The organism is Arthrobacter sp. UYCu712, assembly GCF_040547005.1.
GTDB lineage: Bacteria > Actinomycetota > Actinomycetes > Actinomycetales > Micrococcaceae > Arthrobacter.
This window is the reverse complement of sequence record NZ_JBEPOZ010000005.1, coordinates 115344-169896: the sequence shown is the minus strand read 5'-3', so window position 1 is coordinate 169896 and position 54553 is coordinate 115344. Positions and strand designations below refer to the sequence as shown.

General features: G+C 66.1%; 70 protein-coding genes and 1 tRNA gene (2 of these 71 only partly in view). 60 read left to right on the top strand and 11 right to left on the bottom strand.

Features of this window, described 5'->3' with window-relative positions:
• The 6 genes from ABIB51_RS07530 to ABIB51_RS07505 form a co-directional block, all read left to right on the top strand.
• A protein-coding gene (locus ABIB51_RS07530) for a DUF501 domain-containing protein (protein WP_502916089.1) crosses the window boundary here: on the top strand, positions 1-55 show its final stretch. 686 nt of this gene lie to the left of the window's left edge; 55 of the gene's 741 nt are visible here — the last part of the coding sequence; the start codon falls outside the window, past its left edge; its stop codon occupies positions 53-55.
• Entirely contained in the window at positions 52-1008 is a 957-nt protein-coding gene (locus ABIB51_RS07525; protein WP_354187011.1) for a Ppx/GppA phosphatase family protein, read from the top strand. The genes ABIB51_RS07530 and ABIB51_RS07525 overlap by 4 nt, the downstream gene beginning before the upstream one ends.
• Positions 1009-1116: 108 nt before the next feature.
• Positions 1117-2547 carry a S8 family serine peptidase gene (locus ABIB51_RS07520; protein ID WP_354187009.1) on the top strand — a complete coding sequence of 477 codons (1431 nt, stop codon included), beginning with the start codon at positions 1117-1119 and terminating at the stop codon, positions 2545-2547.
• 38 nt (positions 2548-2585) lie between these two features.
• On the top strand, positions 2586-4058 hold the full coding sequence (locus ABIB51_RS07515) for an NAD(P)/FAD-dependent oxidoreductase (protein ID WP_354187007.1): 1473 nt from the start codon (positions 2586-2588) through the stop codon (positions 4056-4058).
• Between the two features lie 124 nt (positions 4059-4182).
• Positions 4183-5124 carry an N-acetyltransferase gene (locus ABIB51_RS07510; protein WP_354187005.1) on the top strand — a complete coding sequence of 314 codons (942 nt, stop codon included), beginning with the start codon at positions 4183-4185 and terminating at the stop codon, positions 5122-5124.
• A 47-nt stretch (positions 5125-5171) separates the two neighbouring features.
• Positions 5172-5245 (top strand) — tRNA-Leu (locus ABIB51_RS07505).
• 394 nt (positions 5246-5639) lie between these two features.
• Here the strand turns inward: ABIB51_RS07505 and ABIB51_RS07500 are convergent.
• Together ABIB51_RS07500 and ABIB51_RS07495 are read right to left on the bottom strand one after the other, a co-directional pair.
• Positions 5640-6965: a tyrosine-type recombinase/integrase gene (locus tag ABIB51_RS07500; protein ID WP_354187003.1), complete on the bottom strand. Its 1326-nt coding sequence runs from the start codon at positions 6963-6965 to the stop codon at positions 5640-5642.
• Entirely contained in the window at positions 6965-7228 is a 264-nt protein-coding gene (locus tag ABIB51_RS07495) for a helix-turn-helix domain-containing protein (RefSeq protein ID WP_354187001.1), read from the bottom strand. The genes ABIB51_RS07500 and ABIB51_RS07495 overlap by 1 nt, the downstream gene beginning before the upstream one ends.
• A gap of 192 nt (positions 7229-7420) precedes the next feature.
• On the opposite strand from ABIB51_RS07495, the gene ABIB51_RS07490 reads away from it, so the two are divergent.
• The 18 genes from ABIB51_RS07490 to ABIB51_RS07405 all read left to right on the top strand — a co-directional run bounded on the left by ABIB51_RS07490 (position 7421) and on the right by ABIB51_RS07405 (position 18007).
• Positions 7421-7687 (top strand): helix-turn-helix domain-containing protein, encoded by a 267-nt coding sequence (locus tag ABIB51_RS07490; protein ID WP_354186999.1) that lies wholly within the window; start codon positions 7421-7423, stop codon positions 7685-7687.
• A 70-nt stretch (positions 7688-7757) separates the two neighbouring features.
• Positions 7758-8006, top strand: coding sequence for a helix-turn-helix domain-containing protein (locus ABIB51_RS07485; protein ID WP_354186997.1), 249 nt, complete (start codon positions 7758-7760; stop codon positions 8004-8006).
• The gene (locus ABIB51_RS07480) at positions 8003-8215 is read left to right on the top strand and encodes a hypothetical protein (protein ID WP_354186995.1); all 213 of its coding nucleotides are present in this window, start codon (positions 8003-8005) and stop codon (positions 8213-8215) included. The genes ABIB51_RS07485 and ABIB51_RS07480 overlap by 4 nt, the downstream gene beginning before the upstream one ends.
• Positions 8212-8436: a hypothetical protein gene (locus ABIB51_RS07475; RefSeq protein ID WP_354186993.1), complete on the top strand. Its 225-nt coding sequence runs from the start codon at positions 8212-8214 to the stop codon at positions 8434-8436. The genes ABIB51_RS07480 and ABIB51_RS07475 overlap by 4 nt, the downstream gene beginning before the upstream one ends.
• Entirely contained in the window at positions 8433-8594 is a 162-nt protein-coding gene (locus tag ABIB51_RS07470) for a hypothetical protein (RefSeq protein WP_354186991.1), read from the top strand. The genes ABIB51_RS07475 and ABIB51_RS07470 overlap by 4 nt, the downstream gene beginning before the upstream one ends.
• The gene (locus ABIB51_RS07465) at positions 8591-9109 is read left to right on the top strand and encodes a hypothetical protein (RefSeq protein ID WP_354186989.1); all 519 of its coding nucleotides are present in this window, start codon (positions 8591-8593) and stop codon (positions 9107-9109) included. Before ABIB51_RS07470 ends, ABIB51_RS07465 begins: the two co-directional genes overlap by 4 nt.
• A complete protein-coding gene (locus tag ABIB51_RS07460; RefSeq protein ID WP_354186987.1) occupies positions 9106-9924 on the top strand; it encodes a hypothetical protein in 819 nt (272 codons plus the stop codon). Before ABIB51_RS07465 ends, ABIB51_RS07460 begins: the two co-directional genes overlap by 4 nt.
• Positions 9925-9940: 16 nt before the next feature.
• Positions 9941-10786, top strand: a complete 846-nt coding sequence (locus tag ABIB51_RS07455; RefSeq protein WP_354186985.1) for a hypothetical protein — start codon at positions 9941-9943, stop codon at positions 10784-10786.
• Between the two features lie 122 nt (positions 10787-10908).
• Positions 10909-11043 carry a hypothetical protein gene (locus ABIB51_RS07450; protein WP_354186984.1) on the top strand — a complete coding sequence of 45 codons (135 nt, stop codon included), beginning with the start codon at positions 10909-10911 and terminating at the stop codon, positions 11041-11043.
• Positions 11040-11327, top strand: coding sequence for a hypothetical protein (locus ABIB51_RS07445; protein ID WP_354186982.1), 288 nt, complete (start codon positions 11040-11042; stop codon positions 11325-11327). The genes ABIB51_RS07450 and ABIB51_RS07445 overlap by 4 nt, the downstream gene beginning before the upstream one ends.
• Complete coding sequence (locus tag ABIB51_RS07440; RefSeq protein ID WP_354186980.1) at positions 11320-11667, top strand: YfdP family phage-associated protein; 348 nt, start codon at positions 11320-11322, stop codon at positions 11665-11667. The genes ABIB51_RS07445 and ABIB51_RS07440 overlap by 8 nt, the downstream gene beginning before the upstream one ends.
• Positions 11667-12494, top strand: coding sequence for a DUF2303 family protein (locus ABIB51_RS07435; RefSeq protein ID WP_354186978.1), 828 nt, complete (start codon positions 11667-11669; stop codon positions 12492-12494). The genes ABIB51_RS07440 and ABIB51_RS07435 overlap by 1 nt, the downstream gene beginning before the upstream one ends.
• A gap of 200 nt (positions 12495-12694) precedes the next feature.
• Positions 12695-13150: a hypothetical protein gene (locus tag ABIB51_RS07430; protein WP_354186976.1), complete on the top strand. Its 456-nt coding sequence runs from the start codon at positions 12695-12697 to the stop codon at positions 13148-13150.
• A 2-nt stretch (positions 13151-13152) separates the two neighbouring features.
• A complete protein-coding gene (locus ABIB51_RS07425) occupies positions 13153-13530 on the top strand; it encodes a hypothetical protein (RefSeq protein WP_354186974.1) in 378 nt (125 codons plus the stop codon).
• Positions 13527-14624: a hypothetical protein gene (locus ABIB51_RS07420; RefSeq protein ID WP_354186972.1), complete on the top strand. Its 1098-nt coding sequence runs from the start codon at positions 13527-13529 to the stop codon at positions 14622-14624. The genes ABIB51_RS07425 and ABIB51_RS07420 overlap by 4 nt, the downstream gene beginning before the upstream one ends.
• Positions 14621-14833: a hypothetical protein gene (locus ABIB51_RS07415; RefSeq protein ID WP_354186970.1), complete on the top strand. Its 213-nt coding sequence runs from the start codon at positions 14621-14623 to the stop codon at positions 14831-14833. Before ABIB51_RS07420 ends, ABIB51_RS07415 begins: the two co-directional genes overlap by 4 nt.
• Positions 14830-15219 carry a hypothetical protein gene (locus tag ABIB51_RS07410; protein WP_354186968.1) on the top strand — a complete coding sequence of 130 codons (390 nt, stop codon included), beginning with the start codon at positions 14830-14832 and terminating at the stop codon, positions 15217-15219. Before ABIB51_RS07415 ends, ABIB51_RS07410 begins: the two co-directional genes overlap by 4 nt.
• Positions 15220-15355: 136 nt before the next feature.
• Positions 15356-18007, top strand: a complete 2652-nt coding sequence (locus ABIB51_RS07405) for a phage/plasmid primase, P4 family (protein WP_354186966.1) — start codon at positions 15356-15358, stop codon at positions 18005-18007.
• Positions 18008-18051: 44 nt separating this feature from the next.
• On the opposite strand, the gene ABIB51_RS07400 is transcribed toward ABIB51_RS07405, so the two are convergent.
• Positions 18052-18339 carry a hypothetical protein gene (locus tag ABIB51_RS07400; protein ID WP_354186964.1) on the bottom strand — a complete coding sequence of 96 codons (288 nt, stop codon included), beginning with the start codon at positions 18337-18339 and terminating at the stop codon, positions 18052-18054.
• 194 nt (positions 18340-18533) lie between these two features.
• On the opposite strand from ABIB51_RS07400, the gene ABIB51_RS07395 reads away from it, so the two are divergent.
• The 26 genes from ABIB51_RS07395 (at position 18534) to ABIB51_RS07270 (ending at position 36717) form a co-directional block, all read left to right on the top strand.
• A complete protein-coding gene (locus ABIB51_RS07395; protein ID WP_354186962.1) occupies positions 18534-18971 on the top strand; it encodes a hypothetical protein in 438 nt (145 codons plus the stop codon).
• The gene (locus tag ABIB51_RS07390; RefSeq protein WP_354186960.1) at positions 18952-19209 is read left to right on the top strand and encodes a hypothetical protein; all 258 of its coding nucleotides are present in this window, start codon (positions 18952-18954) and stop codon (positions 19207-19209) included. Before ABIB51_RS07395 ends, ABIB51_RS07390 begins: the two co-directional genes overlap by 20 nt.
• Complete coding sequence (locus ABIB51_RS07385; protein WP_354186958.1) at positions 19206-19463, top strand: hypothetical protein; 258 nt, start codon at positions 19206-19208, stop codon at positions 19461-19463. The genes ABIB51_RS07390 and ABIB51_RS07385 overlap by 4 nt, the downstream gene beginning before the upstream one ends.
• Positions 19460-19849: a hypothetical protein gene (locus ABIB51_RS07380; RefSeq protein ID WP_354186956.1), complete on the top strand. Its 390-nt coding sequence runs from the start codon at positions 19460-19462 to the stop codon at positions 19847-19849. Before ABIB51_RS07385 ends, ABIB51_RS07380 begins: the two co-directional genes overlap by 4 nt.
• Complete coding sequence (locus tag ABIB51_RS07375) at positions 19846-20262, top strand: RusA family crossover junction endodeoxyribonuclease (RefSeq protein WP_354186954.1); 417 nt, start codon at positions 19846-19848, stop codon at positions 20260-20262. Before ABIB51_RS07380 ends, ABIB51_RS07375 begins: the two co-directional genes overlap by 4 nt.
• Entirely contained in the window at positions 20259-20426 is a 168-nt protein-coding gene (locus tag ABIB51_RS07370; protein WP_354186952.1) for a hypothetical protein, read from the top strand. Before ABIB51_RS07375 ends, ABIB51_RS07370 begins: the two co-directional genes overlap by 4 nt.
• Positions 20426-21430: a GIY-YIG nuclease family protein gene (locus tag ABIB51_RS07365; protein WP_354186950.1), complete on the top strand. Its 1005-nt coding sequence runs from the start codon at positions 20426-20428 to the stop codon at positions 21428-21430. The genes ABIB51_RS07370 and ABIB51_RS07365 overlap by 1 nt, the downstream gene beginning before the upstream one ends.
• 517 nt (positions 21431-21947) lie before the next feature.
• Positions 21948-22301 carry an HNH endonuclease signature motif containing protein gene (locus tag ABIB51_RS07360; RefSeq protein ID WP_354186948.1) on the top strand — a complete coding sequence of 118 codons (354 nt, stop codon included), beginning with the start codon at positions 21948-21950 and terminating at the stop codon, positions 22299-22301.
• Positions 22302-22388: 87 nt separating this feature from the next.
• The gene (locus ABIB51_RS07355; protein WP_354186946.1) at positions 22389-22853 is read left to right on the top strand and encodes a phage terminase small subunit P27 family; all 465 of its coding nucleotides are present in this window, start codon (positions 22389-22391) and stop codon (positions 22851-22853) included.
• A gap of 7 nt (positions 22854-22860) precedes the next feature.
• A complete protein-coding gene (locus ABIB51_RS07350) occupies positions 22861-24600 on the top strand; it encodes a terminase large subunit (RefSeq protein ID WP_354186944.1) in 1740 nt (579 codons plus the stop codon).
• A gap of 15 nt (positions 24601-24615) precedes the next feature.
• Positions 24616-24816 carry a hypothetical protein gene (locus ABIB51_RS07345; RefSeq protein WP_354186942.1) on the top strand — a complete coding sequence of 67 codons (201 nt, stop codon included), beginning with the start codon at positions 24616-24618 and terminating at the stop codon, positions 24814-24816.
• The gene (locus ABIB51_RS07340; protein WP_354186940.1) at positions 24816-26099 is read left to right on the top strand and encodes a phage portal protein; all 1284 of its coding nucleotides are present in this window, start codon (positions 24816-24818) and stop codon (positions 26097-26099) included. The genes ABIB51_RS07345 and ABIB51_RS07340 overlap by 1 nt, the downstream gene beginning before the upstream one ends.
• 15 nt (positions 26100-26114) lie before the next feature.
• Positions 26115-26858 (top strand): HK97 family phage prohead protease, encoded by a 744-nt coding sequence (locus tag ABIB51_RS07335; protein ID WP_354186938.1) that lies wholly within the window; start codon positions 26115-26117, stop codon positions 26856-26858.
• Positions 26859-26879: 21 nt separating this feature from the next.
• Positions 26880-28130, top strand: a complete 1251-nt coding sequence (locus ABIB51_RS07330; RefSeq protein ID WP_354186936.1) for a phage major capsid protein — start codon at positions 26880-26882, stop codon at positions 28128-28130.
• A 41-nt stretch (positions 28131-28171) separates the two neighbouring features.
• On the top strand, positions 28172-28585 hold the full coding sequence (locus ABIB51_RS07325; RefSeq protein ID WP_354186934.1) for a hypothetical protein: 414 nt from the start codon (positions 28172-28174) through the stop codon (positions 28583-28585).
• The gene (locus ABIB51_RS07320; RefSeq protein WP_354186932.1) at positions 28488-29033 is read left to right on the top strand and encodes a head-tail connector protein; all 546 of its coding nucleotides are present in this window, start codon (positions 28488-28490) and stop codon (positions 29031-29033) included. Before ABIB51_RS07325 ends, ABIB51_RS07320 begins: the two co-directional genes overlap by 98 nt.
• Complete coding sequence (locus ABIB51_RS07315) at positions 29030-29392, top strand: hypothetical protein (protein WP_354186930.1); 363 nt, start codon at positions 29030-29032, stop codon at positions 29390-29392. Before ABIB51_RS07320 ends, ABIB51_RS07315 begins: the two co-directional genes overlap by 4 nt.
• Positions 29389-29661, top strand: coding sequence for an HK97 gp10 family phage protein (locus ABIB51_RS07310; protein ID WP_354186928.1), 273 nt, complete (start codon positions 29389-29391; stop codon positions 29659-29661). Before ABIB51_RS07315 ends, ABIB51_RS07310 begins: the two co-directional genes overlap by 4 nt.
• Positions 29654-30103: a hypothetical protein gene (locus tag ABIB51_RS07305; protein WP_354186926.1), complete on the top strand. Its 450-nt coding sequence runs from the start codon at positions 29654-29656 to the stop codon at positions 30101-30103. Before ABIB51_RS07310 ends, ABIB51_RS07305 begins: the two co-directional genes overlap by 8 nt.
• A gap of 28 nt (positions 30104-30131) precedes the next feature.
• Positions 30132-30707: a hypothetical protein gene (locus ABIB51_RS07300; protein ID WP_354186924.1), complete on the top strand. Its 576-nt coding sequence runs from the start codon at positions 30132-30134 to the stop codon at positions 30705-30707.
• A 111-nt stretch (positions 30708-30818) separates the two neighbouring features.
• Positions 30819-31304: a hypothetical protein gene (locus ABIB51_RS07295; protein ID WP_354186922.1), complete on the top strand. Its 486-nt coding sequence runs from the start codon at positions 30819-30821 to the stop codon at positions 31302-31304.
• Positions 31305-31369: 65 nt separating this feature from the next.
• Entirely contained in the window at positions 31370-31687 is a 318-nt protein-coding gene (locus ABIB51_RS07290) for a hypothetical protein (protein ID WP_354186920.1), read from the top strand.
• Positions 31680-34136, top strand: coding sequence for a phage tail protein (locus tag ABIB51_RS07285; RefSeq protein ID WP_354186919.1), 2457 nt, complete (start codon positions 31680-31682; stop codon positions 34134-34136). Before ABIB51_RS07290 ends, ABIB51_RS07285 begins: the two co-directional genes overlap by 8 nt.
• The gene (locus tag ABIB51_RS07280) at positions 34129-34887 is read left to right on the top strand and encodes a phage tail family protein (RefSeq protein WP_354186917.1); all 759 of its coding nucleotides are present in this window, start codon (positions 34129-34131) and stop codon (positions 34885-34887) included. Before ABIB51_RS07285 ends, ABIB51_RS07280 begins: the two co-directional genes overlap by 8 nt.
• A gap of 13 nt (positions 34888-34900) precedes the next feature.
• On the top strand, positions 34901-35992 hold the full coding sequence (locus tag ABIB51_RS07275) for a hypothetical protein (protein WP_354186915.1): 1092 nt from the start codon (positions 34901-34903) through the stop codon (positions 35990-35992).
• Positions 35989-36717, top strand: coding sequence for a hypothetical protein (locus ABIB51_RS07270; protein ID WP_354186913.1), 729 nt, complete (start codon positions 35989-35991; stop codon positions 36715-36717). Before ABIB51_RS07275 ends, ABIB51_RS07270 begins: the two co-directional genes overlap by 4 nt.
• Here ABIB51_RS07270 and ABIB51_RS07265 read toward each other — a convergent pair.
• On the bottom strand, positions 36714-37130 hold the full coding sequence (locus ABIB51_RS07265; protein WP_354186911.1) for a hypothetical protein: 417 nt from the start codon (positions 37128-37130) through the stop codon (positions 36714-36716). The genes ABIB51_RS07270 and ABIB51_RS07265 overlap by 4 nt on opposite strands.
• An 82-nt stretch (positions 37131-37212) precedes the next feature.
• Here ABIB51_RS07265 and ABIB51_RS07260 point away from each other — a divergent pair, with 82 nt between their 5' ends.
• Genes ABIB51_RS07260 through ABIB51_RS07235 form a run of 6 tightly spaced genes read left to right on the top strand, consistent with a single transcriptional unit; the run spans position 37213 to position 42704 of the window.
• Positions 37213-39336 (top strand): SGNH/GDSL hydrolase family protein, encoded by a 2124-nt coding sequence (locus ABIB51_RS07260; RefSeq protein WP_354186909.1) that lies wholly within the window; start codon positions 37213-37215, stop codon positions 39334-39336.
• A 54-nt stretch (positions 39337-39390) separates the two neighbouring features.
• Positions 39391-40782 carry a pyocin knob domain-containing protein gene (locus tag ABIB51_RS07255; RefSeq protein WP_354186907.1) on the top strand — a complete coding sequence of 464 codons (1392 nt, stop codon included), beginning with the start codon at positions 39391-39393 and terminating at the stop codon, positions 40780-40782.
• A gap of 29 nt (positions 40783-40811) precedes the next feature.
• Entirely contained in the window at positions 40812-41228 is a 417-nt protein-coding gene (locus ABIB51_RS07250) for a hypothetical protein (protein WP_354186905.1), read from the top strand.
• Positions 41229-41235: 7 nt separating this feature from the next.
• Positions 41236-41571, top strand: a complete 336-nt coding sequence (locus ABIB51_RS07245; protein WP_354186903.1) for a hypothetical protein — start codon at positions 41236-41238, stop codon at positions 41569-41571.
• The gene (locus ABIB51_RS07240; protein WP_354186901.1) at positions 41568-42383 is read left to right on the top strand and encodes a hypothetical protein; all 816 of its coding nucleotides are present in this window, start codon (positions 41568-41570) and stop codon (positions 42381-42383) included. The genes ABIB51_RS07245 and ABIB51_RS07240 overlap by 4 nt, the downstream gene beginning before the upstream one ends.
• Positions 42384-42704: a hypothetical protein gene (locus ABIB51_RS07235; RefSeq protein ID WP_354186899.1), complete on the top strand. Its 321-nt coding sequence runs from the start codon at positions 42384-42386 to the stop codon at positions 42702-42704.
• Between the two features lie 72 nt (positions 42705-42776).
• Here the strand turns inward: ABIB51_RS07235 and ABIB51_RS07230 are convergent, their stop codons facing one another.
• Positions 42777-43142: a hypothetical protein gene (locus tag ABIB51_RS07230; protein WP_354186897.1), complete on the bottom strand. Its 366-nt coding sequence runs from the start codon at positions 43140-43142 to the stop codon at positions 42777-42779.
• Positions 43143-43917: 775 nt separating this feature from the next.
• Between ABIB51_RS07230 and ABIB51_RS07225 the strand changes: the two genes are divergently transcribed.
• The 3 genes from ABIB51_RS07225 (at position 43918) to ABIB51_RS07215 (ending at position 46628) form a co-directional block, all read left to right on the top strand.
• Positions 43918-44487: a hypothetical protein gene (locus ABIB51_RS07225; RefSeq protein ID WP_354186895.1), complete on the top strand. Its 570-nt coding sequence runs from the start codon at positions 43918-43920 to the stop codon at positions 44485-44487.
• A 53-nt stretch (positions 44488-44540) separates the two neighbouring features.
• Positions 44541-44897, top strand: a complete 357-nt coding sequence (locus ABIB51_RS07220; RefSeq protein WP_354186893.1) for a hypothetical protein — start codon at positions 44541-44543, stop codon at positions 44895-44897.
• A 381-nt stretch (positions 44898-45278) separates the two neighbouring features.
• Positions 45279-46628, top strand: a complete 1350-nt coding sequence (locus ABIB51_RS07215; RefSeq protein ID WP_354186891.1) for an ABC transporter substrate-binding protein — start codon at positions 45279-45281, stop codon at positions 46626-46628.
• A 377-nt stretch (positions 46629-47005) separates the two neighbouring features.
• On the opposite strand, the gene ABIB51_RS07210 is transcribed toward ABIB51_RS07215, so the two are convergent.
• The 4 genes from ABIB51_RS07210 to ABIB51_RS07195 are packed head-to-tail and all read right to left on the bottom strand — an operon-like array spanning position 47006 to position 51119.
• Positions 47006-47779, bottom strand: a complete 774-nt coding sequence (locus ABIB51_RS07210; RefSeq protein WP_354186889.1) for an ABC transporter ATP-binding protein — start codon at positions 47777-47779, stop codon at positions 47006-47008.
• Positions 47776-48861: an ABC transporter ATP-binding protein gene (locus ABIB51_RS07205; RefSeq protein WP_354186887.1), complete on the bottom strand. Its 1086-nt coding sequence runs from the start codon at positions 48859-48861 to the stop codon at positions 47776-47778. The genes ABIB51_RS07210 and ABIB51_RS07205 overlap by 4 nt, the downstream gene beginning before the upstream one ends.
• Positions 48858-49826: a branched-chain amino acid ABC transporter permease gene (locus ABIB51_RS07200; RefSeq protein WP_354186885.1), complete on the bottom strand. Its 969-nt coding sequence runs from the start codon at positions 49824-49826 to the stop codon at positions 48858-48860. The genes ABIB51_RS07205 and ABIB51_RS07200 overlap by 4 nt, the downstream gene beginning before the upstream one ends.
• 9 nt (positions 49827-49835) lie before the next feature.
• Positions 49836-51119: a branched-chain amino acid ABC transporter permease gene (locus ABIB51_RS07195; protein WP_354186883.1), complete on the bottom strand. Its 1284-nt coding sequence runs from the start codon at positions 51117-51119 to the stop codon at positions 49836-49838.
• Positions 51120-51648: 529 nt separating this feature from the next.
• Here ABIB51_RS07195 and ABIB51_RS07190 point away from each other — a divergent pair.
• Positions 51649-52569 carry a Bax inhibitor-1/YccA family protein gene (locus ABIB51_RS07190; RefSeq protein WP_354186881.1) on the top strand — a complete coding sequence of 307 codons (921 nt, stop codon included), beginning with the start codon at positions 51649-51651 and terminating at the stop codon, positions 52567-52569.
• A 91-nt stretch (positions 52570-52660) separates the two neighbouring features.
• Here the strand turns inward: ABIB51_RS07190 and ABIB51_RS07185 are convergent, their stop codons facing one another.
• Both ABIB51_RS07185 and galK read right to left on the bottom strand, forming a co-directional pair.
• Positions 52661-53899: an acetyl-CoA C-acetyltransferase gene (locus ABIB51_RS07185; protein WP_354186879.1), complete on the bottom strand. Its 1239-nt coding sequence runs from the start codon at positions 53897-53899 to the stop codon at positions 52661-52663.
• A 20-nt stretch (positions 53900-53919) separates the two neighbouring features.
• A protein-coding gene (gene galK / locus ABIB51_RS07180) for a galactokinase (protein ID WP_354187125.1) crosses the window boundary here: on the bottom strand, positions 53920-54553 show its 3' portion. 527 nt of this gene lie beyond the right edge of the window; only the last 634 of its 1161 coding nucleotides appear in the window; its start codon lies off the right edge, out of view; it ends in the stop codon at positions 53920-53922.

The window sequence follows — 54553 nt, the reverse complement described above, 5'->3', positions numbered from 1 at the left end:
TCGCACGGAGACCGCAGGACAGCCGGGAAACCCGGAAGCGGAGGCCGGCCAGTGACCCGCGTCGCGGCCGTCGACTGCGGGACCAACTCGATCCGCCTGCTTATCGCCGACGTCCATGCAGCCGAGACCGAAGGCGCCACGCCGCGGCTCACCGACGTCGTGCGTGAAATGCGCGTCGTCCGGCTGGGCCAGGGCGTCGACGCCACCGGCGAGTTCGCCCAGGAAGCCCTGGACCGCACGTTCGCCGCCACCCGGGAGTACGCCGGGCTGATCCGCCAGCACGGTGCCGGGAAAATACGCTTCGTCGCCACCTCGGCCACCCGGGACGCCCGGAACCGGCAAATCTTCATCGACGGGATCCGCGAGCTCCTCGGCGTCGAACCCGAAGTGATCACGGGCGACGAGGAAGCGGCCCTGTCCTTCGCCGGAGCCAGCAGCGTCCTGCCGTCCCGCGGCCAGGACCCGGTCCTTGTGGTCGATCTGGGCGGCGGCAGCACGGAGTTTGTGCTGGGGAACGCCGACGGCGTTCTCGCCGCCAGATCCGTGGACATCGGCTGCGTCCGGATGACGGAGCGCCACCTCCGCAACGACCCGCCGACGGCGGAGCAGATCGCCGCGGCGGAAGCCGACGTCGACGCCGCCATCAGCGAGGCCGCCCGGACGGTGCCGCTGGACCGGGCCACCGTCGTCGTCGGCGTGGCGGGGTCCGTCACCACCATCACGGCCCATGCCCTGCACCTTCCGGAGTACTCCCCGGCGGCAATCCACGGCATCGAACTCCCCCTGGCGACCCTTCGGCAGGCGTGCACGGAACTGCTGGAAATGACCCGGGCAGACCGTGCGGCGCTGCCGTATATGCACCCGGGACGCGTGGACGTGATCGGGGCCGGCGGACTCGTCTGGCGTCGTGTGCTCGAGCGTCTCGCGGACGTCACCGGGGGCGCAGTCACCACGGCGGTCACGAGTGAACATGACATTCTCGACGGCATCGCCCTCAGCATCAGCTAGCCGACGCAGCGGCCCGGGCAACACAGTCCCGGACCGGCTGACCGCTCCCTTCCGACGCAGCACCACCGCGACTGCGCCGCCACCCGCTGTACCGCCGATAGGACCCCAATGACCAGAGCAACAGCCCGGCCCCGCCGGACCGCCTCCGCTGTGATGGCCCTGGCCCTCGCGGGCGGCAGCCTGCTGGCATCGCTGCCGGCGGCCCCGGCCGCACACGCGGATTCCTGGCGCGACAAGGAATACTGGCTCGCCGAGTCGGGCATCACCAAGGCCTGGGAAGTCTCCAAGGGCGCCAACGTCAAGGTCGCCGTGATCGACAGCGGCGTGGACGGCACGCACCCGGACCTGGCGGGCGTTCTGACCGGGGGAGCGGACGTGTCCGGCGCCGGCAGCCCGGACGGGCGGCAGAGCATCGGCGCCAAACCCGAGCACGGCACGCTCGTGGCGACCATGCTCGCCGGCCGCGGCCACCAGCCCGCTGGAGCTACCCCGAGCCCCAGCCCCAGTGCGCGGTCCGGCCCCACGGTGGGCCCGGACGGCATTGTCGGCGTGGCCCCGGAGGCCCAGCTGCTCTCCGTCTCCACGTGGCTCGGATCCGCCAACCCCGGCGGCAAGAGCGACCAGGACCAGATCCCCGAGGCGGTCCGCTGGGCCGTGGACAACGGCGCCCGCGTCATCAACATCTCACTGGGCAGCACCTCCCCGGAGTGGCCGCAAAGCTGGGACGCCGCCTTCCTCTACGCCGAACAAAAAGACGTCGTGATCGTCGCCGCCGCGGGCAACCGGGTGGGCGGCAACGTGCAGGTCGGCGCCCCGGCCACCATCCCCGGTGTGCTGACCGTCGCCGGGCTGGACCGCAAGGGAAGGGCAAGCGTCGACTCCTCCTCGCAGGGCATCAGCATCGGCGTCGCAGCCCCCGCCGAGAACCTCATCGGCGGCCTGCCGGCCGGCGGCTATGCCGAATGGGCGGGCACGTCGGGTGCCACCCCCATCGTCGCGGGCGTCGCGGCCCTGATCCGGTCCGAATGGCCGGACATGCCCGCCAGCCAGGTCATCAACCGGATCGTCACCACGGCGAAGGACGCGGGAGCCCCCGGGAAGGACCCGATCTACGGCTTCGGGGTCCTCAATGCCGAGGCAGCGCTCAAAGCCGACGTGCCGGAAACCAGGGTCAACCCGCTGGGCTCCATCTCGGACTGGATCCGCGTGCACCGCCGCGGGAACCTGGCGACCACGCCTGCGGCGGCCGCGCCGACGCCCTCAAGCGCCGCACCGACCCTGCCCGAGGCCACGGTGCCCGTGGCGGAGCAGCCCTCGCAGTTGGACAGCGCCGTCCCGGCCGTCGTCGTCCTGGGCTTCGGCGGATTGTTCCTGTGCATCATCGGGGCTGCCGTGTTCCAGCTCCGCCGGGCCATGCGGCCAGTGCCCGCGGCAAACCAAGACAAACCTGGCGGACCTGGCGGACCTGGCGGACCCGACAGCCCCGGCGGACCGGAAACCGGGGTGCTGAATCCGGCGGATTCCGGCGGCAAGTCATAGTTAGTGAAGTTTTTCACAAACTACGGTATTCTTGAGGCATGGCATCCTCCCCTCAGCTCCAGGACCGTCCCAGGGTACTCGTCGTCGGCGGCGGGTACGTCGGCCTGTACGTAGCCCTCAAACTGCAGAAGAAGATCGCGAATGCCGGTGGCATCGTCACGGTCGTTGATCCCCTGCCCTACATGACCTACCAGCCCTTCCTCCCCGAAGTTGCCGGCGGCAACATCGAGGCCCGCCACGCCGTGGTCTCGCACCGTCAGCACCTCAAGCAGACCGAGCTCATCCAGGGCCGGGTCACCGCGATCGACCACGCCAACCGCACCGCTGTGGTTGCACCGGCCGACGGCGGCGAGAACTTCGAGATTCCCTACTTCGATGTCGTCGTTGCTGCAGGGGCGATCACCCGCACGTTCCCAATCAAGGGCCTCGCGGAAAAGGGCATCGGCCTCAAGACCATCGAGGAGGCCGTCGCCTTGCGCAACGGCGTCCTGGAGCGCATTGAAGCCGGCTCGCTTATGACGGATCCGGCGGAGCGCGCACGCGCCCTGACGTTCGTCGTCGTCGGCGGCGGTTTCGCCGGCATCGAGTGCATCACCGAGATGGAAGACCTCGCCCGCGCCGCGGTCAAGAACAACCCCCGCATCAAGCAGGAAGAAGTCCGCTTCGTCCTGGTTGAAGCGATGGGCCGCATCATGCCCGAGGTCACCGCCTCGCAGGCTGAATGGGTTGTCGAGCACCTGCGCAGCCGCGGCATCGAGGTCCTGCTCAACACCTCGCTGGACAACGCCGAGGGCTCGCTGAAGCTCATCAACCTCCCGGACAAGACCCCGGCGCAGGAGTTCGAATCGGACACCCTCGTCTGGACTGCCGGTGTGCAGGCCAACCCGATGGTCCGCTCCACCGACTTCCCGCTCGAACCCCGCGGCCGCGTCCGTGTCCTCCCGGACCTGCGCATCGCCGGTGACGAAGGAATCGTCGAGAACGCCTGGGCTGCCGGCGACGTCGCAGCCGTGCCGGACCTGACGGGCAAGGGTCTGCCGGACGGCACATGCGTCCCGAACGCCCAGCACGCGCTGCGCCAGGCCAAGCGACTCGCCAAGAACCTGTGGGCCTCGCGCTGGGAAAAGCCGCTCAAGGACTACAAGCACAAGAACCTCGGCGCCGTCGCCGGATTCGGCGAGTGGAAGGGTGTTGCCAACATCAGCATCCTGGGCCGCATCGGGCTCAAGGGCCCGCTGGCCTGGCTGGCACACCGCGGCTACCACGGCCTCGCGATGCCGACTGTGGAGCGCAAGATCCGCGTCATCTTCGGCTGGCTCCTGGCCTTCTTCGTGGGCCGCGACACCACCCAGCTGATCGACCTGGACAAGCCCCGCGGCGCCTTCGTGGCAGCGGCGACCCCGGCTCCCAAGCCGGCCGCGGCTCCGGCTCCCGCTCCCGTTGCCGGCACGCCGGCCGCAGACACGGCCAAGACCGAGACCAAGGAAGCTGTTCCGGCCGAGTCCAAGTAGCCTGATCCTGGCTTACGACGGCGGCCGTTCCCCTCAGGGGGAGCGGCCGCCGTTTTTGTTTGCAGGCAGCCGCACCTGTGCCGGGAGCGGACAGGTGCGGGGGACCCGCGCCTAGACTGGCTCCATGACAGCTGAAAAGGACCTGCACACCCTCCTGGCGACCATGAGCCCCGAATTGCGCGAAGGCGAGTTCGTCTACGCCCTGTGGCCGCACGGCAAACCCCTGGCCGGGGGAATCGCGGCCGCCGTCCGCGAGGCGGAAGGGCTGACGGTCGTCCTCCCGCGGGCCGAAGCGGACAGCCTGGGGCTCACCTACGACTTCATCGCAGCGTGGATCACGCTCCAGGTGCACTCGTCGCTCGAGGCGATCGGCCTGACAGCAGCGGTCAGCGCAGCGCTGACGGAAGCGAAGATCAGCTGCAATGTCCTGGCGGGCTTCCACCACGACCACCTGCTGGTCCCCGTGGCCGACACCGACCGTGCACTGGAAGTACTGCACGAACTCGTCGCTGACCACGGGGAGCACAAGCCGGCGCCGGAACTCGTGCTGCGCAGTGAGGAACCCGCGGACCGTCCCGCCATCCTCGCCCTCACGGCGGCCGCGTTTGCCATCTCACCGGTCACCGGGGTCCACGTCGACGGCGAACCCGAAGAGGTCAAGCTGCTCGCCCGGCTGTTCGAGTGCCAGGAATACCTGCCGGAGTTCAGCGTCGTGGCGGAGCTCGACGGCGAGATCGTGGGCCACACGATCAGCACGCGCGGCTGGGTGGGCGAGCTCGAGCTGCTGGGACTGGGTCCCATCGGGGTGGTACCGCGCCTGCAGCGCCACGGCATCGGGTCCGCGCTCATGAAGGAAACGATTGCCCGGGCCAATGCGGCGGGGGAGCGGGGGATCGCGCTGCTGGGCAGTCCCGACTATTACTCGCGCTTCGGCTTCGTGCCCTCCACGTCCCTCGGCGTCGATGCCCCGGACCACGCCTGGGGCATGCACTTCCAGCTGCTGCCGCTGGCAGTCTGGCCGGGCGGTGTCAGCGGGACCTTCCGCTACGCCGGGCCGTTTGGCTGATTTCAACAAGCGCGGAGGGGAGTCCGGCGGGATACCATTGACCGGGCGCCCCAGTAGCCCAATTGGCAGAGGCAGCGGACTTAAAATCCGCGTGTTGTGGGTTCGAGTCCCACCTGGGGCACACGCGAAAAGACCCCCGATTCCCTTTAGTTATAAGGGAATCGGGGGTCTTTTGTCATGTCCGGGCTATGGCGGCCCGCCCGGGGCGTGGTGGCCTATCTGGTGGCCTAAGTCCCTGTGCGCGTAAAACCACAGCTCTTTTGTGCCGTTCTGCCAGTCGATTTCCCAGACCTCCCCGCCGTCGATGGCCACACTGCGGACGACATTTCCGACATCATCCTCGTGGCGCATCGCATACCGATCACAGCCGCTGGGACTGCAGCTGATCACCGGTCGTACCTCGTTACGAATCAAAAAGCCCCGCTCCCCTCAGTAGGGGACCCACGCTAGCGGCAGGGTGCGACGAAACAGAAGGGCCCGGCAGGAACGTATCCTGCCGGGCCCCTGGAGAAGGGTCAGGCCTTCCTTCGAGCGCGGAAGTCGGCCATCGACACCACGCCACCCGCCGGCGGCTGGGGCGCGGCCGGAGCCTCCCACAGTGAGTCACCGACCTTCCGGGCCGCCTCGACCTTCATCTCGTCCAGGACGTGCTGGTAGCGCTTAAGCATGCTCGCCACGGACCAGCCCATCATGTCCATCACCACACGCCCGTCCACGCCCATCAGCAGGAGCAGCGTCGCCGCCGTGTGCCTGGCGTCGTGTACGCGGACAGCAGGCACTCCGGCGCCCTTGAGGAAGGCCTTCCACAGCCGCCAGTCCGTCGAGGCGTGCAAGGCGTTTCCGTCGCGCTGCGCGAACACCAGATCGAGCTGCTCGCCGCCGGCGGCCGTGAAGCCCCTCCAGCGCTTGCCCTCCTGTGCCCGTGTCCGGATTTGAGTCGCGCGGTGCTCCTTCAGAGAATCGACGAGCTGGCGGGGGAGAGCAAGAGTGCGCTTGCCGGCGTCCGACTTGGGCGTGCCGACGAATCGGCCACCGGAGTGGCGCAGCGTGCAGTGGTCGGCGCGCCGTCCGCACGCCTTCTTGTCGTCAGGCTTCATGGCTGACTCCGGGCAGCCATGCTCCCAGGGCAGGGAGTAGAGCTCGCGGTGGATGTGGATGGTCCCGGCGTCGAGGTCGACTTTGTCCCAGGCGAGGCCGAGGGCCTCGCCTTGCCGGAGGCCCAGCGCTAGCGCCACGAGCCAGCGCGCCCCGTCCGGTGCGCCTTCGGCAGCTACGCGCAGCTTGCGGGCGTCATCGGGCGTGAGGATGCCGGGCTCGAACCCGGCGGGCTGGGGCGCGTCCATCCGTTGGGCGGGATTGGTGCCGGCCCTCCCGCGGCGAACAGCCACGGTCAGCGCGCGCGAAATGATCCTGTGCAGCTGCGACACCGTGGTCTCAGATCGACCTGCGTCGCGCATGGGCTTGTAGAGCTGCTCGATATGCTCCGGCGTCAGTTTGTTCAGCCGGACTTTCGCGACCTTGGTCCCGGACACCCAGGTCCGGATGTAGGACCGATAGCCGACCATCGTCCGGGGCCGAACCTTCACGGCGGCGATGTTGTCCAGCCAGTAGTCCAGCCATTCACCCAGGGTGGGCGGGCGACTGCTGACCAGCACTCCGTTCTCACGGTCGGTAACCGCGGTGCGGAGGAGCCTGGAGCATTCCTTTTGCGTTTCCGCGTAAAAGATCTGCCTCCGGCGCTTTCCTGCCGCATCGGTACCGATTCCGAGCTCCGCCCGCCAGCGGCCGTCAGGCATCTGCCGTGGGGCGGACCCTTCGCCTTTGGCGCCCCGGGTGGTCATCAGAACAGCGTGCCGACGTGGGCTGCTGCGGACGCCATGAGCGCGGCGAAGTCCTCCTCGAGGACCGAGCAGATCTTCTCGATGTCGTTGATCGTGAACGGCGCCTCATCCCGAAGGCGCTTCGCCAGGTAGTTCTGTGAAAGGCCCGTAGCGGTGGCCAGCTGGAGTCCACTCTTGCGATGCCTCCCCATGGCGGCGCGTATCTCGGCGGCTACTGCCCGGGCCAGCGGGCCGGATTCCGTCCTTCTTTCAAATGTTGCCATGAGCATAAGTTTACCCGCGCTTCCTGATTGAATCCCGTACGACGCCACATTAACCCGATTAAGTGAAAAATGTATAACTCGACATGATTTAAGCGTGCGACACGCCAGTTAAGCGTGAATTTCGTGTTTTGTACCTACTCGGGTTAACTTCGGTGGGTAAGAACTACCTACTCACCCCACTGGAGTACTCAGATGACCACCGGAAACTACTTGGACGCCGTGCCGGCACGAACTGCCGCACAGCGCGCCGCAACGGAAATCCGCGGGCTCATGGCAGCTCGCCGACTCCGCAATATCGACTTGGCGCGTGCTCTGGACGTCTCGACGACCACCGCCGGGAACAGAGTCAGCGGCGAGGGGGACCTCAGCCTCAATGACATCGAAGCGATCGCGGCCTGGCTGGACGTGCCGGTCACCAGGATCATCGCCCCCGTTACAGGCGAAGCCTTCAGCGAATAAAAAAGTCCCCCGCCGAGCAGCAACTCGGCGAGGGACTCAGGAACAACCAAACCTCACTCAGGAGTATATCGTGCCAACCTTCGAAGGACCGCAGCCCGTAGCGCTGCCGCTGTATACCATCGCCGACGCGGCCGAAGCCATCGGCGTCAGCACAGCGTTCATGTACGACCGCATCCGCGAAAACAAGATCGCCAGCGTCGACCTCGGCCAGGGCGGCGGCCGACAGAAGCTGCGGATCCCTGCCGACGCCCTTCAAACCTTCCTCCAGGAACGGCTCACGAGCCCGGACCTTTCCGCCGTCGCTGGGGACGCAGCGTGAGCCGCGGAGCTCCGGAGCCGCGCAAGGTCACCGGCTGGGCGGCCGCGGACATGAAGATCTCCCCACACACCATGAACGCCGTGGCGAGGAACAACCCTCACGCAGCGTTCCCGGTTTCCGGAGACGCGAAGCCACGCCCGTCCTGGATGGTCCTCGGTCACACCGCACGGCAGGCCCTCCTCAACGCACCGAAGGCAGGTACGAAGTGACGACGACGCATTCGGCCCCCGACAACATAGCGGCCCTCACGACTGCGCCGGAGACCACGGCGACGGGCAAGCGTGCCGAAGGGCGCACCCCGTACCTCGAGGCGTGGGCCCAGCGTTATCACCGTTCCCAGCTCGCCATCGAGCGGGGTCGGCTGAAGGCCGGCAGAGCCAAGCATCGGGCGCACCGCGACCCGCTCCCAGGGAAGCCGGCCAAAGCATGAATGCCGAGATCGCTGCCGGCGCCTTCTGGCTGGTCGAAGGCTTCTGGCCCATGGCCGGAGTCCTCGTCCTCTTTGCCGCCGGCGCGGCCCTCCTCATCGCCGACGGACCAGACGAAGTTCCCTTCGAGCAGGAGCACGACGGCGAGGACCAGCCGTGAACAAATTTGCCACCACCCCCACCCATCACCAAGAACAGGACCAGGCAGATATGAGCCCCGCCAAGAACACCGCAGCAACCACACCGGCCGAGACCGAGCTTCGCCCGGCCGCCGAATCAGCCATCGCCGGAGCTGGCCTCCGCCTCGTCGAGGTCGGAGAGACTGCGCCCAGCACCGAGGAGCTCGTCGACCACTACGCCGCCCTCGCCGTCGCCGCTGAGCAGGCCGCCGGCGAGCTGCGCTCCGAGGCGTCAAGGTTCACCGCCGAGGCCGACTCCGCCAAAGCCGAGCTGCGGAAGCTCCTGGAGCCCGGCAAGCACCAGTCCGGAAACCTCACCATCAGCATCACGGAGCCGAGCCGGAGCACCGACTGGGCCTCCTTCGAAAAGGCCTACCCCGTCGAGGTCAACCCCGCACTCTACAAGTCTGTCGTCAACGCCGCGGCCGTCCCGCCGAACCTGAAGAACCAGTTCATGGTCGCGGGCACCGGTGAGCGCAGGGTTGCCATCAAGTGACGCTCGTAAACAGCGTGGGGGTCCGGCACCCTCACTCCTATTACCTGGACGCGGACCACGAGCTCGCGGACCGGGCAAAGGGCATCGCAGACCAAGTGTTCGACGTGATGATCGAGGAAATGGTCAACCAGCCCCGGTCCCTGCAAAAGAGGATCGGCCCGTCGGAATTCGGCATCGAGTGCGACCGGGCACTCCTCCACAAGCTCGCCAGGACACCGGAGCCGCCCCGCGGACCCGCCTGGAAGCCGCAGGTTGGCACCGCGCTCCACGACCAGCAGGAGCGTTGGTTCAACAAAGCGGCAGCCAAAGGAGCCTCGGAGGAGAACCGGTGGCTCTGCGAACAGTCCGTCGTCGTCGGGAGGATCGGCAACGAGGACCACGCCGGATCCACGGACATCTTCGATTCGTGGGGTCACGCGGTCGGCGACTGGAAGTTCATCGGTCCAAAGCCACTGGCGAACTACCGCAGCAAGGGCCCCTCGAACCAGTACCGGGTCCAAGCCCACACCTACGGGCGCGGCTGGGAGCTGGAGGGCTGGAACGTCGACCTCGTGATGATCTTCTTCATCCCGCGAGACGGCGAGCTCTCCGACTCCTACGTCTGGTCCGAGCCCTACGACCCGTTGATCGCGGCAGACGCACTGACGAAGCTCAACAACCTGGACGGGCTCCGAACCGCGATCGGCCTAGAGCAGGCCCTCTCGCTCTACCCGCTCTGCGACAACAGGTTCTGCCCCTGGTGCGCGCCGCAACAGCGACAAGACGCCGCGATCGCCAAGGCAGCACCACTCCGCAAATTTTCAGCAACCCACTAAGTAAGGAACCACCAGAATGACTTTCAATCGACCCCAGACCGGTGGCGGCGACGTATTCAAGCCGGCCGAGCACGCCAACGAGCTCGTCCTCGTGTGGCCGCGCGACATGCGCTACAACGTCACCACGCCCACCGGCGTCTCGGATGCGATGGCATGCGACGTCGTCGTCCTCGACGGCCCGGGCGCCGGCGCCAAGTTCGTCAACACGCTCCTCTTCAGCGCGGGCCTCCGGAACAACCTGCAGAGCTACCTCGGCGACGCGAACCCGGCCCTCGGTCGGATCATCAACGTCCAGCTCGCCGGAGGCAAGACGACGTGGAACCTCGCCGACTTCACCGACCAGGACGCCGCGAACGCCTCGGCCTACCTGCAGGCCTTCCCACACAACCCCGCGCCCGTGCAGCAGCACCAGCCGGCCCCGCAGCAAGGCAACCAGTGGGCGCCGGCACCGGAGGCCGCACGGCCGCAGCAGACACAGGAGCAGGCAGTCGCAGCGTTCCGCGGCGACCCGGCCCTCGCAGCACCGGCCGCAGTCCAGGCGAACACCTGGGCGGAGCCGGCGGCCAACCAGTGGGCCCAGGCGCCGGCCGCTCAGCCAGCAGCGGCGGCACCTCCGGCATGGGCCGCACCAGCTGCGGCACCGGCCGCAGCGCCGCCGGCGCAGTACCAGCCCCCGGTCGCGGTCAACCAGGGCACCGGTGAGGTCGCCGCTCCGCAGGCAGCCCCGGCCGGTGCCGCGGCGTGGAGCGCAGTCGACGTTCAGAACTGCCTCCGTCAGGGCCTCGACGACGCAACGATCGCAGCAACGACCGGAGCGCCGATTCAGGCGGTAGCAGCTATCCGGGCGGCCGGGCCGCAGTAACGGTCAGTGTCCTCCGGCCCGGGAATCCGGAGAGCTGCCGGCGGCGCACTGAGAAATCCCCGTAAGGCGCCGCGCGGGCAGCACCCCCCGCGCCACCCAACCTCACTCAGCAAAGGAAACCAATGGAACAGACAGCAGAGGCCCTCGCGGTCGCGCTGGCGCTCGGAGGACCGGCAGCAATGCTCCTCGTCCTCATCGTTCTAGCCATCGCCGTCGCCACGCACCGCAGCGTCAAGATCTCGGTAGGCGTGGCATGAGCGGCGGAGGAGACCTGATCATCCGCGCCGAGCAGACGCCCCAGGGCGAGTACACGGGCGTCATGCTCGGCGGCAAGCCCTACATCCTGATCCAGTTCGAAACCGAGGGTGATTCCGTCGTTGCCAACGTCGACACCGGCGGCGGCGTCAGCCTCATTACGGCCGGCGACTTCCTCGAGCAGCTGGCCGAGAGCATGGCCCTTCCCGAATACACCGAAGCAGTCCAGACAGCCGCGGCCGCGGCCGCCGCAGCAGCAGCAAGCCAGGAGACCAGCCATGACTGAACACGCCAAGCCGTTCGCCGACTTCCTCACCGGGCAGGGACAAGCCCACGACGAGCTCACCGAAGGCCTCCACTCGCTCGTCGCGGCCGTCCGCGACACCGGCAAAGCAGGATCGATCACCCTCACGATCAAGGTCGAGCCGGACAAGCGCTCCGACGGCGTCCTCCGCGTCACCGACAACGTGACCGTCAAGACACCCAAGCACGACCGCGGCGCCCGCATCTACTACCAGGACAAGACCGGCAACCTCTCCCGCACGGACCCTAACCAGCCCGAGCTCGAAGGCCTCCGCGACGTCTCCGCCCCCGCAGCACCCATCCACCTGAGAGAAGTGAACTGATGACCTACATTGACTCCGAGACCGAAGCCGGCTCCGTAGCGGCCCTCGCATTCCAAGCAGCCACCGCGCAGGAGATAGAGGCCGGCAAGCTTTACGTCGTCGCCGACAGCGACGGCCGGCAGCGGACCCTCGACACCGACTCCCACGCGGCCCGGCCCCGGCGCAAGGGCCTCAGCATCACGACGGTCGTCGCCGACGTAGAGTCCTTCGGCGCCTACCTCACCAAGCACGGCATCCTCGACGAGACCGAGATCGCCGCGTCCGTTCAGGCCGGCAACTTCATCGCCACCATCAACGCCGGTACCACGGAGGAGCCCGGCTGGGGCGACCACGGCGTCCGCCTGCAGCTCACGGAGAGCAAAGAGTGGAAGCGTTGGATCGCCGGCAGCAACAAGCTCATGGGACAGGCCGAGTTTGCCGAGTTCATCGAGGACAACGCAGAGAACATCGTGGAGCCGGCCTCCGCCGAGATCCTCGAAATCGCGCAGTCCCTCCAGATCCGCCGCGGCGTCGACTTCGAGTCCGGGCACCGCCTCTCCGACGGCAACGTCCAGTTCGGATACCGGGAGACGACCACAGCGTCGGCCGGCGCCGTCGGCGACCTCACGATCCCGGCGTCCTTCACCCTCGCCCTCCGGCCCTTCGCCGGCGGCGAGGCCTACAAGGTAACCGCGCTCTTCCGCTACCGCCTCGTCCAGAAGCAGCTGCAGCTCGGCTTCAAGCTCCAGGGAGCGGAGCGCATCCGCGAGGACGCTTTCACCGCGATCGCCGGCACTGTCCGCGACCAGGCCGAAGCAAGCGGTTACCTGTACCTCACCAGCGACTAACCACCGCTTACCGGCCGGCGCCGCCCCGTTACCTGACCTTCGCGTCTGTGGCAGCGCCGGCCACCCCGGGCCTGATAGGCAACCCACCACCCGCCGGCACCCGCCCCCCAAAGGGCGCCGGCGGACGGGACCCGGTCCGAATCCGGGCAGGCCCACGAGCAGCAACTCACCAACCTCACCAGAACAACCAGGAGCACACCATGACGAACACCCTCCCCGGCAACCCGCACGCGGCCGATGCCGCCCGGACCACCCGGCCCATGGATGAGCGCCTCATCGACGCGCAACTCGCAATCGCATGGGAGACGCGCACCAACACGATGGCCACACTGGCGTGCATCGACCCCAGCTTCTACGGCTCGACGTCGCGCGATGAGTTTGAAGCCATCGACGCCCGCCTCGGCCAGGAGCCGAAAGCCGCGGGCGACGACTCGCCTCAGCCCGTCCAGGACGAGCCGCAGCCCGGACACATCACCATCCCGGACCCGTTCCTGCCAGCCAAGGCCGAAGGCAGCCGCGAATCCGAATACCTCATCGTCGCGGCCGCTCGGCTCCGAGCCAACACCCACACCGGCGGCTCCGGCGTCCGCAACATGCTCGCGGACCTCGCCGAAAACGCAGCAGACGCCCTCAAGCGCCGCGAAGTGGGGGAGTAGCCATGACGACCACACCGAAGCTCGGCCAGACCTGCACCGTCGGAAACGGCAAGACCCGCTGGGAAATCATCCGCATCGAAGCGGACACCACCCTCCACCTCTCCAAAGTCGGCGGCGACGGCTACACCAACCGCTGGGCCAAGCCCGCCGACCTCAACAACATCAAAGACCGCGCCCTGGCCCACACCCTCGGCCACGTCCTCCTCGCACGCCAGACAGCAGCCGACGCCGCCACTGCGCTCGCCGAACAGATCAAGCGCCACGCCAAGCCCGACAGCCTCCGTGTACTCCGGGACGCCACAGTCGTCTCCGCGACCCGCTACATCCGCATCTACGCCGCCCACCTCGCCGAAATGGCACAGGAAGGGGAGGAGGCATGAGCGCGAGGGTCCGCGCGATCGAAACGACCGTCACCCACGACTGCGGATTCACCAAGACCTCACGCACCGTCGGCCTCGCCGCCAAGGCCCCGCGCGACCACTCCTGCGAGCGCCAGCTGAGGCTCGTCGCGATGGCCGCGAGAGTCGAGGCACGCAAGACCCGCGAAGGCATCAAGAGGGAATGCCAGTGCCCGATCGCCAACCACGTCCACGGCGAACGCACCACATACGTCGTCGACAAATGCCGCTGTCGCCCCTGCACCGACGCCGCGTCGGCCGACGAACGCACCAGGCAGCGGCAGCACGCCTTCGGACGCTACGACTCCGGCCGCGTCGACGCCGACCCGGTCCGCGCCCACATGCAGTACCTCATGGATAACGGCATCAGCATCAAGCGCATGGCCGCCCTTACCGGCCTCGCGGCGTCCACTGTCGGCGCCATCCGCTGGGGCCGCCACGAACGCGGACATGCACCCTACCCCCGGGTCAAGAAGACCACCGCGGACAAGATCCTCGCCCTCAAGCCCGCCCTGGAAAACATGGCCCCCAACAGCTACGTCGACTCCACCGGGACCGTCCGCCGCGTCCAGGCGCTCGTCGCAATCGGCTGGTCCCAGGCAAGCCTCGGCCGCCAGCTCGGCATCGAGCCAGGCAACTTCGGCGTCTTCATGAAGGCCTCCCAGTGCACCGCGAAACGGGCGCTCGCCGTCCGCGACATCTACGAGCAGTGCTGGAACAAGCCGCAGACCGGCACGGACTGGCACAGCAAGACCGCAGCGACCCGGGCCCGGAACTACGCCAAGTCCCGCGGCTGGCTGCCACCGATGGCTTGGGACGACGACGAGATCGACATGCCCGCGGCCACGCCGGAACTGGGCGGCAGCGACAAGCTCCGCGACACCATCGGCGAAGACGTCGAGTACATGGCCAAGACCGGTGCCACCCGGGACGAGATCGCCGAACGCCTCGGCTCCGGCAGCTGGGACACCGTCGAACGCCAACTGCACCGCATCAACCGCGGCGACCTCGTCGCCCTGGTCAAGAACGACACCCGCGACAACGCCCGCCACGCCTCGAGAGGACGAGCAGCATGAGCAGCTTCCCTAAGAAATACCCCCGCGCCAAAGTCAGCCGGCACGCCACCTTGGACGGCTGGGTCATCGACCTCATCCAACGCAAGGGCGCCAAACCCAAGCGCGTCGCCGCGACCTACTCGTCCATCGCCTGGGCAGACCGCGCCGCCCGTCTCAAGCTCGGCTGCAAAACAGCAGACCTGCCGCCACGCCCGCGGGTACAGCGATGACAGCCCACAAGCTCGTGTGCGACTGGCAGGGCAGCGGGACCCCGTCCACCCACAAATGCGCAGGCTGCGGCTGGGAAGTCCAGACCTACGCGAAACCCCGTCAGGCGATCGCGGCCGCCGTCCAGGCTGCCTACAACTCCCACCTCGACCCGCAGACAGGACTCGACCCCATGCCCCGTACGAACACCCCCGACGTCATCACGGCCAAGCCCGGCCCCAACGGCACCATCCGCCGAACCCGCAAAGTCCGCGTCAAGCGCTGCTGCGATGGCTGCGGCGAAGTCCTCGGAGACGTCACCGACGCCGAGCTCGAAGCCGCCGTCAACGGGCCGAACCTCCCCTCCATGATCGCCGAACACGGCTGCCAGCCCACCGGCGCCGACTGATGGGCTACTGCCGCGACTGCGGGCACCACCACCAACCCGAACCAGGACCGTGCCGGGCCCGCACCGAAACACCGACCGGGGGAGCGGCCAGATGCCAATGCACCCCACCAGCACCAGACACAAAGGACGCCCCAAGTTGAGCACCCTCCACGCAGCACAGGAACTCGCAGCCGCAGGCCTGTCCGTCGTACCCGTATTCACCGACGGCAGCAAGCGCCCCGCCGGCGACTGGAAAGAGCGCATGGCCATCCGCGCCGGCGGAACCCAGCTCCACGACTGGTTCAGCAGCGAAGGCCGGCACGGCATCGGCGTCGTCACCGGCACGATCTCCGGCAACCTCGAAATGGCCGAAGTCGAAGGCCGCGGCTCCGAACGCCTGCCGGAGATCGCCGCGCTCGCCGCTGACACCGGCCTCGGCGAACTCTGGGGACGACTCTGCGCCGGATGGCTGGAACAAAGCCCATCCGGCGGCTGGCACTGGTTCTACAAGCTCGAAACCCCAGAAGGCTACAAATTCCCCGGCAACACCAAGATCGCCTCCCGACCCTCGACCGCAACCGAACTAGCAGGCAACCCCCGCCAAAAGCGCCAAGTACTCGCCGAAACCCGCAGCGAGGGCGGCTTCGTCGTCGTCGCACCCTCCGGCGGCACCGTCCACCCCACCGGACAGCCCTGGGTCCGCGTCGCCGGCGGCCCTACCACCATCCCCACGATCACCCTGGAGGAACGCGAAGCCTTCCACTCCCTGCTCGGCTCCCTCCACGAAGCCGCCCCCGACGAGCCCAACCAGGCAGCGCTCAGCTTCACCCCCGCACCGCGGGATCCGCTCGAAGGCACCACCCCCGGCGACGACTACGAAAACAAAACCGACTGGGCCGACATCCTCCAACCCGCCGGCTGGTCCCTCGTCTACGGATCCGGCCGCACCAGGTACTGGCGCCGCCCCGGCAAAAGCCTCGGCATGTCCGCGACCACCGGCAACGCCGAAGACCGCGACCGCCTCTATGTATTCACCAGCTCCACCGAGTTCGAGCAGGAAACCCCCTACACAAAGTTCGGCGCCTACGCCCTCCTCCACCACGGCGGGGACCACGCAGCCGCAGCGTCCGCACTTCGCAAAGCCGGCCACGGCTCCGAACCCAAGATCCGCGTTCTCCGCCCTTTCAATCCGGGATCATTCACACCCGAAGCCGCGACCTACGGATGGGAAGCACCCGTCAGCACCGCGGCCGGCCTGAGCCTCACCCCGCCCGGCCCGGCCCCGCTCCAGTACCCGACCGGCATCCAGGCACCCGTCGCAGCCGACGGCACCTTCAGCGTCGACCTCCCCGTCAACCAGCCCGAGACCGCCGGCAGCAGCGCCCTCGCCACGGTCCACCAGATAGCGGAGCAGCGCGCCCCGAACGTCACCCTCGCACGCTCCGACGACGGCAACGCCCAAGCCCTCATCGACCAGTACGGCGACCGCCTCCGCTACTGCGCCGAGCGCGGACGCTGGCTCGCCTGGGACGGGCACGTCTGGAACTGGCAGCAGGCCGGCGGAGGATACGCCCGCGAGCTGGCGAAGGACATAGCCCGGTCCCTGCCGGACAGCGGCACCGAAGCCCAGAACCACAAGCGCCGCGCACTCTCGGCCAGAGGCACCACGGACATGCTCGCCCAGGCGCAGACAGACACCCGCATCACCGTCACCATCGACGACCTCGACGCGCACCCCTGGGAGCTCAACACCCCCGGCGGCATCATCGACCTGCGCACCGGCCAACTGCGCGCCTCCGACCCCGCCAAACTCCACACAATGATGACGTCCTGCACCCCGGACTTCGACGCCGACCCGGCCATGTGGCTCCGCTTCCTCTCCCAGACCTTCCCCCTGCAGGATCTCGTCGACTACATGCAGCGCCTCGTCGGCTACTCAGCCGTCGGCGAAGTCAGGGAACACCTCCTTCCCTTCGCCTACGGCAACGGCGGCAACGGCAAAGGCGTCTTCCTCGAAGCGCTCGTCGCTGTCCTCGGCGACTACGCCACCACCAGCCCGAACGGATTCCTCATGGCCTCCAACTACGCCCCGCACACCACCGAAATTGCCCGCCTCGCAGGCAAACGCATGGTCCTCGCCTCCGAAGTCAACGAGGACGACCGCTTCGACGAAGCGAAGGTCAAGCAACTGGCCGGCGGCGACTCCCTCACCGCCCGTTTCATGCGCCAGGACGACTTCACGTTCCGGCCCTCCCACCAGATCTGGCTCATGGGCAACCACCAACCCGCCGTCGAATCCGGCGGACACTCCTTCTGGCGACGCCTCCGCCTCATCCCCTTCACCCACACCGTCGCGGACGAGAACCGCATCGAGGACCTCCAAGGCATCCTCGCCCGGCAGCACGGCCCGGCAGTACTCGCCTGGGTAGCCAAAGGCGCCGCAGCCTACGCCCAGGTCGGACTGCAGGAGCCCGGCGGCGTCAAAGCAGCGACAGAGGACTACGCCCACAGCGTGGACACCGTCGGCAGGTTCCTCGAGGAGGAATGCGAGCTCCACACCGGCGACGCAGCCCCACACTTCGCCACGACCGTCTCGGCGCTCCGGCAGGCCTACGACCGCTGGTGCGCGGACAACGGCGAAACCCCACTCAAGGGCCGGGCCTTCCAGACGCAGCTCCAGCGCGCTGGCATCCTCACCGGCACCAAAGCACCCCGGGCCTCCGGCGGCGTCCGCATGTACGGAGGCGTCACCCTCAACTCGGCGAAAGTCGAGCAGGACGAGAACCAAGGCGATCGGGGAGGCTGGTGATGCGGGCACCTCTCATAGGCTCCGGAGGCCGGCAGGTGAGGCGCCTAAACGGGCAGCGGCGGAGCGTAGGTCCGGCCCGTCTTGACGCTCCGGACCCTCGCCCCCAGGAGAACAATGCGGCGGCTAAACATGCGCTGAGAAAGCGGGTCCCGGCCCGCGGCATGCGCCCAATTCGAGTAGCGCTGGTAGAGGGCGGCCGGCGCCTCGTAATCAGCCCACGATGTGATCGCCATCCACGCCTCAATATCGTCGGTTTTCACCGTCGACTCGCCGGCCGTGGTGCGAAGGTTTCCAATGTGGTGCCCGCAGCTTGGGCAGTGCAATTCACTCATGACATGAAGTCTATATCACTCGTGGCGTCAATCTGTGACATAACGGCGAAGCCAAAAACCCCGAAAACAAGCGAAAAAACCGCCACTAGTGACACCGTGACATCGAAATACAACTATCAGCTCCACTGCGGGCGCACGCACTCGCGGCCGAACTCACCAAAAGACATGTCACTGTGTCACTCCGGCCAAAAACCATGAGCCAGGGAACCCTCTTTTCCGTACCCAAAGCCACCAAGAAGCCCGGCATGGACGACTGGCTCAAAGAGCAGCTCGAAAACAAAACCGGAGGCTTCCGAGCCGCCCGCTGGGGACGCTGCCCAAACTGCCAGGAGCTCACCCTCCACGGAATGGACGCCGACCTCTGCGCCGGGATGGTCACCGCAGACCCGACACCGTTGTCCCCGCCCCAGGAACACGCCTGCATGATCACCGGCCGGCCCACCTTCACCGTCAAGCCGCGCGGCAACAGCTACGAACTCAACGACCGCCGCGGAGCCTACCTCTACGGCAGCCGGCCACCCGACCAGCGAGGCAAGACCATCCTCCCCGAACACCGATGCGGCGCCCGATTCCCCGGATTCATGACCAGACCAGACAACCAGGAGACCACCAGTGACCAGCCAGACTTCTGAATTAACCGAGCAGATGCTCAACGACGCCGAAGGCCAGCAGCTCGTCCAAGCAATCCACGACCGGAAGGCATGCGTTTGCACCAATTGGTGCTCTGACGATAAATCGCTGATCACATGCCCGCATTGCTTGACTCTGGACGTCTATGACCCCTGCCCGATCGTCGGGTTCGGCTGCGGGCTGGACTGCGGGGACGACGAGCACTGCACCCCCGAACAGCAGAAGGCGGCAAGCAAGTGAGCGCCCCGAACATCAGGGCCGGCAGGCAGCAGAAGCACGACGAGTGCTGGCGGCAAGACTGGCCACTCAGCGAGCACCAGCACCGCCTCGGCGACATCCGAGTCTGCATCCACGGCCGAATCCAAGTCCTCACCGAAACCAGCGTCGACGCCCCGGTGCAAGGACCAGGCACCCATGGGTGGAGGACCCTCTCCAAGTTCTGGAACCCCATCGACTACCGCCGCGCAACCGAAGCCATCAGGAGCACCAATTGAAGAAACTCGTCATCGGCCTCCTCGTGGCAACCGCCCTCGTCGGCTGCTCCAGCACCGAGGGATGCCCGCAGGCCCTCGACTTCGAACCGGCAGCCGCCGTCGCGGCCGTCCCGATGCCGGCTCCTGCCCCGCGGCCGCCAGCCCCAGCACAGAGGATTCAGCCAGCACGGCCGGCCCCCGCACCGAAGCAGCAGGCACCCCGCCCCGCAGCGCCCTGGATCCAGAAACCACCGCCCCCACGCAGGTCCTTCGTCCCGCCGGCCCAGCAACTCCAGCAACCCCAACGACCCACCTACGTCAACAACCACCACGACCCCGTCCCCTACATGTGGCTCCTCCTCGCGACCCACAACCTCGGACCCAGCCACAACGGAGAATGCAGATGAGCAGCGCCGGCCACCAGATACTCGTCACAGGAACCCCTGCCACCCAAGGCAGCAAGTCACCCGGCCGCGGCGGCTTCGGATTCCACGAGTCCGACAAGAAACTCCCAGCCTGGCGCAAAGCGCTCATCGCCGCAGCGAAGGCATCGCACGGCGTCGAATGGGAGCCCCTCGACGGCTGCCTGACCGTCAACCTCACCGTCTGGCTCTACCGGCCCAAAGGAACGAAGTTCAAGGACGAGCCCGCCGGCACCCCGGACCTCGACAAGCTCCAGCGCGCGGTCGGAGACGCCCTCAAAATCGCCGGGACCATAGTCGACGACGCCCGCATCACCACCTGGGTGGCCGGCAAACGCTGGGCCATCGGCTGCGAACCAGGCGCCACCATCACCATCCACCAAAAGGAGCAGGCATGACGGAGGAATACTGGAACGACGAGTGCCCCTGCGGACACACCTGGGACGAGCACAACTTCGAGGTCGGCTGCATCGCCGGCTGGGAGTACGAGGGCGCCGACCCGGGAATTGCCAGCAAGGATGGCTGCTACTGCCAACTGGCCCACACGGAAAAGAGCCGATAGTGACCGAGTCCCCAATCACGCAGAACCTCGACTGGATCTACAACCGCTGGTCGGACCTGTGCGCCACGAGACTCCGAGGCACCCCGAAGCCGTGGCGGCAGCCGACCCTCACGCCGGAGCAGCGCGGCCGCCTCGACCAGCTCGCCCGCATCGAAAAGCAGGAACGTGGCGCATTCACCCTGGGGGAGTCACCCGCACCCATCCACCTCGACGCCTACGACCGCGCCGTCGACCTCACCACCACCATGGCGAAACTCGCCCGCGCAGTCGCCACCGAGCTCGGCCACCACGCCGTGCTCATCCGGGCAGCACTCCACAAGTACGAGGACCCGCTGCTGCTCATCACCTACGTCCGCAACCACTGGCACCAGTGCGGTGCCGAAGTGGGGGAGGAGGTCCAAGAGCAGGCGGCGAGAGTCCGCGCCGGCCTCGCCCACCACTTCTCCGAAGTCGACGACGGGCAACACCTCGCGGCGCTCTGTCCCTACTGCGAGGCACCCGAGCTCTACGTCCGCGTCATTGGACCGGAGGACAACGCGCAACCAGTGATCCGGTGCGAGTCAGGAGCCTGCGAACCGCCACCGCAGGCCTGCGGCGCCTGGCACCGCAACCTTCCCCTGTGGCCGCTCCATGAGTGGGACTGGTTCGCAAGAGAGATCGAGCACGCCGATCAGGAACGCGAACGGCGGCGCCTCGAAGCCCTCGCTGCAGCAGGGCAGGCGGACCCGGTAACCGAGCAGGAGCACGGCAGTCTCTACATCGTCCAGATCGGCCAGCACATAAAGATCGGCTGGACACAGACGCCGCGGATCCGGATGCGTCAGCTCAAGCCAGACCGGGTCCTGCTCAGCAAGGGAGGAACCCGGCAGGACGAGACCAGGCTCCATCATCGCTTCGCCGAGCACCGGCGGCGAGGTCGGGAGTACTTCGAGCCCCACGCGGACATACTGCGCTTCGCAGAGAAGGCCCACGCCTATGACTCGGTGACCGCGATGCTTCCATGAACCCAGAGACACGCCGACTAACCCATTTGGGCTAGATTACTTATCCACAGGTTAGAGCTCTGATATTCTTGAAAGCACGCCGAGCCTACCCTTTTACGGGAATTGCAGACCTCCTGAGCTGCGAAGCCGGCGAACATAACTGAATAGCACCGGAGCAACACCAGTGCACCCGCCGCCCCGCTGAGACCCGGGGCGGCGGGACCCCAGTCCAGAAGAACCGCCGGCCGGTAATGGTCGGGATCAAGGTGGCAGCATTCCGGCGAAAGACCGGAGGCGGACTGGTGGGATGCGGAGTGCCGATCGGCTGACCCGGGGATACTCGGCCACCAGCCTGGCGTGATCGGCAGCCAGCAATGGCTCGGTGGAGCTTCGGCTTCACAGCAGCTCGTATCTGCCCCATCCCACGAGGGACCAAGCGCCCTTGCCATGAGTGAGACGCCCGGGACCTTCCACCCAGGCACCGAGCCCCAGCCGTTCCCCATAGCGGCTGGGGCTCACCCATTCCTAGGAGCACCCAGTGCCACTGTCCGCACCGAGCCGCTGCTCGCAACGCTGCGGGAAGCTGGCCACCAGCAAGGGACGCTGCGACGACCACCAGCGAGCAGCCTGGGAGAACCCTTCGGCCAACAGTCGGGCTCTCACCAGCACCGAGCGCGCGAGGATTCACAAACAGCAGATCAAGCGCGAGCCGCATTGCCGAGTGTGCAATAGCACCGAGCACCTGCGCGCGGATCACATCACGGAGATCGCCGACGGTGGCTCGCTGTTTGACGCCTCCAATTTGCAAACACTTTGCGACGACTGCCACGGGATTAAAACGAACGCAGCGCGGGCACTGAGGGCCGCGCAACGCCGACTCACACGAGGGTAGGGGCGTTCGGATCGCGTGGTTTTCAGCGCGCTTGCACGCCCCTGTAAAAAAGCGCGAAATATCTCAGGTTTTTGAAAGGGGGTCCTCGTGGGACTACGCGGACCAGCCAAGCAGCCGGCGCATTTGAAGCTGATCGACGGCCGCGGCAACGGCACAGACTCCGGCGGACGCAAGGTTTCCGACGGGCCGGCATTCAAGCGCCGGCCACCCGAGATGCCGGACTGGCTGACGGCCGAAGCCAAGGACGAGTGGCAGCGCATCGTTCCGGGCCTGACGGCGCTGGACCTGCTCAAGCCCGAAGACCGCGGCGTCCTCTCCGCGTACTGCGAGACGTGGGCCGAATTCCGCAACGCGACCATCGCCATCCAGGAGAACGGGTCGCTGCTCATTGAAGTAGCTCAGGGGACGATCCCACATCCTGCAGTCGCGATCCGCCGCAACGCTGGTGCCCGGCTGCAGTCGTTCGCCAAAGAATTCGGGCTGACCCCGTCCTCCGAGCAGGACCTTGCTAGGAGTGCCCCCGATGCCGACCAGGACGAAAACCCGTTCTAGCGCAGCAGTGAAGCCGAAGCCCGAGGACTCGGACGCGTTCGGCCTCCCCACAACAGCGGTTCTGCGCCGGCTGAAGATCAGCCCAGAGGTCGCCTACTACATGGTGAGCCGCGGGATCCCGCTCCCGGAGATCCCGCCGGCCATCAAAACGCCGGAGGGCCGCAGCCAGCCAGGCGCTGTCTTCGACCCCGAGCGCGTGGACAAGGTCCTGAAGGCCTTCTCGCTGCTGCGCCATACGCAGGGGCGCATGGCCGGACAGCCCCTGAACCCGGACCCCTGGCAGATCGCCTACATCATCGCCCCCGTCTTCGGCTGGGTGAAGAAGAACGAGCACGGCGAATGGGCCCGCGTCGTCCGCACCCTCTACGTGGACGTACCCCGGAAGAACGGGAAGTCCACGCTCTGCGGCGGGCTCGCGATCTACCTCACCGCAGCGGACGGAGAGGCCGGCGCCCAGGTGATCGCGGCGGCCACCACGAAGGAGCAGGCCTCCTTCGTTTTCGCCCCGATCAAGAAGCTCGCCGAGTCAGCGCCGGCCCTGCGCGGCCGCGTCCGGGCACTGACTGGCCGGATCGTGCACGCCAAGTCCAACTCCTACTTCGGAGTGATCAGCTCGACCGCCGACGCGCAGCACGGCGCGAACCTGCACGGCGCCATCATCGACGAACTCCACATCCACAAAACGCCCGACCTTGTGGAGACCATCGAGACCGGCACCGGCTCCCGAGACCAGCCCCTCGTCGTGAAGATCACGACGGCGGACACCGGCAAGCCCAACACGATCTACGCCCGGAACCGCCGCTACGTGGAGCAGCTCGCCAAGGGAGTGTTCAAGGACCCGTCCACGTTCGGCGTCGTCTTTGCGGCATCCGAGACAGACGATCCCTTCAGCGAGGCCACGCAGCGGAAAGCGAATCCGGGATACGGCGTCAGCCCAACCAGGGAGTACCTGGAGACCGCTGCGAAGAAGGCGAAAAACAGCCCTTCCGAGCTCGCGGCGTACAAGCGGCTGCACCTCGGGATCCGGACCAAGCAGACCACCGCCTACTTCGACCTCAAGGACTGGGACCGGAACGCGGGCCCGCGGATCATCGAAGCGGACCTCGCGGGCATGGAGTGCTACGGCGGGCTCGACCTCGGCTCCGTCAGTGACCTTACGGCGTTCGCGTTGCTCTTCCCGAACGCGGACAACACCGGGGCCGACGTCCTTTTCCGATTCTGGACGCCGGAGGAAAACCTCGAAGCCCTCGACAAGCGCACCGCAGACGCGGCGTCGCTCTGGGTGAAGCAGGGCTGGTTGCAGACCACCCCGGGGAACGTCACGGACTACGACTTCATCAAGGCCCAAATCCTCGCGGACTGCGACACCTTCGACGTCCTGTCAGTTGGCTTCGACCGCTGGAACGCAACGCACCTCGCGAACCAGCTCCTCGAAGAGGACGTGCCACTGGTCAAGACAGGCCAGGGCTACCTCACGATGAGCCCGGCCATGAAGGAAATCCAGCGCCTCGTCCTCAAGGGCAAGCGTGACCAGCCGCTACTGCGCCACGGCGGGAACCCGGTCATGCGATGGATGATCGACAACCTCGCCGTGGCCACTGACCCGGCCGGGAACGTCAAGCCAGACAAGGCGAACTCCGGAGACAAGATCGACGGCGTCTCCGCGCTCGCCAACGCAACCGCCGAGTGGCAAAACAACGAATCCGCCCAATCCCATTACCAGGACAACGACCTGGTAATCGCCTAACCGAAGGAGAACCGCATGCGCCTCAAACTAGGCAGCAGCGTCCGGCTCGTCCTGAGCGACGGCACCACCGTCGAAGGCGTGGTCCGCTTTTCGTGGCGCGCCCGCGTCCTCAAGCTCGTCGACGTCGTGAGCATGAACCAGCACGGCCAGGTCAAACTGGACGGCTACCTGCTGGTGCCGGCCCGATCGGTCCTCTTCGCCCAGGTCGGTGCGTAATGGCCGCCATCCTGAAGGCCGGCGGCGAACTCGTCACCATCGGCTCCTTCGGCGGGGGATACCCCACGCGATCCAGCTGGGGCGACACCTGGATCACGCGGGACGCCGGGATCCCGCTCTCGCAGTACAGCCCGGCGACGTCGGACCCGATGGCGCTCTGGAAATCCCAGCCTTCCCTGCGCAAGGTCGTTAGCTTCATTGCCCGGCAGGTTGGGCACATCCCGTGGCACGCCTACCAGCGCGTATCGGACACCGACCGGCAGCGTGAGCAGGGCAGCCCAGCGGAGCAGCTCCTCAACCGGGCCTCACGTTTCCGCAGCGGCTACAACCTCTGGCGCGACGTCGTAACTGACGCGCTGCTCTACGACCTCTTCTGCGTCGTCTACTTCGCCGCCCACGAGGGCAAGCCCGCAAGGCTGGTCCGGATCCCGCCCCGTCTGATCGAGCTGAAGTCCAACTTCCTCGGCGAGGTTGAGCAGGTCATCCTGCACACCCCGGCCGGCCAGGAGGACGTCGATCTGACGGAGGCGCCGATGGCCATCAGCTGGGGTTGGAGCGCGGACGGAGGCGCCGGCGTTTCCCCGCTGCTCACGCTCTCCCAGATCCTCGAAGAGAACAAACGCAGCGTCCAGTGGCGCAGGGCCCAGTGGGACAACAGCCCCAAGCTCAGCGGCGTCCTGATGTACGAGAAGGGCTTCAAAGACGACCGCAAGCGTGATCGGTTCCTGCAGTCCTGGCGGCAATGGCGCGACTCGGTCAACGCCGGCGGCACGCCCATCCTCGAGGACGGGATGACCTACGAGCAGCTCGACGGGATCAACCCAAAAGATGCGAAGGACATCGAGGGCCGGCAGCTCACGGACGCGGAGGTCGCCTCGGCGTTCCATATCGCACCGGAGCTCGTCGGCGCCCGGGCCGGGAACTTCTCCAACATCGGCGCTTTCCGGCAGATGCTCCACGGACCGACGCTCGGCCCGCTCTACACGGAGCTCACGCAGGCCGTGAACATCGGCCTGCTGCCCTTCCTGGACACGACCAGAGACCTCTATGTCGAGATGGACCGCGACGCGGCGATCAATGGCTCCTTCCTCGAGCAGGCGCAGATCCTCTCGACCGCGACCGGTGGACCCTGGCTGCTGCGCTCGGAGGCCCGCGCGAAGCAGAACCTGCCCTTCGTCGAAGGCACCGACGAGCTCGTGGTGCCACTGAACGTCGTCGAAGGCGGGCAGGCCTCCCCGCACGACTCCGGCACTCAAAACGAGAAGCCGGGAACACCCGAATAGAAAGGCGGTCAGGCAATGGACCCGATCCTCATCAATAAGACCTTCGTGGCCAAAGCCGAAGCCACCGAGACGCCGGGTGAGTTCACTGCCCTCGTCTCCGCCTTCGGTAACGAAGATTCCCAGGGCGACGTCGTCGCGCAGGGCGCATTCACCAAGACACTCGCCGAGTGGATCATCAAGGGCCGGCCGATCCCTGCTGTGTGGGCTCACCAGTTCAGCAACCCGTTCAACTTCATCGGCGAGTACACCGCCGCGGAGGAGACCGAAGCCGGACTGAAGCTCACCGGGCTCATCGACTTCGAGAACCCCACCGCGGTCCAGGTTCACAAGCTCATGAAGCGCGGCCTCGTCGTCGAGTTCTCCATCAGCGGCCTCGTCCGCGATTACGAGCTCATCGAAAAGGACGATGAGGACTCGTGGTGGCCTTCGCTCCTGATCAAGGACATCGACCTCTGGGAGGCAGGCCCCTGCTTCAAGGGCGCCAACGACCAGACCGAGCTGATCAGCGTGAAGTCCGACGGGCGCATCACCGGGCGCCTCGGTCACGTAAGCAAGGAAGGCCGAGTCCTTGCGCAGAAGCACGTCGACGCCCTCAAGGACGCCCACGCGAAGCTCGGCGAGATCATCGCCGCGGCCGAGCCCGCACCCGCCGACGACGACACGGCAAAAGCCGTCACGCCGCCGGCCCCCGATTCAGCAGCACCGGCAACCAAGTCGGCGCTGACTCCAGCTGTTCGAGCGCTGCTCGAGCTTTCCTAGCACACAAGAAAGGACCCTCTCATGGATCCCGTAGCAAAACTCGCAGCGCTGAACGCAGAAGCTGCTGCACTTCGCACCAAGGCCCTCGGCAGCCCCGAGTCCTTCACCGAAGCCGACGGCGCCCGCGCCACGGAAATCGCGAAGGAGCGTACCGAGGTTAGCGCGTTGATCGAGCGCGCGAAGTCGGCAGCCGAAGCCCTCGGCTTCGCTGCAGATGAGGCCCCGCTGGTTTCCAGCGACGAGCAGGCCCCGGCCGGCAACCGCCGGGCGAAGGCCATGACGCTGGGCGAAGCCTTCGTCAACTCCGACGTCTACAAGAGCCACCAGAAGGAGAACCCGAACGGCGCCTCCAAGGGCACCGACATCCGCCTGAAGGCCTCCGGGCTGGGCATCCGCAAGGTCGACCCGGCCCCGGTCAGCTCCGGCACCCAGGGCAACTCCCGGGCCGTCCGCACCAACGAGGTCGACGACCTCGTCAACCGCCCGGAGCGCCGGCTCCTGGACCTGATCACCACCGGCACCACGAACCTCCCCTGGTTTCAGTACCGCCAGATCATCTCCAAGACGAACAACGCGGCCCTCGTCAACGAGGCAGTGACCAGCACCGGCACCACGCCGGCGACCGGCCTGAAGCCGCTGTCCACGCTCACCACGCAGACCGCAGAGGCGAAGGCCTACACCTACGCGGACGGCATGGAGGTCACCAACCAGGAGCTCGCCGACGACGGCATCATGAAGGCCCTGATCGACTCCACGCTCCGCGAGAACCTCGAAATTCTCACGGAGAGCATCCTGCTCAACGGCGCCGGCACCGCCGACGAGCCCGCCGGCATCCTGAACACCAGCGGCGTGCTGCAGCAGGCCTTCGTCACGGACGTCCCCACCACGATCCGCAAGGCGATCACCAAGCTGCGCACAACCTCGGGCACCACGATCCGCGGCGTCCTCCTCCACCCGGAGGACGACGAGACCTGGGACCTCCTGAAGGACACGCAGGGACGCTTCCTCGGGAACGGCCCGTTCGCGGGCGGACCCAAGACGGCGTGGAGCTACGAGCGCATCGATTCCCAGGCGCTCGAAGTCGGCCAGGCCATCGTGGGCGACTTCTCCACGATCCACCTGCTGGACCTCGACGCCCTCGCGATCGAAGCCTTCAACCAGCACAAGGACTACGCGCAGCACAACCTCGTGTACGTCCGCGCGGAGCAGCGCAAGGTCCAGCTCATCCGCAACGCCGCACGCCTGTGCGTCGTCGACCTGACGGCTGGCTAAGCCCACCCTCCCGCTTTCCAAACCAAAGAAGGAGCAAGGCAATGACTGAAGCAAACCCGATCATCATCATCGGCGGCGTCCGCTACCGCACGGAGGACGCGAAGCGCCTCGGCATCACTGCCAAGACGCCGAAGCCGCCGGCCACGGCTGCAGCAGCGGAAGCTGCCGCGGCGGCGAAGGCAGCGCAGGGGGCCGGGAACGGCTCGACTGTAGTGTCCACGGACTCCGCAGCTTCCGCTGCGGCAGCGGCGAAGGCAGCCGCCGACGAAGCTGCGAAGGCGGCGGCCGACAAGGCAGCCGCCGACAAGGCTGCGGCAGACCAGGCAGCCGCCGACGAAGCAGCGAAGGGAGCAGACAATGGCGCCACCGTATCTGGCAAAACTGACGGAGCTGGCGACAGCAACCGGGCTGCCGGAGCAAAGCCCAAGGCTGCTGCTCGCCCTCCAAAGAGCTAGCGACCGGTTCCGCGGAGCCGTCGGCCACCCCGTCCACCTCGTAGAGGATGACGAGATTTGGCTCGACGGCAACGGGACCGACACGCTGCTGCTGCCGGCGGCGCCGATCACCTCCATTTCGGTGGAGCTGGACGGCGCCGCTTTGGTAGCAGGCTCGGGTTACAAGATCAGCCGCCGGGCAGGCATCCTGCGCCGGGCCGGCGGCTGGCCGGACGACCTCGAAAACGTGAAGGTCACCTACACACATGGCTACGACGAGATCCCCGGCGACATCGCCGACGCAGTACTTGAGCAGGCGACGACCCAAGCACTCGTCCTCGCCCACGTCGGCGCCCAAGGCATGGGTCCGGCAAACATCAAGTACGAAGCAGCGGCGACCGTCGGCGTCACCCAGAAGTGGACTGACGCCGTGGAGAAGTACAACCTCGGCCGCGGGGACCGGTCGTGACCGCGGGAATGTTCCTGCCATTCGGCGGCGCGGTTGAACGGCTGCGCCGCCGGCTGGTGGTGGACCCGTACTCGCGGGAGCAGACGCAGGCGGACTGGACAGACCCGCTGCGGCTGAGCTTGGACGGAGCCTTCGTGGCGTCGTCCTCGGGCACCGCTCAGGTCAGCGAGGACCGCTCCTACATCATCACGACGAAGAGCCTCTACCTCACGGACGCGGGCGCCGACGTACTCGCGGGAGACCGGATCGTCTCCGCCGGGATCACCTACAAGGTGCCGACCAAGCCGGAGGCGGACACAAACCCGTTCACCGGCTGGCAACCAGTTCTTGAGATACCGCTGCAGGAGGTCACAGGGTGAAATTCAACAACGACTTCTTCAGCAAGCTCGGCCACTCGCCGGAGGTCACCGCGCTCTGCGTAAGCATTGCGGAGCGCGGCGCCGCCATCGCACGGAGCACCGCCCCTGTCGACACCGGCGACTACCGCGACGGCATCCACGTCGAGGTCGTGCGGGCGAATCGCAGGAACGTAGCCGTGATCAAGAGCGACGACGAGAAGACGATGTGGATCGAGTCGGAGACCGGCAACCTCGCCCGCGCTTTGGGAGCTCTGAAGTCCGGTGGCTAGCTCGGTCATTTTTACCGACGTCGAGCTCTTCCTCGCCCACCACATCAAGGACCGCCTCGACGCGATAGCAGCCGGCCCGCCAGGACTGCACCAGGCGCTGGCAGCCGACGTCTACGTCGGCAACCAGCACCCGCCTACCAGGCGCCCGAAATCCGTTGTCGTCCGCGACGACGGCGGACCGACCACCGGCATCGTCACGGCGCAGACCAGCGCAGGCTTCACGGTCCTCGCCGGCGACGACGACAACCCGGGCAAAGAGGCAACCGACCTCGCGCTCCTCGTCGCGGCGATCGTGGCCGGCAGTCCCGGCACGGAGCCCGGCAACCCGGTGGCGGCGGTCCTGACGATGAACGGCCCCTTCAAGGTCGCGGACCCGTCAGGGCAGCCGCGCCGGTATTTCACTGCGAGCCTCGCCGTCACCGGCGAGGAATTCACGCTCTAAACCCATAACCCAGCCTTGGAGGCATGCAATGAAAGACTCGTTTGGTAACGACGTAACAGCGGTCGGCGTACCGGTCACCGGGCATATGGGCGTCGCGCCCGCCGGCACAGCGCTCCCCACCCCTGCCGAAGGCGGCGCAGCGGAGTTCCTGCTCCCGCCCGCGTTCCTGCTCCCCGGCCTCCTCACCGAGGACGGAGGTTTTGAGTGGTCGATGGAAGCCGACGGCGACCCGATCGTCTTCTACCAGGAAGGCTTCTCGATCCCCTCCGGCCTCGCCAACGTCGAGCTCAAGGTCAAGTACGCCCAGACCGACGAGACCGTCCGCGGCATCATCCGCGGCCAGACCCCCGACGCCAACGGCTACATCGTGATCGACGGCGGTGGCACCGACAAGAAGTATGTCCTCTTCACCGAGGAAATCTTCAAGAACGGGACCATCCGACGTCGCGTGGCCGGCAACGCCTCCGTCGCCTCGGTGGCCGAGGACAAGTCTGAGCGCGGATCCGTGCTCGGCTACGAGGTGACCTACAAGATCGACCGCTCGCCGGCGCTCGGCAACGGCCATATCGGCGAATGGCTGCTCCCCCCGGAAGTCACCCCGTAACCAGCCCGCCCCGGGCAGGCCCCCAAACCTGTGGCCGGTCGACTCTTTGATGGGTAGTCGGCCGGCCGCAGTTCCACCCATCTGAAAACCCGTCAGGAATGAGACACCGGCATGAGCCCCACCAAAGCCACCAGCCCCGACGCCGCAGCCCGGCGCAGCGCAGCCGCAAAGAAGTCGGCCGCGACTCGGGCAGCCCGCAAAGAAGCCGCAGCAGCGCCCGCCGGCCTCCAGGTCACGGACCCGGCCAGCGTGATCACCGCGGAGCTCGCGCTCGGCCCCGGTGCCCCCGGGCCGAAGCCTAAGAGCATCGTCGTGGAGAACACGCTGAAGTGCCAGACCGTCGACGGCGAAATCAGCCTCAGCCTCCTGGTTCCGTACCCGAAGCTCAAGCTCCTCCTGACCCTCGAAGATGACAACATCGAAGAGGCCGAGATGGTCGACTACATCCTCGAAAATATCCTGAGCGAGGCGGACGCAGCGACGCTGAACGGGCTCTCTGACGGCACGGAGACCTTCATCTTCGCCATCGAGTGGATGACCGCCCTCGGCGAACGGCTCGGCAGCTCCGTGGGAAAATCCGGTCCCTCCTCAAGCTGATAGAGGAGCATCGGCCCGCCCTGACCTACGACTTCAGGCACCGGTTCCACCTGAGCCTCGACGACGTGGGGACCACAATCAGCTTCCCCGAAGCCGAGCACCTGATCGACGGACTCGCCCTCGAAATGGACTCGCACTTCGTCATGTCAGTCCAGGGCTGGAAATACCCGATGGGCAGACACGCCCTCTACGCAGCAGCGACCCTCGCCCGCGTAGTCGCCGTCACCCGCGGCAAGGGAGAACAGCCCCTCGACCTCGACCTGCCGTGGGCAACCGCGGGAGATAACTCGGACGTCACCCCAGAAGAACGCAAGGCCCTCACCGAGCAGCTGAGGGCACGTAGTGCCTTCGGGCAGAAACGGACGGAGGCACCCAGTGTCTGATCAGGTAGGCTCCGGCCAGGTAGCGATCGAGCCAAACTTCGTCGGCTTCCGTTCGAAGGTAAAGAAAGAAGTCGAGACGTCCGGCCGCGAAGGTGGCCGGACGTTTGGCTCCGCATTCAAGGGAGCCCTCGTCGGGCTCGGCGCCATAGTCGGGCTGGGCAAGCTGAAGGAGACCTTCACCGGAGCAATCCAGGGCGCAGGCAACCTGGAGCAGTCCGTCGGCGGCGTCCAGGCAGTGTTCAAAGAGAGCTCGGCCGGGCTGTTCGAATACGCCAAGGACGCAAAAACGAACCTCGGGCTGACGGCGAACAACTACCAGGAACTCGCGACCATCATCGGCTCGCAGCTCAAAAACGGCGGCATCGCCATGGATAAGCTCGCCCCCAAGACGCAGGAGCTCATCGGGCTCGGCGGAGACCTCTCCGCCCAGTTCGGCGGTTCCACCAAGGAAGCCGTCGAGGCCCTCTCCAGCGCGATCAAGGGCGAGCGTGACCCCATCGAGCGTTACGGCGTCTCCCTGAACCAGGCGAAGATCGACGCCGAAGCCCTAGCGCTCGGCTTCAAAAAGGGTAAAGCAGGCTTCGACACGCAGGCCCAGCAGGCAGCGACCCTGTCCCTCGTCATGAAGCAGACCGCCGACGCCCAGGGCGCGGCCGCCCGCGAAACAAACAGCTTCAACTCGCGCCAGGCAACCTTCAACGCCATCATCGCCGAGGGCAAAGCGAAGGTCGCCGGCGCCTTCCTGCCGGCCCTTTCTACGCTCTTTGGCTTCATGAATGAGAAACTGCCGGGCGCCTTCGACAAGGCATCCCTCCGGGCAGCCGCCCTCGGGGAGGGGCTCTCCTCGTTCCTCGCGAAGCTTTCAGCCTTCCAAGCCGGCATCGCGTCCGGAGCCATGACACCAGACCTCGTCAAGGCCCTCGGCATGGACCCTGCATCTGGCTTCGGCAAGCACCTAGCCACCGCAATCGGCGGCATCCGCGCCTTCAAGGCCTCCTTCGAAGCCGCGGACGGCGACATAACGTCGTCCGGTTTCGCTGGCTTCATGGAGCAGTTCGGCTACAACACCCGGCTGGCGCTCGACAACATCAAGGCAGCCGCCGGACCAGCCTTCGACGCGCTCAAGAGCGGCGACTTCTCGCAGCTCCGGCCAGCCCTCGATGGCTTCCTCTCCATAGCGAAGCCCGCCGGCCCGATCCTTGTCGAAGTAGGCAAGGCCCTCGGCAAAATGTCGGAGGAAATCGGCAAGCTCATCGCCGGAGCGCTACCCCTGATAAAGCCCCTCCTCGAGGGAGCTACGCAAGCAATGACGTTCCTCGCGGAGCACACCGAGATCCTGACGGCCATCATCATCGCGGTGGCAGCCGGCATGGTGATCTGGAGGCTCGCGCAGATCGCCGGCAACATCGCGGCGCTCGCGTCCGTACCCGTCATGGCGGCGCAGGCAGCGTCCAACTTTGCACTCGCCTCGGCGATGCGCGGGGCGACCGCGGCGCAGGCCACGAACACCGTCGCTACGACCGCGGGCACCACGTCCCGCGTGCGGGCTGTGGCGTTGATGGTGGCGACGGGAGTGGCCACGGCCGCAATGAAGGTTGCTCAGCTCGCAGGAGCAGCCGCTCTGGGCATCGCGACCGCAGCCCAGTGGGCATGGAACGCGGCAATGTCGGCGAACCCGATCGCTCTGGTCATCCTCGCCATTGTGGCGCTGGTGGCCGGACTCATCTGGTTCTTCACCCAGACCGAGCTGGGCCGGCAAATATTCGCGAACGTATTCGCCTTCATCCAGGGCATTGTGCAGGGCCTGATCGACTGGTTCAACAACGTGCTGGTTCCCACGCTCGCGATGGTGTGGGCAGCGGTCGGAGCCGGCCTCGCGGCCGTGGGCCAGTTCTTCGCCGACACCTGGAACAACGTAATCGGCGGCGTCGGCGGATTCCTTGCCGGGCTCATGCAGTTTTTCTACGAGCTCCCGGGCAAAATCCTCGAAGCCCTCGGCAACCTCGGAACGCTGCTACTCGACGCCGGTAAGGCCCTCATCCAGGGCTTCATTGACGGAATCAAGGGCATGGTTTCCGGCATCGGCGACGCGGTCGGCGGCGTGCTGGACTTCGCGAAGTCCTTCTTCCCGCACTCGCCCGCGAAGCGCGGACCCTTCTCCGGCAGCGGCTACACCAGCCACTCCGGCAAGGCCCTCGCGACCGATTTTGCAGACAGCATCGCAAAGGAGCAGGGGACCGTCGGAGCAGCTGCTTCCAAGCTCATGACGGCCGCGGCACTGACAGGCACTGTCACTACGTCCAGCGCTGCAGCAGGCGCCGGCGGGCTCGGCGGCGGGGCTGCCCCGATCAGCGTCACCATGCCGATCACGGAGCGCGTACACCCGGCGGACCTCGCCCGGGCGCTCGACAACCGGCTCAACAAGAAGATGAGGAGACTCAATGCCTAACGGCGATCTACACATCGCGGTCGGCGGCCTCGACTTCTACGGTCGTCCCGGCCTCGGCCCCTTTGCCATCACAAGCAAAGGGATCGACGGCTGGGACGACGGCGTCACGATGCGCGGACAGAAGGCAGCCCGGCCCGGGGCTGCCGGCTCCTACCGGCTCAAGCGATACCAAGAGTCGCGGACGGTAACCCTCGACGGGATCATCCTGGCCGGCAGCGCGGAGGAGCAGGAGGCCCTCGGCCTGCAGATCAGCGGCCTCCTCGCCCACGGCGACGAGGGACGCATCCAGATAGAGAAGAACGGACTCATCCAATGGGCGCTGGCGACTATCGACGTCTCCAACGTGAACCCGCACGCCGCGGGCTTCTACTCCGACTTCCAGATCGTCTTCTGGTGTGCGGATCATCGGAAGTTTGGCGAGTTGCGCACCGTCCCGCTGGCACCGGGGACACCGGCGAAGCTGATCAACCGCGGCAACTTCAAAGCCTCTCCGGTCGTGGAGATCGACGGCCCGCTCGCGGCAGGCTTTAGCATCACCCACCCCGGCGGGCAGTACATCGCGACCGGAGCCATCGGCGCCGGCGACAAAATCCGTGTCGACTTCCATACGGCCCGGCTCCGGCTCAACGGCGACGACCGCTCCGATCTGATCCTGCAGGCGCAGACCTGCACGGTCCCGGCCGGGCCGATCACCCAGTTCAGCATTTCCGGCGGCGCCGGCCGCGTCGAAGTACAGGACACCTACACCTAAAAGGAGCACCCGCATGGGCAAGCTTGTCTGGTCCGTTGACACGCACACCGGGAAGAAGCTGGGCCTCCTCGCCCCGACGGAGGCAACGTGGGCCAGAATGCAAAACGCCTCCGGCGCCGGCGAAGCCTCCTTCTACGTCGGCGACCGCGACTCCGAAGGTTTCCCGGGCAAGTACCTGACGGAGCCGGCCTCCCGCACCCTCGTATTCGAGGAGGACGGCGTGCCCCTCTACGGCGGCATCATCTGGGTGCAGGACTACGACCGAGACGCGGCTACTGTGACCCTGACTTACGCGGATCCTTGGTCGATCTTCGGTAAGCGCATGATGTGCGCTTACTCGAACGCGGGAGTGGAGAAGGAAGCGCCTCTGGTTTACGGCCCGCTTTCCCTCGAAACACAAGTGAAGCGCGTCATTCAGCAGGCGACGGCCGGGGCGACATTTGAGCTGCCGCTCGTGCTGCCGGCCGATATCCCAGGCGTCCACACGTACACCTATCAGAACTACCACCTGCTCAAGGCGCCGGACGCTATCAAAGTGCTGATCGAAACCAAGTACGGCCCGAACACGGACTTCCTACCCCGGTGGCGCCCCAGCGACCCAACATTCTTCGAGTGGGAGGTGTCCATTGGAGTCCCGGCCCCGGGCCTGCTCGTGTTCAACCCCACCGCTGAGGAATCGGGCGTCTCGGGGCTCAAGGTCACCAGGGACGCCCAGAAGGTAGCGAACCACGTTATCGCTACCGGTCAGGGGACCGAAGCCGACATGCTCACCAAGGCAGCGATCCACGGCGCCTCGCCCTACCCTGCGCTCGTCAAAACCGTGGCATTCCCCGCCGTGGAGGACCCCGCCAAACTGCAGGCCCTCGCGGACGCCGAGCTGGAGCTCTGCAAGGACCCTACTGCGCAGTGGTCCTTCAGTATCCGGACAGGCAAAGAGGAGGGCGAGCACCAGGCGAACCAGCTCCGCCCGGGCATCGGCGTGCGCGTCAACATCCAGGGCGATCCCTGGCTCGATGACGGCACCACCCACCTTCTCCTGATCGCCTATTCCGGCGATCTGTCCCCGTTCGTTGATTTGCAGTTCCAACCAGGAGTAGTCGGATGACAAAGATAGACCACGTCGGCCGCGACGAGTTCGAAGAACTCGTCCGGCGCTTCGACGCAAGGACCTACGCCACGCCGCTGAACCGATCGTCCGTCTCCGGCGGGATGCGGTTCTACGGCACCGGAAAGCTCCGGATTGAAAACGAGGGACTGGAAGTCACCGGCACCGCGGAGATCATCGGGCGACTCCTCGCCAGCGGAATCATCGACTTCGAGGGCGAAGTGAACATCAGCGGACCCCTCGTCGTCCGAGACGGCGGCAGCATCACGGTCGGCGGGATTGAGTTTCACCCGGACGGCTCCGCGAAGTTCGGCACCCTGACAATCGACCCGTCCGGGAAGATCACCACCGGAACCGCGGAGATCAACCCGGACGGCTCCGCGACGTTCGGGCAGTTCAAGATCGCGGCCAACGGAGACCTAACGTCCGAGGGATCGTTGGACATCAAGGGCCCGGCAACCCTGAACAACGACCTGACGGTAGCGGCGGGAAAGAAGATCAAGCTCGGCGGCCTGACCTTGGAGAACACTGGCCTCGGCGGCGGGACAGTCAACTTCCCCAACGGATCCGTGTCCGCGTCGACACTCTTCGGAATGCTGATCACCTGCGTCAGCCAGATCGAGATCGCCGCGCCGGTTGTGAAAATCACCGGCATCCCGTCAACGACAGGCGTTACACCGAATGTCTACATCGACGGCTTCGGCAATCTGAAGAAGATCAACTAGCGGTCGGTGTTGTACTGCGTGCAGAGGTTTCGGCTGGCGTAGATAGCAACGGAAGCGGCGTTGTCGCCCTCAGCTTCAGTTGTTCCTGACATCTGGGCGATCTCGTTGTAGTTCTTGCCTTCGGAGAAGAGCGTGCAGGACGCGCCGCCAGCCTTCAGCAGGATCTCATCGGACGGGATGTCACCGCGCCAGACCTTCTTCACACCTTCGAGGTACTTACTCTGCGCCGATTCGTCGTCGAATTCGGGAGCCACGGACTCAGCCGGGGCGGGTGCTGCCAGGAGCGGGGCGATGCGCTGGTCGGCCTCCGTTGATGCCGGTGTGCTCGTCGTCGCCGGCTCAGTGGCGGCCGGTGCCGAGCACCCAGTGAGAGCGAGCAGAGCAATAAGGACGAGTCCCCCAAGTTTTTCCATGCGCTGAGTGTAGCGACACGGACCCCGAATTAATACATCAAGGCCCCTTAGAGGGCCTTTTTTCATGCCCAGGAGGCACCACATGGCAGCCGTACCAGTTACCGGCAACCTCAAGGATTTGGCCGGCGTCAGCCTAGGGGACCGAATCCCGGAACTCGTCTTTGAACTGGACGAGGACCTTGTCATCCTCGGGTCATCCACCCTGATCCCTGCCGAGCCGGTGAAGGTCACCCCCGCGGCTAACGGCACGTTCACAGTCAATTTGCAAGAGTCGCTGGGGACGAACCCGTACTCACCGTACAAGCTGACGATCAACTGGTCCTCTAACGGGTTGTCCCGGACGGTTACGCCGTCGTGGCGCATCGTGGTCCCGCCCGGTGGCGGCGCTATCGGTGACATGCTCGCCATTGTCACTCCGTCGCAGATCATCACCAGGGGCGTCCCCGGGGATGCCTCCCCGTACAGCATCGTGCAGGCCCTGGCAGCATCCTCCGGTCAGGCGCTAATCGTCAACCCGACGTCCAATTCTGCTCCCCGGGCACCGACCCCGGCCTGGACCGCCTACTACGGCGCTGGCGGCGGCGGCTTCCTCACGTTCGTGGAGGACGTCGACACCCCGTCGAAGGCGGGCTACGTCCGCATGACCTGGAACAACGACGCGACTGCGGCGTCGGCGAACCTCAAGCTGCCGCTCGGTGTCGCCACCCCCGGGAGGATGTGGGCCGGGATCGTCTCTGTGCGGTCTTCGGTGGCCACGGTGATGGGTGCGACCATCTACTTCTACGATGCTGGTGGAGCCCAGATCGGGGCCACGTACTACAACCGGTTGATCCGCGTCCCGGCGGGGATGACCGCGTGGACCGACCTCGAGGTTAACGGCGTGCGGGCCCCGGCTGGCACGGCCACCGTCCGCATCGGCGCGGCCATGAACAGCACGCTGAGCACTGTGCCCCTGGCGGGCCACATCGTCGAGGTCAGCGCCGGTATGCCGATGGAGTCCAACACAGTCCACAAGTGGCACGACGGTGACAGCCTGAATGCCTACTGGACCGGGCTGGAGAACCTTTCGCCGTCCGTGAAGGTGGACACCGAGCTGGAGTTCGCGGCACCCTTCACCAACGCTCCCGCAGCGGCGGGTGTCCGGGCCGGGCGCTACTCCACCGCGTACCGGCTCTACCTCCCGGAGGGTGCCGACATCGGCCCCATGCGGCGGAGGATCGCAGGGGCACTGGCCGGCAAGTACACCTACCGGGCAGCCGGCATGGGACACAGCATGATCGCCGGTCAGGGTGGCTCTCCGGGCGTGATCGACGACATGCGTCTGCTGCAGCTTCGAGCGGCTCAGGCGGGCCAGTCGACCCCCGGCATGGTCACGGCCTGGAACAACACCACTCCGGACGCCCGCATCACCAAGGATGCTGAGTGGTACATCACGGGCGGGCCCCGCAGCAACATGCAGCTGCACCTGAGCTGCGCCACTGCCGGCAAGTCCTTCACGGTGGCGTTCGATCACGCCGCGACGGTGGTCGACATCTACACCTTCGGCAACGGCTCGGCGGTCAGCTACAGCATCGACAACGGAACCCCGGTCACCATTACCCCGTCCGGTGCTTCGGCCATCCAGGTCACCACCGTTACGGGTCTGGCGAACACCACCCACACGGTGAAGATCACCAGCCTCAGCGCCACCACGGCGTACATCCTCGGCATCAGCCTGCGGAACGCCACCGGGCTGGAAATAGGCAACTTCGGTTACAGCGGTTCGATCGCCAACGACTGGATCCCCACCGGCTCCGGCACGGGGGCGAGCTTCTATAACGGGTACAGCGACATCGTTCACGGCTGGAAGGCCGACGGCGTCATCATCCAGCTCGGCGCCAACGAGATCATCTGGTCCACCGGCTCGGCCTCGCTGGTGACCAACCTCGGGCTGATCCTCGCCAACCTACGGACATACGGCAAGGACGTGCTGCTGGTGGTGGATCCACCGGTCTACTCCGACACCCGCACCACATGGTTCAGCGACTTCTACCCCAAGCTGTACGACGTTGCGGACGCGTATCAGGTGCCCCTGCTGGACCTGTCGGCGCACTGGATCAACCGGGGCATCGGGTCGGCTCGGGGGCTGTACTTCGACCAGTGGCACCCCAACCCCGAAGGCTATTTCGATCTTCACAGCGTGTTCGCCAAGGCGCTGCTGCCCTAATCCCATCGGAGGGGCCCCGCCATGGGGCTCCTCTTCCTACCCCTTGGAGGACACATGTCGCTGCCCAGTAACGTCAGCACCGGGAAGGTCAGCGGACAGTTCGTCATTGCCGTGGGCGACGGACCCGACCCCGAGAACCCCACCGTCACCTACCCCGTCCAGGGCACGGTCGAGTTCCAAGCGTCCGTGGACTACTGGCCCGACCCCACCGCCACCGCCCCCGTCACGATCCTGTCGGAAATAGTCGTCGGCATCCTGGACGGATCGGGACGGCTCTGCACGCCGGATCCGGGGGACGAAACGATCCCCACCGTGCCGTGGGTGAAGCTCATCGCCACCGACGACCCGGACCTCATGGCCCTGAACTGGACGTGGACGGCCACCTACAAATTCCTGCCCCGCAACGGACGCCCCGTGTCGCAGATACCGGCCCACAGCCTGGCCGTTCCATCTAATTCCGTGATCGACCTCGCGTCCGTGGTCAAGGTGCCCAGCTCCCCGGGCGTCGGCATCGACCAGGTGACGATCATCGCGGCGCAGGCCTTCGCCTCCGCCAATGCGGCGGCAGCCAGCGCCACAGCGGCAGCTAATTCCGCGACAGCCGCGGCGGGCAGCGTCACGGCGGCGAACACCTACACCGACCAGCAAGTGGCACTCCGGGCACTGCTGGCGCACACACACTTGTGGGCGGACCTGACCAACAAGCCGACCACATTCGCCCCGATCGTCGGCGCCACCGCCACAACCGCCAAAGCCGGTAACTGGTTCCCGGCATGGACCGAAGTGACGGCCAAGCCAGCCACATTCGCCCCGGCAGCACACACGCACCCGCTCAGTGACGTTACGGTCACGGAAATCCCGGACGCCGCCGACCTGGACACCTACGTAACCTCAGGCTACTACTCCCAAAGCCAGGTGGCAGATGCGGTATCCGGGCTGAACTATCCTCTGCCTCAGGCGGGGTTGCTGGAGGTCGTCACCTTCGGCGTGTTCACCTTCCAGTGGTACACCGGCTACGCCACCCAATACCGGAAGTTCTGGCGCACCAAGTACTCCACCTTCGCCTTCAACGCATGGCAGGAAGTCGCCCCGGTAGGCCACACCCACGCGGCGGCGACAGCCTCAGTAGCGGGCTTCCTGAGCACCACCGACAAGGCGAAGCTGGATAAGAACAGTTACGCCGGCGCAGCGGGCACGGTGGCGGTTGGCATCATCGCTGCCGGGGCCTCGACCTCGATCACGATCACCTACCCTGCCAGCCGGTTCAGTGTCGCGCCGATCCTGAACGTCAACAGCGGGGACGGCCGGGTCACCGTCGGGGCGATCACCGCCAACAGCGCAACCAGCGCCACCGTCACGCTCAACAACTACACCGCCGCAGCGTCCGTCGCAGCCACCGCGCAATGGCAAGCCCGGCAGATGACCAGCACGACCGCGGCCGGATGACCCCGGCCCACGAACTAAGGAGAAAATCCATGCGACATGCCCTGCTGAAACTCTGGCTCCGCGTTCAGGAACCCCGGGCGCTGTCAGCGATTTACTTCTTCGCCTACCTGGCCGTAACCGTACTCGGCCTGGCAGTCATGTCCGACCCGCCCCGGACGATCCAAGGCACCCTCGGGCAGACGCTCGTGGCGTGTTGGGCCGGGATGCTCGTGGTCGGCGGCGGCATCGGCGCGTGCACCGTACTACAAGGCGTCTGGTGGCTCGAACGGGCCGGGGCGATCCTCTGCATGTTCGCGATGGGCATCTACGGCACCGCTTACTGGGGAATCCCCATCAGCCAAGTCAGCCTCCGTATCGCCTCCATCTGCTTCGTCGTCTTCGCCATCCTCGCGTTCGCAGCCCGCCTCGTGAAAACCCGGCACTACGCCTACGACCCCGAAAAGTAGGTAACAGATGGACGGAACACAGATCCTCGTCGCGGTCCTCGGCGTCGTAGGCAGCAGTGGGTTCCTCGTCGCGCTCGTGAACGGCGTCGTGAAGGTTGCCAACGGCACCGCCGGGCGCGAGAGGATCCGCAACATCAGCATGAAAGAGCAGCGCAACGAGGCATGGAACGACGCCGAACGGGAACGGGACCGCGCCGACCTCGAAGCCCACAACCGGCGCCTGACGGAAGAATACGCCTCGGAGCTGCGCCGCGACTGCACCGAGCACGGCATGAGCGGCCGGGAACTCCGGCCCTGGCCGAAGCTCAAGAAACCCCCACCAGACAAGCAGGAGCAGCCATGATCAACCTGACAACGGCCCTAGCCAACTGGATACCCCAGGTGGCGGGCCGGTACCTCAACGAGGACTGGAACCCGACCAATCAGGGCTTCGGCGCGCAGTGCTGGGACGTCCCGGCGAACTGGGCCAAGTACCTCGGCCTGCCGGTCATCAGCACGAACGGCAAGGGCCGCTGGCCGGGCTGGGCAGGGAACATGTCCGACGCCTTCCCGCAGAGCGCGGCCATCGCCGCAGCGTACGAACTGCTCCCACCCACGGCCACTGTGCGGGGCGGCGACACGCTGGTCTGGGACGACTCCTACCCGGCGTGGTTCCCCAAGACCCACGTCGCCGTGGCCGTCCGCGACCTCGGCGCGCAGCTGCTCTGCATCAGCCAGAACAGTAGCGCCCCCCAGCCGGGCAACCCATACCCGCAGTGGACCACCGGGCCGACCATTCTCCAGCACCTGCCCCGCCGCGGGCTGCTGGGCATCATCCGGCCCCGCACCGGCATCAACCCGCAAGGCATCACCACACCATCCGAGGAGGATGAAATGTCAGCTGCAGGCGAAAAGGCCATCTTGGACCTTTTGACAGGCATGAACGAGAAACTGGACGCTGCCGCCACGGGCGATCAGTTCGGCACCGAGTTCGAGAAGAAGGTCAACATCAAGGTTGACGAGCTCGTGGGCAACGCCCAGAAGACCTTCTGGAACAGTGAGGAAGCCAAAATACGGATGCAGAACATGGACCCGGCGGAGTTCGCCGCGTCCGTCCCGGAAGATCAGGCGCAGAAGTTCGTCGACGCGCTGGCCGAACGACTGGGAGGTAAGTAGATGCTGGTCACCGCGATTCTCCGCACCGTCGTCCCGGCCCTGTGGGGCAGCCTCATCGCGTGGCTGATCGGTGTGCTGCCGATCCTCGCACCACTGGAGGCCGACCTCAACGGCCTGGCCAACATCCTGCTGCCCATCATCACCGCCGTGATCATCGGCGCCTGGTACGCCTTCTGGCGGTGGCTCGAACCGCGGCTGCCCGACTGGCTGACCCGCGCCGTCCTCGGCTCCGCAAAGACTCCCACTTACCTGGGCAAGCACACCGCCGCAGGCAACGTCACCGTCGCCAGTGACGGAAAACTCGTCGTCGACGGAACCTAAATCCGAATACGAAGCCCCGCCCTTCAACTCGAAGGGCGGGGCTTTCGTGTGATAACAGTCCCGGTGAATCCATCAATCTGGACGTAGATCGTTGTCCTTAGCTGAGATGTTGGTCGACCTGCGCGCATGAAGGACGGCTTTGAATCCCCGGACCCGGTTGGAATCGACCGTGATGTCGTCGCAATCCTCGAAAATGAACGCGGCGTTGGCTGCGGCCGGCTCCTGCGGAGCTGCGTTGTTTGCCGAATCGAGATGGCGGGCCCTGCGAATCCGATCTGCTTTCCCCATGAAGATCCCCCTAATTCTGTCGAAACCCATGTTGAGAAGTCCTAGCGCGAATAGGCAGGAAGCTGGAAAGACCCAAGATATTTCCCCGAAGAAGAGGTCCACGGCTTTACCGGCGAAGGCGTCTAAAAGAGCGCCGAAAATAGCAGTCATCGTGCAGCAGTCATGGGTTGGCTAGCCAACTCGTCAGGGCCGTGTCGTACTCTACGGATATGGCGTCAAGCTTCGCTTGATCACCGTCCTTGGGGGACGTCGCCATCTGCTCCCGCAACTGCACATACTCGTCATTCAGCTCTGACAGGCCCTTGGCCATGATTCCCCCACTTAGATTCAAAGTCTTTGTTACCCCCAAGAATAGGGCCACCCGTGTGCGTCCTTGCAGGGTGCCATTGACTTTGCTGTTGCAGCCGTCCTACCTTGGATCGTTCTGCTGGCTGTCCTATCCAAGCGCGGATCCAATCCAAGCCTGGTTGCACTACCCAAGCCGCCGGCTGGACGGTCTACCGGATCGCCCCCGCACTATTCCTCGGACCGGTGCGGGGGCGTTTTGGTGTCCGCGTCAGGACGGTTCTCACGGTGGAAGTGGTTCGGGCACCAGCAGGGGCCGGCCACTCCGCCAACGGATTCCTCAGCCTCAACCACCTCCGGGCATCTGTGAGCAGACACCGGACCGAGACCCGTCACCCGGCGCAGCGGCGGGATCCGAGGCGCGGGCAAGGCGTGAAAGCACTCCGGGCAATGGGACGTCGACATGCCGCAAGCCTACGGCCGGAGCAGGGGAAGGACCTACGGCGCCGGCGACTAATGCGAAAGCCCCTATCCTTAGCTTCCTTGGTGAGGGTGGGGCCGTTCGTGCGTCCGCACGGAATCGATGGCACCAGGATGGAGAGGTAGTCTGAGCACGATCACATACAGAATGGGGCACTCCATGGACAACCGGACACTCGAGATTTACCTGAGGGAGGTAGTGCACCAAGTCGAGGGAGCAGTGGTTGCTTCCGGCTTGCTCAAGCAGGCCCTCGAGGCGAAAGACATCGGGACGACGTTGGGATTCTCACAGAACTTCATGGCAACCGCCGCGAGCCTGTCCAAGTTGCTCTGGACGAATCCATCCCCCGTTAAACCAGTGTGGCTGGACATCGATGACGAAGACTACGAGGCGTACTGCAAGCACGCGGCTACTCGCTCCAAAAGCCTCCGGAAAGTCCTCAAGGTCACGGACTCGTCCCCTTTGAAGAGCAGAAAAGTTCGAAACTCGCTGGAACACTTCGACGAGAGGCTGGATGCCCATACGTTCGCAGGCAAACCCATCGTCGACCGCAATTGGGGTCCGCTGCACATGATGCCGTTCAAACGCGAGGACATCCTCCGGCATTTCGACCCACAGACCCTGACGCTCACCGTTCTATCCGAGTCAGTATCTTTCCCGGATCTCATTGCCGAGATGAGCCGCGTCGGCGCACGCGCCCAAACACTGCTGAATAATGACCGTCGGTAGGAAGAACGGCAGCTGATCATGCCATTCGGTGGTGCCGCGCATACGATGGCGCAATGGCATCCTTCACCCTCGACGGTGTGACGTATGAGTACCTCATGCCTGACCTGGACCACAGCCCGGACGACACCCACTCGTGGACGTACGGCCAGTACCCGAAGATCGTGGCGTCAGTCCTTTTGGCCGACGGCGGAACCGTCGACGTATACGCCCAGGCAGACCGCTGGAACCCCTCACAGATCCTCGTGTCCTGGCAGGACGACGACTACCGCCCACATTGGGCATGGATCCCCGCGGGGAACGTCCGCAGGGTCACCGACTCGGAGTGGGACATCGAGGAATACAGGCGATGCCCCGAGCACCTCCGCGGCATTCGGTGGGGGAGTAGGCCCCCCGGATTCCTGCCTGCCTGAGCTTCGATTTGGTGGCCTATTTGGTGGCCTATCCGCAAAATGACCACCAACATATGCGCACCACCCCACACCAAGAACCCCCCGGGATCCTGCGGTTTTCACATCACCCCACACCACCCCACGCGCCCGTTGTCCGGACTTAAAATCCGCGTGTTGTGGGTTCGAGTCCCACCTGGGGCACACTGGCGCTTCGGCACTCGGCCGCGCCCTCCGAACACCCCGGATCCCGGCCCTGGTTTCCTCTATGCAACGAGTGTTATAAGGATGTGACCCTAGTCACTTATGTTCGGGCCAATTTTGCATTAGCTTGAAGTTAAATCAGGAACACCTGATCTTTCGCATCAAAGGCCGTTCGCACCTTTAGATCGAGGAGATTCATAAATGACTTCACTCCCCCAGGTGGCGCCCCGCATCGCTAAGCTCACAGCGCTTAGCATCGGCGTCGCCCTTCTGGCTACGGCTTGTGGTGGCTCGTCCACCCCGACGTCGACAGGATCCGCCACCGCCAAGGCCGCAGGCATTGCCTGCCCGGCCCCGAGTGCGACCGGCAGCGCCACCACTGCCGCCGGCGCCGGCGGTTCAGTGCCAGCTTCCCCCGAGACCACCGAAACCGCGCTGAAGATCGGCTCGCTGCTGCCGACCACCGGTTCCCTGGCGTTCCTCGGCCCGCCCGAGATCGCAGGTGTCAACCTTGGCATCAAGGAAATCAATGACTCCGGCGGCGTGCTCGGCAAGCCTGTCGAGGTCACCCACCGCGACTCCGGTGACACGAAGACCGACATCGCCACCCAGTCCACCACCGCCCTGCTGGGCCAGGGTGTCGGCGCAATCGTCGGTGCGGCTTCCTCCGGTGTTTCCAAGACCGTGATCAACCAGATCACCGGTGCCGGCGTCGTCCAGTTCTCCCCGGCCAACACCTCGCCGGACTTCACCACGTGGGACGACAAGGGCCTCTACTGGCGCACCGCCCCCTCGGACGTGCTCCAGGGCAAGGTCCTCGGCAACTACATGGCTACCTGTGGGGCACAGACCGTTGGCATGATCGTCTTGAACGACGCTTACGGTACGGGCCTCGCCAAGAACGTGAAGGCAGCGTTCGAGGCAGCCGGCGGCAAGGTTGTCGCTGAGGAACTCTTCAACGAAGGCGATTCCCAGTTCAGCAGCCAGGTCGACAAGGTCATCGCGGCCAAGCCGGACGCGATTGCCCTGATCACCTTTGACCAGGCCAAGAGCATTGTTCCGCTGATGACGGGCAAGGGCATCAAGCCCACCCAGATGTTCCTTGTGGACGGCAACATGTCCGACTACAGCAAGGACTTCCAGGCAGGCACCCTGAAGGGCGCCCAGGGCACCATCCCTGGCACGTTCGCCAAGGATGACTTCAAGAAGAAGCTCCTGGCCATCGACCCGGCGCTGAAGGACTACAGCTACGCAGGCGAGTCCTACGATGCCGTGAACCTGATCGCACTGGCCTCCGAGGCCGCCAAGAGCACCAAGGGCACGGACATCGCCAAGCAGCTCAAGGCCGTCTCTGAAACCGGCGAGAAGTGCAACGACTTCCCGTCCTGCATCACCCTGCTCCGCAACGGCAAGGACATCGACTACGACGGCCAGTCCGGCCCCGTAACGTTCTCCGACGCCGGGGACCCGACGGAAGCCTACATCGGCATCTACGAGTTCCAGGATGACAACACCTACAAGCCGGCCAAGGAAGAATTCGGCAAGCTGTAAGCCGCTTCCCACCGACTAACAAGAGACCCCCGTCCGGTTCGGACGGGGGTCTTTTGCGTGCGGGGGAGGGGCACAGTACGGAGGGGCGTCACGCACAGCAGGCTTTGGGCGTGCCGAGGACCGTCCGACGCCGGAATTCCGGCTGCGCCCGCAGGGTGCCCGCCCATAACTCCGCGCCGCGTGACGCCGTCGCTGTTCTACCGGGGCGGCCGGTGGGACAAGCGCTGAGGGCGACGGAGGCAGGCGCCGACCAAGCCGCTGCGCAGACGCCCGGAGACGCTGCAGGGGCCCCCCGGAGTGCCCCAACGCTACGCCAGGCACGCAAAAGGGCCGCCACCGGCTGGTGACGGCCCTCCTGGGAGCTGCTGCCCGAAACGCTAGTCGACGGTGTCGGCCAGGGTGCCCAGATACAGCTGGATGACCTTGGGATCCTTCATGAGCTCCCGCCCGGTGCCTGTGTAAGCGTCCTTGCCCTGGTCAAGGACATAGCCGCGGTCACAGATCTGCAGGCAGCGGCGCGCGTTCTGCTCCACCATGATCACGGAGACGCCGGCCCGGTTGATCTCGTGGACCCGGAGGAAGGTCTCATCCTGCTTGACAGGGGAGAGGCCTGCGGAGGGCTCATCGAGCAGGAGCACGGCCGGGTCCATCATCAGGGCCCGTCCCATGGCGACCATCTGGCGTTCGCCGCCGGAGAGCGAGCCGGCCCGCTGGGCGCGCCGCTTGCCGAGCTCCGGGAACAGGCCGGTGACGAAGTCGAACCGTTCGGCGAAGTCCTTGGGCCGCTGGAACATGCCCATCTGCAGGTTTTCCTCGATGGTCAGGGCGGCGAACACGTTGTTGTTCTGCGGAACGAAGCCGACACCCCTGCTGACCAGCTTGTTGGCCTTCAGCCCGGTGATGTCCTGGCCCCGGACCACAACCGAACCCGAGTGCACCTTGACCAGGCCGAACATCGCCTTGAGCAGCGTTGACTTACCGGCGCCGTTGGGGCCGATGATGCCGATCAGCTCGCCCTTGCGGGCCTCGATGCTGCAGCCGTTGAGGATGTTGACGCCGGGAAGGTAGCCGGCCACCAGATTGGTGACCTTGACGACCGAATCCTCGTCATGGATGGGCTTGACGGCGGCTGCCGCGCTGGTGGCGCTCATTCTGTGTCCTTCTCTGTGCGGGTCGGCTCATCGGCGCTGCGCCTGCCGCGGGCCGGACCGTTGCTGTCCGGGACCGCGGGCGAATCCGTTTCACCGGCGACGACGTCGAGCGAGATGATGCCGGCGTTCTCGGTGCCGACAATGGACTCCTCGTCGGCTACGAGCTCGGCGGCGAGCTCCTTGATGCCTTCCGAGTCACCGAGATCGACGTCGTGGTGGGCGCCCAGGTAGGCGTCAATCACGGCCGGGTTCTTCATGACGTCGGCCGGCGGGCCTTCGGCCACGATCTTGCCCTCGGCCATCACCACGACCCAGTCGGCGATATGCCGGACCATGTGCATGTCGTGCTCAACAAACAACACGGTCATGCCCTCGGCCTTGAGGTTCTTGATGTGGTCAAGGAGGGACTGGGTCAGCGCCGGGTTGACGCCTGCCATCGGCTCGTCGAGCATGACCAGCTTGGGCTTCACCATCAGGGACCGCGCCATTTCCAGCAGCTTCCGCTGGCCGCCGGAGAGGGACGCTGCGTAGTCGTCCTTCTTGGCATCCAGCTTGAACTTCTCGAGCAGCACGTCGGCCTCGGCCGTGATCTCTTTCTCGCGGCCGCCCCAGATGCCCTTGAACAGGGCCTTGGACAGCCGCTCACCGGACTGCCGGGAAGCACCCAGCCGCATGTTTTCCATGACGGTGAGCTTGCCCATGACCTTGGTCAGCTGGAAGGTGCGGACCATTCCCATGCGGGCCACTTTGTACGAGGAAACGCCGGCAATGCTCTGGCCCTCGAACTGCCACTTGCCCGAATTGGGCGTGTCGAAGCCCGTCAGCAGGTTGAACAGCGTGGTCTTGCCGGCACCGTTCGGGCCGATCAGCGCTGTGATCTTGTGCCGCGGGATCTCCAGGTACTCGACGTCGACGGCGTTAATGCCGCCGAAGGTGCGGGTGACATTTTCCGCCACCACGATCGGATCGCGCTTCTTGCAGCCGGGAGCAGTGTCCCCCGCGGCAATCGGACGCGTGTCCGTCATGTAGTCAATTTGTTCCGAGTTCTCCGACGGACGGGGTTCTTCGCTCTGCGTGCTCATGCGAACGCCAGCTCCTTCTTGTTACCGAAGACGCCCTGGGGCCTGAAGATCATCAACAGCATCAGTGCGACACCCACAAGGATGTAACGCAGCTGGCCGGCCTGGACTGTGTTCAGCCAGGTGACGGCGCCGGATTCGATCAGGCCGTACAGGATGCCCTGCGTGAGGGACAGCACCACCCAGAAGATCATCGCGCCGACGACGGGTCCCAGCACCGTGCCGAGGCCGCCTAGCAGCAGGCAGGTGTAGAGGAAGAACGTCAGTTCCGTGCCGTAGTTGGCCGGCTGGACCGCGCCGCGGGGGAGCGTAAAGATCATGCCCGCCAGGGCGCCGAGCACGCCACCGATGATGAGGGCCTGCATCTTGTACGCGTACACGTTCTTGCCGAGGGACCGGACCGCGTTTTCGTCCTCACGGATGCCCTTGAGCACGCGGCCCCACGGGCTCCTCATCAGCAGCCACACCAGGGTGCAGCAGATGATGACGAGGCCCCAGCCGACGACGCGGATGAAGAAGTCCCGGTTGTTCATGCCCAGGTAAGAGCCTTCCGGGAACGGGTTCATGCCGTAGAACCCGCCTTCGAAGGCGGCCAGGCCGTTGGCCGAACCCGTCACGGCGGTCAGCTGGTTGGTCGTGACGATGTAGCGGACGATTTCCGCGGCCGCGATCGTGACGATTGCCAGGTAGTCCGCGCGCAACCGCAGAGTGGGTATGCCCAGGAGCATCGCGAAGATGGCCGAGCAGATCACGGCGATGAGCAGGCCGACGAAGAACGGCACGCCGAATGTAAGGGTGGAGACGGCGAAGCCGTAGGCTCCCACCGCCATGAAGCCGGCCTGGCCGAAGTTGAGCAGGCCGGCGTAACCGAAGTGAACCGCGAGGCCGAGGGCGGCGAGCGCGTACGCCGCCGTCGTCGGGCTGAACAGTTCACCGGCAGCGCTTGAAAGTATGAATCCGAAGTCCATGGCTGTCTCCTAACCCACGCGCTCGCGACGGCCCAAGATGCCCTGAGGCCGGAACAAGAGGACAACAATCATGATGAACAGTGCTCCCACGTATTTGAGGTCGGCGGCGAGGCCGAACACGGTGGTCAGCTCTACGAAGATGCCGACGATGATGGAACCGATCAGGGCGCCGAAGACCGTGCCGAGACCGCCCAGGGTCACACCGGCGAAGATGAGCAGCAGGATCTGCGAGCCCATGTCGAAGGTGACGCCGGGCCGGTAGTAGGCCCAGAGGATGCCGCCGAGGGAAGCCAACATGCCGCCGGCCACCCAGACGATCCGGATGACGTTGTCGACGTCGATGCCGGAGGCCGCCGCCAGGGCAGGGTTGTCGGCCACCGCGCGGGTGGCCTTGCCGAGCCGGGTCTTCAGCAGGATGATGCCGATCACTGCGATGACGACGGCACTGATGACGAGCGACCACAGGTTGTTGGGGGAAATGGAGACCGGGCCGATCTGGATTTCCGCGCTCTGGGCGTAGGGCAGCTGCTGCGTGGCTCCGCCGAAGTAGAACTGAATCACGTAGCGGACGGCCAACGCGAGGCCGATGCTGACGATCATCATCGGGACCAGGCCGGTGCCGCGGCGCCGCAGCGGCTTCCACAGGCCTGCGTCCTGGACGTAGCCGAATAGTCCGCCGCCGAGCAGAGCGAGCAGGATGGCCAGCCAGAACGGGAGATTCATGGCGTTGAAGGCAAAGACGAGGACGGCGCCGAGGGTGACCATTTCGCCATGTGCGAAGTTGGTCAGGCCGGTGGTGCCGAAGATCAGCGACAAGCCCACGGACGCGAGGGCCAGCAGCAGCCCGAAGCTGAGTCCGGCCACGAGGCGGTTCAGGAGGTTCTGGCCGAAGTCTTGCTGTTGGACGACGATGCCTTGGCCAAATGCGAAGATCACCGAGAGGTTGGAGGTCTGGCTGAAGGTGACCTTGCGGGGGTTTTCCTGGCCGTCGGCGAGCTTGATGCCCTCCGGCAGTGTGGATTCGTCCAGCTCGACCTCGTAGGTTCCCTGGGTGGGGACACCGATGGTCCATTGGCCGTTGGGACCCGACTTTGTGGATCCCGTGAAGTCACCGCTCTTGGCGGTGATGGTCACGTCGGCGATCGGGGCGCGGTCGTCGCCGCGAAGGAAACCGCTGATGCTGTTTTGGAACTGCGTTGCCGACGGTGATGGTGTCGGTGAGGGAATCGTGGCCTGCGATGCGGGTGCGACGATGAGCAGTAGCGCTGCTACGGCGGCGAATACGGCCCCCACAGCTTTCAGCAGTCTGCCGCGCCGTCTCTGCGACAGGCCTCTCGGTGTGCTTCTCAAATTGAAAACCTCCACATGGGGGTGGTACGGGTTGCGCCTTTGCAACCGCTGCGAACGGTCAGGGGACGAGGGGTGGTGCGTGGTGCAATGCAGATAGACAGAAAACGGTAGAGCTTGTGATGTTCGTCACCCTGTGTGGCCCATGTTACAGCGCGAGCAGGCCGTTAAATGCCGCCGCGAGCAGCGAGAACGTCGCGATCGGATAACAACCGTGAAGCCCCGCGCGCACCATGGTTTACCCGGGCTAAAGAAAACTTTTGTTGATTCCGAATATTCCTAAACAGTCGGACTCCGCCGCACCCTCGGGCCGGGAAAACAGGGAGGGCGAGGTCACGGTTGGGTTGCGTCCGGGGCCCCGCGGGAACTATCCCTGCCCGTCAGGCGTGGAAATTGGTAGCGTGAGTTGTAAAGCATGCATTAGCGGCTCACCGCCGGTTCATCATTCACCCCCTTTATTTGGAGGACACCCGCAATGGCACTTGGCGGAAACCCAGTCTTCAACGGAAAGAACTTCCGTGGAGCAACCCAGGCACCGCCTGCCCCGCAGGCTTACGGACAAGGCGCTTACGGCCAGAACGCCTACGGCCAGGCGCCGGGCCGGGCCCCGGGCCAGGTCATGGGCGGGGGCTGGAACGCTGCCCAGCAGGGCATGACCCAGGACCAGCTCCAGGACATGTACAACCGGCCCGCCGCCGGTCCTGCCGACACCGGCCGGATGACCTTCGACGACGTCATCATGAAGACCGCGGCCTGCCTTGGCGCCGTGGTCGCAGGTGCCGCCGTCACTCTCGTGGTGGCAGAGGGCCTGGCCTACATGCTGATGATCGTCGGTGCGCTGGGCGGATTCGTGCTGGCGCTCGTCAACACCTTCAAGAAGCAGCCCTCGCCGGCGCTCATCCTGGCTTACGCCGCGCTTGAGGGTCTTTTCCTCGGCGGCCTCACGCGGATCCTCGACGGCATGTACCCCGGCGTCGGCCTGCAGGCCGTCATCGGCACACTGTCCGTCTTTGCCGTGACCCTCGTGCTGTTCAAGAGCGGCAAGGTCCGGGCCACCCCGAAGGCCATGCGGTTCTTCATGATCGCCATGATCGGCTACGCCGTCTTCGCCCTCATCAACATGGTCATGATGTGGACCGGCGCTGTCCAGGAACCGTTCGGCATGCGGACCAGCTTTGAGATCTTCGGCATCCCGCTGGGCGTCTTCATCGGCGTGCTGGCGATCGGCCTGGCCGCGTTCTCGCTGATCATGGACTTCACCAGCATTGAAGCCGGTGTCCGCAGCGGCGCCCCGCAGCGCTTCTCCTGGACCGCCGCCTTCGGCCTCACGGTCACCCTGGTGTGGCTCTACGTGGAGATCATCCGCCTGCTGGCGATCCTCCGCGGCGACGAGTAACAACCGCCCGGACCCCGGACAACGAAGAGGGGGAGCCCCGCCTGATGGCGGGCTCCCCTTTTCTGCGCCCTTTCCATGGCCAGCCTGGGGCTCAGATCAGCCGCTCCAGAACGACGGCCATACCCTGCCCCCCGCCGACGCACAGCGTGGCCAGGCCCAGGTGCGCGTCGCGTTCCCGGAGCCCGTTCAGCAGGGTGGTGGTCATGCGCGCGCCGGTCATGCCGAACGGGTGCCCCAGTGCGATGGCGCCGCCGTGGACGTTGAGTTTGTCGTGGTCGATTCCGAGCTCCTTGGCGCTCGCCACGACCTGGACCGCGAACGCTTCGTTGAGTTCCACCAGGTCGATGTCCCCGATGCCCAGCCCCGCGAGCTTCAGCGCCCGCCTGCTGGCCTCGACCGGGCCCATGCCCATCAGCTCGGGGGAAAGCGCGCTGACACCGGTGGACACGATCCGGGCGAGCGGCTCGAGCCCGAGTTCGCGGGCCCGGGTGTCGCTCATGACCACGAGGGCGGCGGCGCCGTCGTTGAGCGGGCAGGCATTGCCGGCAGTGACAGTTCCTTCGGTGCGGAAGACCGGCTGCAGGGCGCTGACGGATTCGATCGTGACGCCGGCCCGGGGCGAATCGTCGGCGTCGACCACGACGCCGTCCTTGCGCGTGTACGGGGTGATTTCGCGGGCGTAGAAGCCCGCGGTGATGGCCGTTTCGGCGCGGTTCTGGCTGAGCACGGCCCAGGCGTCCTGATCGGCCCGGCTGATGCCGTAGCTTGTGGCGACATTCTCGGCGGTCTGGCCCATGGCGATGTAGATGTCCGGCATCCGCCCGCCCAGCCGGGGGTCAGTCCACGGCGTGTTGGAGGCGGCCCGCGACACCGTGCGCTGCCGTGCGGCGTCGAACAGCGGGTTGTGCGTGCTGGCGTCAGTCTCACCGGCCCCGGCCCAGTCCCGGTACCGGGACACCGCCTCGACGCCCGCCGCGACAAACGCCTGGCCCTCGCCGGCCTTGATGGCGTGGAAGGCCATCCGGAGGGTCTGCAAACTGGAGGCGCAGAAACGGTTGACGGTGACGGCCGGGACGTTGTCCAGGCCCGCCAGGATGGAGACCACCCGGGCCATGTTGGAGCCTGCCTCGCCGCTCGGTTCGGCGCAGCCCAGGTACAGGTCGTCCAGGCCCCCGCCGCCCGCGTCCGCGGCGTCGAAGGCGGGAATCCTGGCCAGCGCCGCCGTCACCATGGCGGCGGCGAGGTCGTCGGGCCGCTCGTCTTTCAGCGAGCCTTTGAAGGCGCGTCCGATGGGGCTTCTGGCAGCGGAAACAATGACTGCTTCTGACATGCGCCCAGCCTACGCTCCGGTCAGGCCAGGCGCATGGCCCCGGCCGCGGGACGGACGCTGAAGATGTCCGGTGCCGTGTATCCGGCTTGCGCAAAGGACCGTTCGACGGCGGCCCGCACCCCGCGCACCGCACCCACCGGAGTGAGCGCAATCGCCGAGCCGCCGAAGCCGCCTCCGGTCATCCGGGCGCCGAGGGCGCCGGCCGAGCGCGCAGCGTCCACCGCGAGGTCCAGCTCGGCACAGGAGATCTCGAAGTCATCCCGCATTGAGGCATGGGAGGCATCCAGCAAGTGACCGATCGCCTGGGGCCCGGCGCTGCCGAGCAGCTCGACGGTCTGCAGCACCCGGTCGTTTTCGGTGACTACGTGGCGAACCCGGCGGAACGTCTCGTCGTCCAGGAGTCCGCCGGCCTCGGCAAGGTCGTCCAGCCCCACATCGCGCAACGACTTCACGCCGAGGACTTCGGACCCGAGTTCGCAGGACGAGCGCCGGGCGGCGTAACCCCCGCCGGCGTGGGAATGCGAAACCTTCGTGTCGATCACCAGCATCTCCAGGCCGGCGCGGGCGGCGCCGAACGGCACGAGGCGGATGCTCTGGTCCCGGCAGTCCAGGAAGACGGCATGACCGGCCGCGCCACGCAGTGAGGCGGATTGG

Coding starts and splice junctions, on each gene's coding strand:
- ABIB51_RS07520 (WP_354187009.1), top strand. CDS start 1,117: ATGACCAGAGCAACAGCCCGGCCCCGCCGGACCGCCTCCGCTGTGATG.
- ABIB51_RS07515 (WP_354187007.1), top strand. CDS start 2,586: ATGGCATCCTCCCCTCAGCTCCAGGACCGTCCCAGGGTACTCGTCGTC.
- ABIB51_RS07510 (WP_354187005.1), top strand. CDS start 4,183: ATGACAGCTGAAAAGGACCTGCACACCCTCCTGGCGACCATGAGCCCC.
- ABIB51_RS07500 (WP_354187003.1), bottom strand. CDS start 6,965: ATGACCACCCGGGGCGCCAAAGGCGAAGGGTCCGCCCCACGGCAGATG.
- ABIB51_RS07495 (WP_354187001.1), bottom strand. CDS start 7,228: ATGGCAACATTTGAAAGAAGGACGGAATCCGGCCCGCTGGCCCGGGCA.
- ABIB51_RS07490 (WP_354186999.1), top strand. CDS start 7,421: ATGACCACCGGAAACTACTTGGACGCCGTGCCGGCACGAACTGCCGCA.
- ABIB51_RS07470 (WP_354186991.1), top strand. CDS start 8,433: ATGAATGCCGAGATCGCTGCCGGCGCCTTCTGGCTGGTCGAAGGCTTC.
- ABIB51_RS07455 (WP_354186985.1), top strand. CDS start 9,941: ATGACTTTCAATCGACCCCAGACCGGTGGCGGCGACGTATTCAAGCCG.
- ABIB51_RS07450 (WP_354186984.1), top strand. CDS start 10,909: ATGGAACAGACAGCAGAGGCCCTCGCGGTCGCGCTGGCGCTCGGAGGA.
- ABIB51_RS07445 (WP_354186982.1), top strand. CDS start 11,040: ATGAGCGGCGGAGGAGACCTGATCATCCGCGCCGAGCAGACGCCCCAG.
- ABIB51_RS07440 (WP_354186980.1), top strand. CDS start 11,320: ATGACTGAACACGCCAAGCCGTTCGCCGACTTCCTCACCGGGCAGGGA.
- ABIB51_RS07435 (WP_354186978.1), top strand. CDS start 11,667: ATGACCTACATTGACTCCGAGACCGAAGCCGGCTCCGTAGCGGCCCTC.
- ABIB51_RS07430 (WP_354186976.1), top strand. CDS start 12,695: ATGACGAACACCCTCCCCGGCAACCCGCACGCGGCCGATGCCGCCCGG.
- ABIB51_RS07425 (WP_354186974.1), top strand. CDS start 13,153: ATGACGACCACACCGAAGCTCGGCCAGACCTGCACCGTCGGAAACGGC.
- ABIB51_RS07420 (WP_354186972.1), top strand. CDS start 13,527: ATGAGCGCGAGGGTCCGCGCGATCGAAACGACCGTCACCCACGACTGC.
- ABIB51_RS07415 (WP_354186970.1), top strand. CDS start 14,621: ATGAGCAGCTTCCCTAAGAAATACCCCCGCGCCAAAGTCAGCCGGCAC.
- ABIB51_RS07410 (WP_354186968.1), top strand. CDS start 14,830: ATGACAGCCCACAAGCTCGTGTGCGACTGGCAGGGCAGCGGGACCCCG.
- ABIB51_RS07400 (WP_354186964.1), bottom strand. CDS start 18,339: ATGAGTGAATTGCACTGCCCAAGCTGCGGGCACCACATTGGAAACCTT.
- ABIB51_RS07395 (WP_354186962.1), top strand. CDS start 18,534: ATGAGCCAGGGAACCCTCTTTTCCGTACCCAAAGCCACCAAGAAGCCC.
- ABIB51_RS07375 (WP_354186954.1), top strand. CDS start 19,846: ATGAGCAGCGCCGGCCACCAGATACTCGTCACAGGAACCCCTGCCACC.
- ABIB51_RS07370 (WP_354186952.1), top strand. CDS start 20,259: ATGACGGAGGAATACTGGAACGACGAGTGCCCCTGCGGACACACCTGG.
- ABIB51_RS07345 (WP_354186942.1), top strand. CDS start 24,616: ATGCGCCTCAAACTAGGCAGCAGCGTCCGGCTCGTCCTGAGCGACGGC.
- ABIB51_RS07340 (WP_354186940.1), top strand. CDS start 24,816: ATGGCCGCCATCCTGAAGGCCGGCGGCGAACTCGTCACCATCGGCTCC.
- ABIB51_RS07335 (WP_354186938.1), top strand. CDS start 26,115: ATGGACCCGATCCTCATCAATAAGACCTTCGTGGCCAAAGCCGAAGCC.
- ABIB51_RS07330 (WP_354186936.1), top strand. CDS start 26,880: ATGGATCCCGTAGCAAAACTCGCAGCGCTGAACGCAGAAGCTGCTGCA.
- ABIB51_RS07325 (WP_354186934.1), top strand. CDS start 28,172: ATGACTGAAGCAAACCCGATCATCATCATCGGCGGCGTCCGCTACCGC.
- ABIB51_RS07320 (WP_354186932.1), top strand. CDS start 28,488: ATGGCGCCACCGTATCTGGCAAAACTGACGGAGCTGGCGACAGCAACC.
- ABIB51_RS07300 (WP_354186924.1), top strand. CDS start 30,132: ATGAAAGACTCGTTTGGTAACGACGTAACAGCGGTCGGCGTACCGGTC.
- ABIB51_RS07295 (WP_354186922.1), top strand. CDS start 30,819: ATGAGCCCCACCAAAGCCACCAGCCCCGACGCCGCAGCCCGGCGCAGC.
- ABIB51_RS07280 (WP_354186917.1), top strand. CDS start 34,129: ATGCCTAACGGCGATCTACACATCGCGGTCGGCGGCCTCGACTTCTAC.
- ABIB51_RS07275 (WP_354186915.1), top strand. CDS start 34,901: ATGGGCAAGCTTGTCTGGTCCGTTGACACGCACACCGGGAAGAAGCTG.
- ABIB51_RS07270 (WP_354186913.1), top strand. CDS start 35,989: ATGACAAAGATAGACCACGTCGGCCGCGACGAGTTCGAAGAACTCGTC.
- ABIB51_RS07265 (WP_354186911.1), bottom strand. CDS start 37,130: ATGGAAAAACTTGGGGGACTCGTCCTTATTGCTCTGCTCGCTCTCACT.
- ABIB51_RS07260 (WP_354186909.1), top strand. CDS start 37,213: ATGGCAGCCGTACCAGTTACCGGCAACCTCAAGGATTTGGCCGGCGTC.
- ABIB51_RS07255 (WP_354186907.1), top strand. CDS start 39,391: ATGTCGCTGCCCAGTAACGTCAGCACCGGGAAGGTCAGCGGACAGTTC.
- ABIB51_RS07250 (WP_354186905.1), top strand. CDS start 40,812: ATGCGACATGCCCTGCTGAAACTCTGGCTCCGCGTTCAGGAACCCCGG.
- ABIB51_RS07245 (WP_354186903.1), top strand. CDS start 41,236: ATGGACGGAACACAGATCCTCGTCGCGGTCCTCGGCGTCGTAGGCAGC.
- ABIB51_RS07240 (WP_354186901.1), top strand. CDS start 41,568: ATGATCAACCTGACAACGGCCCTAGCCAACTGGATACCCCAGGTGGCG.
- ABIB51_RS07235 (WP_354186899.1), top strand. CDS start 42,384: ATGCTGGTCACCGCGATTCTCCGCACCGTCGTCCCGGCCCTGTGGGGC.
- ABIB51_RS07230 (WP_354186897.1), bottom strand. CDS start 43,142: ATGACTGCTATTTTCGGCGCTCTTTTAGACGCCTTCGCCGGTAAAGCC.
- ABIB51_RS07225 (WP_354186895.1), top strand. CDS start 43,918: ATGGACAACCGGACACTCGAGATTTACCTGAGGGAGGTAGTGCACCAA.
- ABIB51_RS07220 (WP_354186893.1), top strand. CDS start 44,541: ATGGCATCCTTCACCCTCGACGGTGTGACGTATGAGTACCTCATGCCT.
- ABIB51_RS07215 (WP_354186891.1), top strand. CDS start 45,279: ATGACTTCACTCCCCCAGGTGGCGCCCCGCATCGCTAAGCTCACAGCG.
- ABIB51_RS07210 (WP_354186889.1), bottom strand. CDS start 47,779: ATGAGCGCCACCAGCGCGGCAGCCGCCGTCAAGCCCATCCATGACGAG.
- ABIB51_RS07205 (WP_354186887.1), bottom strand. CDS start 48,861: ATGAGCACGCAGAGCGAAGAACCCCGTCCGTCGGAGAACTCGGAACAA.
- ABIB51_RS07200 (WP_354186885.1), bottom strand. CDS start 49,826: ATGGACTTCGGATTCATACTTTCAAGCGCTGCCGGTGAACTGTTCAGC.
- ABIB51_RS07190 (WP_354186881.1), top strand. CDS start 51,649: ATGGCACTTGGCGGAAACCCAGTCTTCAACGGAAAGAACTTCCGTGGA.
- ABIB51_RS07185 (WP_354186879.1), bottom strand. CDS start 53,899: ATGTCAGAAGCAGTCATTGTTTCCGCTGCCAGAAGCCCCATCGGACGC.